We start from the raw sequence: 56,671 nt of genomic DNA, 5'->3' as shown, positions 1-56,671 counted from the left end.
GGTGAAGGCGCTGTCCATGCTGAAGAACAAGCAGCTCCAGAACCCCTGGCGCAAGCACGACAACATCCCGCTGTGAGGGCCGGCAGCATGTTTTCCAAGATCCTGATCGCCAATCGCGGCGAGATCGCCTGCCGCGTCATCCGCACGGCTCGCCGCATGGGCATCAAGACGGTGGCGGTCTATTCCGACGCCGACAAGAACGCCCTGCATGTCGAGATGGCCGACGAGGCCGTCCATATCGGCGCCGCCCCGTCGGCGCAGAGCTACCTGCAGATCGACCGCATCGTCGAGGCCTGCAGGAAGACCGGCGCCCAGGCCGTCCATCCCGGCTACGGCTTCCTGTCGGAGAAGCGGGAGTTCCAGGAGGCGCTGGCCAAGGCCGGCATCGCCTTCATCGGCCCCGACGCCCACGCCATCCAGGCGATGGGCGACAAGATCGAGTCGAAGAAGCTGGCCAAGGCGGCCGGCGTCAGCACGGTGCCGGGCTATCTCGGCGTGATCGCCGACGACAGCGAGGCGGTCTCCATCGCCCGCGACATCGGCTATCCGGTGATGATCAAGGCCTCGGCCGGCGGCGGCGGCAAGGGCATGCGCGTGGCCTGGAACGACGAGGAGGCGCGCGAGGGCTTCCGCTCGGCCCAGAACGAGGCGCGCTCCAGCTTCGCCGACGACCGCGTCTTCGTCGAGAAGTACATCCAGCAGCCGCGCCACATCGAGATCCAGGTGCTGGCCGACGGGCAGGGCACGACCCTCTACCTCGGCGAGCGCGAATGCTCGATCCAGCGCCGCCACCAGAAGGTCATCGAGGAGGCGCCGTCGCCCTTCCTCGACGAGGCGACCCGCAAGGCCATGGGCGAGCAGGCGGTGGCCCTGGCCAACGCCGTGCAGTACAAGTCGGCCGGCACCGTCGAGTTCATCGTCGACGCCGAGCGCAACTTCTACTTCCTGGAGATGAACACCCGCCTGCAGGTGGAGCATCCGGTCACCGAGCTGATCACCGGCCTCGACCTCGTGGAGCTGATGATCCGCGTCGCGGCGGGCGAGAAGCTGACCATCCGGCAGGAGGACATCCGCCTGCATGGCTGGGCCATCGAGTCCCGCGTCTATGCCGAGGATCCCTTCCGCAACTTCCTGCCCTCGACCGGCCGCCTGACCCACTACCGGCCGCCGGCCGACGACCCCCATGTGCGCGTCGACACCGGCGTGTACGAGGGCGGCGAGATCTCGATGTTCTACGATCCGATGATCGCCAAGCTGTGCAGCTGGGGGGCGACGCGCGACGCCGCCATCGCCCGGATGCGCGAGGCGCTGGACCAGTATTACATCCGCGGCGTCAGCCACAACATCCCGTTCCTCGCCTCGCTGATGGCGAACCAGCGCTTCGTCGACGGGCGGCTGACCACCAACTTCATCGCCGAGGAGTATCCCAACGGCTTCCACGCCTCCGACCTGCCGCCGGAGGATCCGGCGGTCCTGGTCGCCGTGGCCGCCGTCATCCACCGCTGCCTGAACGACCGCGACATCCAGATCTCCGGCAAGATGCCGGGCACCAGGGCGAAGGTGCGCGACGACTGGGTGGTGGTGGTCGACGGCACGCAGCACCCGGTGCACCTGTCGCCGGCGCCGGACAGCCCGCAGCGCGTCGGCTACACGGTCGACATCGCCGGCCGCCACCACACGGTGTGGAGCGACTGGCAGCTCGGCGAGCCGCTGTTCCGCGGCACGGTCAACGGCCAGCATGTCTGCGTCCAGGTCGACCGGGTCGGCATCGGCTACCGCCTGCACCACTCCGGCTCGCAGGCGCTGGTCAAGGTGCTGACGCCGAAGGCCGCCAGATACGACGCGCTGATGCCGGTGAAGGCGCCGCCGGACATGTCCAAGTTCCTGCTGTCGCCGATGCCGGGCCTGCTGGTCTCGCTCGCCGTGACCGAGGGGCAGGAGGTCAAGGCCGGCGAGGTGCTGGCCGTGGTCGAGGCGATGAAGATGGAGAACATCCTCCGCGCCGCGCAGGATGGCACCGTCTCCAAGATCCACGCCGCCCCGGGCACCAGCCTGGCGGTGGACCAGAAGATCGTGGAGTTCGCATAAGGGCGGACGGAAACCGCCCGGGGAGGAAACGCCCGTGTTCCGGTTCATGACCCTCCGCCCGGCCGAAGCAGCGGCGGCACCGCTGCTGTGGCGCGTCGCCCCCCGCGGCGGGATCGCCGCGGCGGCGGCGGCGGCCCTGCTGGGCACCCTGCTGCTGGCCGCCTCGGCCAAGGTGCAGGTGGCCTTCTGGCCGGTGCCGATGACCATGCAGAGCATGGTGGTCATGCTGCTGGGCATGGCGTACGGCTGCCGGCTCGCCATGGCGACCGTCGCCCTCTATCTGCTGGCGGCCGGGCTCGGCCTGCCGGTGCTGGCCGGCGGCAGCGCCGGCCTCGCCGCGCTGACCGGTCCGACCGCCGGCTTCCTGGCCGGCTTCGTCCTGACCGCCGGCCTGACCGGCTGGCTGGCCGAACGCGGCTGGGATCGCAGCATGCCCGCCGCGCTGGCGGCGCTGGGCATCGGCCATGCCGTGCTGTTCGTGCCGGGGGTCGCATGGCTCGGCCTGCTGTTCGGCCTGGAGAAGGCGCTGGCCGTCGGCTTCTACCCGTTCGTGGCGGCGGCCCTGCTGAAGACCGCGCTGGGCGCCGTCCTGCTGCGGGCGGCCACCGTGGCGGTGTGCCGCCGTGCATCCCGTTGATTTTCAGTCTATTATCGATTGCTGCTTGCCTGACTCTCCTAGGAGGCGTTGATGACCGAGTTCCCGAAGAAGACCCTTGCCGATTGGGACAAGCTGGCCGCCAAGGATCTCGGCGCCGAGGGTGACCTGTCCAAGCTGACCTGGAAGACCCCGGAAGGCCTCGACGTCAAGGCGCTCTACACCGCCGCGGACCTGGAGGGGATCGAGCTCGACACCCTGCCGGGCTTCCCGCCCTTCACCCGCGGCCCGCGCGCCACGATGTATGCGGTGAAGCCCTGGACGGTGCGCCAGTATGCCGGCTTCTCCACCGCCGAGGCGTCCAACGCCTTCTACAAGGCGAACCTGAAGGCCGGCCAGATGGGCCTGTCGGTCGCCTTCGACCTCGCCACCCACCGCGGCTACGACTCGGATCATCCGCGCGTCGTCGGCGACGTCGGCAAGGCCGGCGTGGCGATCGACTCGGTCGAGGACATGAAGATCCTGTTCGACGGCATCCCGCTCGACAAGATGTCGGTGTCGATGACGATGAACGGGGCGGTGCTGCCGATCCTCGCCGGCTACATCGTCGCGGCCGAGGAGCAGGGCGTCAGCCAGGACAAGCTGAGCGGGACCATCCAGAACGACATCCTCAAGGAGTTCATGGTCCGCAACACCTACATCTATCCGCCCGAGCCTTCGATGCGGATCATCGCGGACATCATCGAGTACACGGCGAACCATATGCCGAAGTTCAACTCGATCTCGATCTCCGGCTACCACATGCAGGAGGCCGGCGCCACGGCGGTGCAGGAGCTGGCCTTCACCATCGCCGACGGCCTGGAATATGTCCGCGCCGCCCTGTCGAAGGGGCTGCCGGTCGACAAGTTCGCGCCGCGCCTGTCCTTCTTCTTCGCCATCGGCATGAACTTCTTCATGGAGGTCGCCAAGCTGCGCGCCGCAAGGCTGCTGTGGTCGACCCTGATGCAGGAGAAGTTCCAGCCGAAGGACGCCCGTTCGCTCGCCCTGCGCACGCACTGCCAGACCTCGGGCGTCAGCCTGACCGAGCAGGACCCCTACAACAACGTGGTGCGCACCGCGGTCGAGGCGATGGCCGCCGTGCTGGGCGGCACCCAGTCGCTGCACACCAACGCCTTCGACGAGGCGCTGGGCCTGCCGACCCCCTTCTCCGCCCGCATCGCGCGCAACACGCAGCTCATCATCGCGGAGGAGACCGGCATCACCAAGGTGGTCGATCCGCTGGCCGGCTCCTACTATGTCGAGAACCTGACCCACAGCCTCGCCAGCGCCGCGCTGGACCTCATCAAGAAGGTCGAGGAGCTGGGCGGCATGACCAAGGCGGTCGAGAGCGGCATGCCCAAGCTGCTGATCGAGGAGGCCGCCGCCCGCCGCCAGGCCCGCATCGACCGCGGCGAGGAGGTGATCGTCGGCGTCAACAAGTACCGTCCGGAGAACCCGGAGCGGGTGGACGTGCTGGACATCGACAACACCGCCGTCCGCGAGGCGCAGATCGCCCGCCTGCAGCAGGTCCGCGCCACCCGCGACGAGGCCAGGTGCCGCGCCGCGCTGGAGGCCCTGACCAAGGCGGCATCGGAGAAGACCGGCAACCTGCTGGCCCTGTCGGTCGAGGCGACCCGCGCCCGCGCCACCGTCGGCGAGATTTCCGACGCGCTGGAGAAGGCCTTCACCCGCCACGTCGCCGTCATCCGCTCCGTCTCGGGCGTCTATGGCGCCGCCTACGAGGGGGACGAGGGCTTCAAGCGCATCCAGGAGGAGGTGGCCTCCTTCGCCGCCGAGGAAGGCCGCCGGCCGCGCATCCTGGTCGTGAAGATGGGCCAGGACGGCCATGACCGCGGCGCCAAGGTGATCGCCACCAGCTTCGCCGACATCGGCTTCGACGTGGACATCGGGCCGCTGTTCCAGACCCCGGAGGAGGCCGCCCGCCAGGCGGTGGAGAACGACGTCCACGTCATCGGCGTGTCGTCGCAGGCCGCCGGCCACAAGACCCTGGTGCCGCAGCTGATCGAGGAACTGCGCAAGCAGGGCGCCGGCGACATCCTGGTGGTGTGCGGCGGCGTCATCCCGCCGCAGGACTACGACTTCCTGTACAAGGCCGGTGCCGCCGCCATCTACGGGCCGGGCACCAACATCCCGAAGGCCGCGTCGGAGATCCTGGCGATCCTGCGCAAGCAGAAGGTCGCGGCGTAGGACGGACGGAACCGGGGGGCACGCGTCCCCCCGGATGTCCGGGACGCAAGGCCGCGGATCCGGACGCCACCAAAATCCCCTGGACCAAAATCCCCTGGACCAAAATCCCCTGGAATGGTTCCCCTGGAATGGCGGGCCGCCATGCGCATATGATGTGCGCATGAATCGCGGGTCCGGAGGGTGGTGCATGGCGCGGGGTGCCGTTCAGCGAAAACCGACCAACGTGTCCGCCCGGCCGGAGCTGATCGCCGAAGCCAAGGAGCTCGGCATCAACCTGTCGCAGGTCTTCGAAGCCGCGGTCGAGCGGTCGGTCAGGGAGGCGCGCAAGCAGCGCTGGGTGGAGGAGAATCGCGAGGCCTTCAGGGCCTATGACGAGTTCGTGGAGCGGCACGGGGTCTTCAGCAGCGGGAAGCGTCTGTTCTGATGCGCCACCTCGATGTCTGCATCAATCCGGATGCGGCCGGCAGTCCGGACCACCCCGTGCCCTATCTGTTGGTCGTCCAGGGCGACCATGTGGAGGTCGCGACCTCGCGCGTCGTGATTCCCCTGGCCCGTCTGCATCCCGGCAGTCCCGTCGCGCGGGAGCTGACCCCGGTGGTCGAGGTCGCCGGTGAACGGCTCGTCGTCATGTCCCCGTTGATCGCCGGCATTCCCGTCCGGGACATCGGACCGGCCGTCGCCAGCCTGACGGAGCGGCATTCCGAGATCCGCCGCGCCATCGACGTTCTGACGGGCGACTTTTGACCATCGCCGCCGAAACGGACCTCTATGCCCCGGTGAAGGCCTTCCTGGAGGGGCAGGGCTATGAGGTGAAGGCCGAGATCCACGGCTGCGACCTCGTGGCCGTGCGCGCGGGCGAGCCGCTGGTGGTGGTGGAGCTGAAGAAGCGCTTCACGCTGGAGTTGCTGCTGCAGGGGGTGGACCGGCTGGCGGTGACCGACGCGGTCTATCTCGCCGTGCCGCAGCCGGGGCGCAAGGCGAGCGGCCCCTCGCCCTATGACAGCGACGTGCGCAAGCTGTGCCGGCGGCTCGGCCTCGGGCTGCTGGTGGTCGATCCGGCGCGGGCCGAGGCGCGGCGGGTCGAGGTCCTGCTCGACCCGGTCCCCTACACGCCGCGCAAGGACAGGAAGCGCACCACCCGGCTGCTCGGCGAGCATGCCCGCCGGGCGGGCGACCCGAACCGCGGAGGCTCCACCCGCGTGCCCATCGTCACCGCCTACCGCCAGGACGCCCTGCGCATCGCCCGGCTGCTGCGCGGCGGGCCGCTGGCCATCGCGGCATTGCGGAAGGCCGGGGCGCCGGCCGACGTGGCGGCCATCCTGCAACGCAACGTCTATGGCTGGTTCGAGCGGGTGGGGCGCGGCACCTACGGGCTGAGCGAGGCGGGGCTGCGGGGGATCGACAGTTTCGCCCATGCCCTCGCCGAGGAGGAGCCGGCGGAAGCGTGACGGCGGGCGGGACGCGCATTATGATCCGGCACCCCACACCAACGACCGCCGGACCGCCTGCCCGTGAGCGACTTCATCAGCTACCTGATCGTCTTCTTCGTCGTGGTCGATCCGCCGGGCCTCGTGCCGGTCTATATCGCCCTGACGCAGGGGTTCGATGCGCGGCGCAAGCGGATCATCGCGCTGCGCGGCACCGCGATCGCCTTCGCGGTGCTGGTCTTCTTCGCCTATTTCGGGGACGTGGTGCTGCGCTCGCTGTCGGTCGGCATGCCGGCCTTCCGCATCGCCGGCGGCGCGCTGCTGTTCTGGATCGCCTTCGAGATGCTGTTCGCCAAGCGGGCCGAGCGCAAGGAGCGCGACGCCGGGGCCGCCCTGACCGACGAGGATGCGCACGACCTCGCCGTCTTCCCGGTGGCGGTGCCGCTGATCGCCGGCCCCGGCGCCATCACCTCCATCCTGCTGCTGATGGACCGGGCGGGCGACACGGTCATCGGGCAGGCGAGCGTCCTGGGCGCCGCGGCGGTGGTGATCGGCAGCGTGACGCTGATGCTGCTGGGCGCCGACGTGGTGCGGCGGATGCTGGGGCGGACGGTCATCCACACGGTCAGCCGCGTGCTGGGCATCGTGCTGGCGGCGCTGGCGGCGGAGACGATGATCTCCGGCATCACGGCGATCTACCCGCCCGCCCATCCCTGACGGCGAACATCTTCGTACACGAACGATTTATTAGCGTGCGCTAAAGCACAGGTCGCGGAACCGCCCCCGGAGTCGCGGCGTTTGGCAGGCACTCTCCCGCGCAGCGACTGCGTCCGGGAGCGCCTGTCTTCGCGTCGAAACCTCGCGCCAAAAAGGGGACCGTGGCGATGGACCTCGATCCGCTGATGCTGTCGCGCATCCAGTTCGCCTTCACCATTTCCTTCCACATCCTCTTTCCATCCTTCACGGTCGGGCTCGCCTGCTGGATCGCGCTTCTGGAAGGAATGTGGCTGGCGACCGGCAAATGGCTCTACCGCAGCCTGTCGGAGTTCTGGACGAAGATCTTCGCCCTGTCCTTCGGGCTGGGGGTGGTGTCGGGCATCGTGATGTCCTACCAGTTCGGCACCAACTGGAGCCGCTGGTCCGACACGGTCGGCAACGTGCTGGGGCCGCTGATCCAGTACGAGGTGGTGACCGCCTTCTTCCTGGAGGCCGCCTTCCTCGGCATCATGCTGTTCGGCCGCGACCGCGTGCCGCGCGGCATCCACGTCATGGCGGCCTGCCTGGTGGCGCTGGGCACCGTGCTGTCCTCCTTCTGGATCCTGTCGGCCAACAGCTGGATGCAGACGCCGGCGGGGTTCGAGATGCGGGAGGGGCGCGCCTTCGTCACCGACTGGTGGCAGGTCGTCTTCAACCCGTCCTTTCCCTACCGCCTCGCCCACATGCTGACGGCGATGTTCCTCACCACCTCCTTCGTGGTGGCGGGGATCAGCGCCTGGTACCTGCTGCGGCGGCGCCATTACGACCATGCGCGGGTCGGGCTGAGCATGGCGCTGGGCATGATCACCGTGCTGGCGCCGCTGCAGATCTTCCTCGGCGACCTGCACGGACTGAACACGCTGGAGCATCAGCCGGCGAAGATCGCCGCCATGGAAGGGAGCTGGGAGGGCGGCCCGCGGGCGCCGCTGGTCCTCTTCGCCATCCCGGACGAGGAGGCGGAGACGAACCATTGGGAAATCGGGCTGCCCGGCCTGTCCAGCCTGATCCTGACCCACGACATCGACGGCGCCGTGCCGGGGCTGAAGCAGTTCCCGAAGGACGACCGGCCGTCGCCCGTCATCATCTTCTGGACCTTCCGCCTGATGGTCGGCATCGGGCTGCTGATGCTGGCGGTGGCGGTGGTGCATCTGGTGCTGCGCTTCAGCGGCCGGCTCTACCGGCCGGGCTGGTTCCACTGGGGTCTGGTCGGCTGCATGCCGATCGGCTTCGTCGCCATCCTGGCCGGCTGGTTCACCACGGAGATCGGCCGGCAGCCGTGGGTCGTCTACGGCCTCATGCGCACGGCCGACGGGGTGACGCCGAGCCTGACCGGAGTGGCGGCGCTGGTCTCGCTGCTGACCTTCGTCATCGTCTACGCGATCATCTACAGCGCCGGGACCTTCTATCTGGTGCGGCTGCTGCGGATCGGGCCGCAGGACGAGCCGCGGGAGCAGACCCATCAGGCCCGGCAGGAGGCGCTGCGGCCCAAGCGGCCGCTGTCGCTGCCCAATGAATCGCTCGAATCCCCCTCCAGCCCGGCGGAGTGACGGACATGATCGAAAGCTGGCTGACCTTCGCCTGGGTCGGGATCGTCGGATTCGCCGTCTTCATGTATGTGCTGATGGACGGCTTCGACCTCGGCATCGGGATCCTCTATCCGCTCGCCCCGACGGAGGAGGACCGCGACACCATGATGAACTCGGTGGCGCCGATCTGGGACTTCAACGAGACGTGGCTGATCCTCGGCGGGGCGGGGCTGTTCGCCGCCTTCCCCATCGCCTATGCGGTGGTGCTGCCGGCCATGTACCTGCCGCTGCTGGTGATGCTGATCGCCCTGATCTTCCGCGGGGTGGCGTTCGAGTTCCGCTTCAAGGCGCGGACCCGGCAATATTGGTGGAACCGCTCCTTCTTCCTCGGCTCGCTGCTCGCCACCTTCGCGCAGGGGGTGATGCTCGGCAGCTTCATCCAGGGCATCCCGGTGGAGGGGCGGAACTATGCCGGCGGCATGCTGCACTGGCTGACGCCCTTCAGCCTGTTCTGCGGCCTGTCGCTGGTCGGCGGCTATGCGCTGCTCGGCGCCACCTGGCTGATCTGGCGGACCAGCGGCCGGCTGCAGGACTGGTGCTACCGCATGGCGGAGCGGCTGCTGGTCATCGTGCTGATCTCCGTGGCGGCGGTCAGCCTGTGGACCCCGCTGATCGAGCCGGCGATCGCCCAGCGCTGGTTCTCCATGCCGAACCTCCTCTTCCTGTCGCCGGTGCCGATCGTCACGGCCCTGCTGGCCTTCGCCCTGTGGCGGTCGCTGGAGAACGGGCGCGAGGCGATGCCCTTCGTGCTGTCGATGGCGCTGTTCGGCCTGTCCTACCTGGGGCTGGCGATCAGCCTGTGGCCGAACCTGATCCCGCCGTCGGTGACGGTCTGGCAGGCTGCCGCCCCGCCGGAGACGCAGGTCTTCCTGCTGGTCGGCATGGCCTTCCTGATCCCGGCGATCCTCGGCTACACCGCCTATTCCTACTGGGTGTTCCGGGGCAAGGTGACCGGCGCCTTCGGTTATCATTGAGCCGGCCGGGCGCGGCGTCCTAAACATGCACTCCGACAGGCCGGAAGCGGGAGGGCGCATCATGGACACCGAAATCAGCTTTGCCGAAGCCATGCTGCGCCGGGGGGCCGCTTTGCTGGAGGCCGACGCCGCGGCGGAGGCCGCGCAGCGGGCGGACGAGGCGGCGATGGCCGGGACGGGGGAGCCGCTGGAGCGGCTGGCCCGGCTGCTGGCCCATGCGGCGGCGGCGGAGGCGCCCCTGCTGGTCTTCAGCGAGGGCGGCAGCCGGCCGGACCTGTTCGACGAGGCGGCCCGGCAGTCCGCAGCGCCGCTGACCGGGCGGGTCGGGCTGCTGGCCCGCGCCCGGCAGGCCGAGCGGGCGGTGATGTTCGAGTTCGACGGCACCGGCCCGCTGACCGGCAACCGCATCGTCGCCGCCATCCTGCGGCCGGAGGAGCGGCCGGACCTGCTCGACGCCTACATCGCGGTGGGGCGCCTGCGCGGCACGGCGGCGGAACTGACGGTGGTGCCGGCCGCCCTGCGGTTCGACGCCGCGGCCCTGGCGCGGACGCTCGCCATGATCGGTGCGGCGGCGGAGCGCAGCGTCAACGCCGCCGGAGCGGCGCTCGGCCATGCCGCCAGCATGGTCGCCATGCCCGGCCACGAGCAGGGGACGGCGCCGGCCGCGCTGCTCGACCTGTTCTGGCACGGGCTGACGCTCTCCTCGGTCCGCGCCCGCCGGGACGGCCTGGAGGGGATGCCGGTCCAGGGAAGCGCCTGAGCGGAGCCCGGACGGACCGGAGGCGGCCCGTCAGGCGGAACTCGGCTGGGGGGCGAGCGGCGGCTTCGGCATCGCCCCGGGCGTCGGGTCGAACAGGGTCCGGCGCGTCGCGATGATCTGCAGGATGTAGCCGTAGAAGACCAGGGTCACCGCCTGCTTCAGCCACATCTGGGTCGGCCGGTAGACCCAGTCGCCGTAGAAATGCGCGCCCAGCCCGAGGAGGCCGCCGGCCAGCAGCAGCGGCAGCAGGGAGTGCGGGTTGCGCCGGTGCTCGACGAACAGGGCGAGCGCCAGCAGGACCGCGACGTTCAGGTACGAGCCTTCCTCCGTGCGCGGGTTGAAGAGGACGAGGTACCAGACCGCCAGCATCAGCGTGACGAAGGCCGCGGTCGGCCGGTTCAGCCGTCGCGCCGACAGGAGGGCCAGCGCCAGGGTGGCGAGCGCGGCGGCCATCCGCACCGCCGTCATGGCGGCGTAGTCGGGCGACAGACCCATGGCGCAGAGCAGCCGCGCCAGATCGAACCAGCGGCCGCGGTCCGGGGCGGCGGCGGTCGTCAGCTTGCCCAGCATCGCCGCATACTGGCCGGCGACGTAGGCGGGGTCGGGATGCAGGAAGGGCAGGGCGGCGGCAAGCAGTCCGCCGACGATCAGCGGCAGCCGGACCCCCGGCCGGATGACGAAGAACAGCAGGGCGGGCACCAGGGCCAGCGGCTTCAGCGCGACGGTCAGCGCCAGGAGGGCGCCGCCCCGCCGGTCACGGCCGGCCGCGAGGTCGATGGCCGCGTGCATCAGCAGCGCCAGCATCATCATCTCGCACTGGCCGCGCAGCAGGTTGATCGAGGCGGTCGGGATGACCAGGGCCAGCACCCAGGCGGCGACGGGCAGTCGCGAGTCCGGCCGCATCAGCGTCACCGCGCGCACCACCGCGCTGGTGAAGGCGGCGAGGATCAGCAGGCGCCAGACCTGATCGCACAGCGCCAGCGGGAGATGGGCCAGCGGGCCGAACAGCACGGCGCTCGACGGGAAATAGAGGAAGCCGTGGATGCCCTCGGTATAGACGGGGACCGAGGACCACCAGTCGATCGACGCGTTGCGATAGACGTAGGTGATCGGTCGGCCCGGCCGCTGGACGGCCATCACGGCCATGACGATGGCGAAAACGCCCCAGGCGCCGAGCGCGCCCTTCCAGGCCGCCCAGCGCCCACCGGGGCGCCCATCGGGGCGTCCATCGGGGCGGCCATGCTGCGCGCAGGCTGGTCCGACAGGCATGAAACCAGATCATCCGGCAAGTGGTAATACCTATGCCGATTGGTATAACTCTTTTTTGCCGGGAGGAAGGCGACGCAGGATTAAACTTTTTTCATACCGAGGTCGCCCCGGTGGATCGGTTCCGGCCCCGCTGCCGGCCCGACGTCGAGATGACCGGCATGGCACCTGCTGCCATTCAGCGCGCCAGGCTCCGGCATTCCGCCAGGATGTTGCCGACCGTCACCCGTTCGCGCTCGTCCATCGTCAGGCCCCAGCGCGCCTTCACGCCGATCCAGGAGGCGACGTAGGGGCAGATTTCGTCCCGCTTGGGCGGCAGCCACTCCTCCGGTCCCTTGGAGCCCTTGGCCCGGTTCGCCTCGCGGCTGACGGCGACCAGGGTCTGCGGGTCGGTCAGGTCGTTGGCGAAGGCGGCCCGGCGCTCGCGGCTCCACTCGAAGCCGCCGCTGTTGTGCGCCTCCTGCAGGGGGACACGATGATCGACGTCGACCTCCTTGGGGTCGGTGAAGGTCTCGCCGGTATAGGGGTCGAGCCAGCGGCCGGCGAGGACGCCGCACCCGTTGGCCGAGAGCCTGGCCGGAACGGTGGAGTCGCGGATCAGCACCTGCTCGCGGGTGTTCAGGCAGCTCTTGTCGGAGGCGAGCCAGTGCGGCCAGTCCTCGCGCTGGTAGCCGCGGCTGCGCTCGGGCTCCACCCGGATGCCGTCCAGCACGGACTGCAGCCGGGCATAGTCGATGGCCTGGCCGGTGTGGGGCAGCGGGCGCGGCGGCGGCGCGTGGCGGGCGGTCCGTGACGTCTCCTTGATGCCCGGCAGCCCGTCGAGCGTGCCGGCGGGGAGGAGATCGAGGCGCTCCGCCAGCGCCAGGGCGCCGAGCACGGCCAGGACGGCGAGCAGCCAGCCGAGCGGCATCCTCCCGCCACGCCGCGCCCCGGGCGGCCGCCCCCAACGCTGGTTCATCTTCCCTCTCCCTCCGGTCCCGCTCAAGACGGCACAGTTATGGCGGCAGGCGGGCGTCCCGGCAATCGGTGGACGGCAAAGGTCACGGCATCCCGCCGGTCAGCGTGGCGCTCAGGCCCTGCAGCAGCCCCACCCGGCAGGCGGTGCCGAAGACGGTGCGCAGGAGCGACGGATCGCCGATCGACACGCGGATGTCGCCGGCCCGCGCCGCGACATGGCGGCGGGGGACGCGGCTGCCGCACAGTTCCTGCAGCACCTCCAGCAGCATCAGCAGCGAGGTCGGCCGTCCGGTGCAGAGGTTGAAGACCTGGGCGCCCAGCATCCGCCGCTCCATCGCCAGCGCCAGGATCCGCACCACGTCGTCGACGAAGACGAAGTCGCGCACCTGCGCCCCGTCGCCGTGAATCTCCACCCCCTCGCCGCGGGCGACGCGGCGGGCGAAGATGGAGATGACGCCGGAATAGGGCGACATCGGGTCCTGCCGCGGCCCGTAGACGTTGAAGAGGCGGAAGCCGACGGTGGGCACGCCCTGGATGGTCCAGGCGATCCGGCCGTGCAGCTCGCAGCCCAGCTTGTCGACGCCATAGGCCGAGAGCGGGCGCGGCGCCGCGTCCTCGCGCAGGGGAGTGGCGCGGCTGTCGCCATAGACCGCGGCGGAGGAGGCGTAGATCACCGGCACCGGCCCGCCGTCCCGCCCGGCCTCGCGCGCCGCCTCGAACACCGTGACGGTGCCCAGCAGGTTGCTGCGGTGGGTTTCCGCCCAAAGCTCCCGCGACCGCTGGACCGAGGCGACGGCCGCCAGGTGGAAGATGCCGTCCACCCCCTCGGCCGCCTGCCGCACGGCGTCGGGATCGGCGACGTCGCCCACCACCAGCTCCGCCGCCGCGGGCTTGTTCTGCAGCCGGCCGCCCGACAGGTTGTCGAGGAGGGTGACGCGGTGCCCCTCGGCGATCAGCCGGTCCGCGAGATGGGAGCCGATGAAGCCGCAGCCGCCGGTGACGAGGTAACGGGCCATGACGCCGGTCTTTCGGGCAGAGGATGTGTGTCCCGATCCTCCGCATCCGGACGCGGCCGGGCCAGACCATCTTATGGGGTGAGAGAGGCCCCGGCGGAGGGGGCGCGGTCCCGCCGAAGGGATGACCCCCGACCGAATCGGTCGAGCGAAACGGCGATCCGGTTCCGGATAGGAAACGTCCCTTGTTCAACAGGCTTATCCACGGCCTTATCCCCCACGATGTGGATAACTTCGGTCAAGGCGGTTGACGCAGGTGCGCCCCCCTTGCCCGAAAGCCGGATTTTATGGTAAATCCCTGTCCATGGTCGAGACACGCCCCACTGGTGACCGCTCCAACGAACCGATCCGCTCCGACCTCGGCGGCGGGCGGATCGGCGCATCGGCGAAGATGGGCTCCGGCAGCCGGGCCGGGGCGGTCGGGCAGCGGCGCCAGCGCATTCCCAGCCTGCGTGAACTGGCCGCCCTGGTGGTCAACGGGGTGCTGACCCTGCCGCGCAACTACCGCCGCGGCATGTTCCTCGACGTCGAGGTCTAGACGCCGGTATAAGGCCTGACCTCCGGACCGAACAGCCGCTCCAGAAGGATGGCGGGCAGCTCGTACTGCGGCAGGCACAGGCTGGTGCTGCGGGCGTGCAGCGTGTGCAGGCACAGCCCTTCGCCGTCCGGAATGGCGGCGACGCGGAAGCGGCGGGCGGCCTCCCGCAGGAAGGGGGCATCCTCGCAGGCGTTCACCGGCGGGAATCCCGAGGCCTCCCACACGCTGCGCCGGTAGGCGTAGGAAAAGCCGTAGCCGATCAGGTTGTCCTCGGACGGCGGCGTATCCGGCGCCTCGACATAGCTGGCGGCCGTCCGGCCCCAGCGATGGTGCGAGCCGCCGCGCCCCGTGTCCCAGTAGCCGAAGCGGCGGTGGACGGCGCTGTAGAGGAACCAGCCGGAGAGCTTTGCGGCGTCGTTTCCCTGGGCCAGCACCTCGACCATCCGGTCCACATAGGCCGGGGCGTAGAAGTCGTCGTCGTCGAAATGGATGATGATCTCGCCGGAGGATTGCTCCGCCAGGATGTTGCGCTTCTCGCCGACGGCGAAACGGCTGGGGGAGTAGATGTATTTCAGGCGCGGGCCGGCGCGCTCCTGCAGATAGGCGCAGGGGCGCGGGCTGTCGTCGAAGACCAGCCACTCGATCTCCGGGTAGGTCTGCGCCAGGACGCGGGCATGGGCGAGGGGAAGGACGGACTCGCGTCCCCAGCTCGGCGTGACGATGCTGACGAGGGGGCGGGCGGTCATGGGGGCCTCCGGTCGGCGCCTCGTGGACAGGATGCCCGGCGCGCTCGTGCTCAGGACGGTAAGGTGATGGTTCGCCAGGACCCCGCCGCAGCGCGCGCCGCCCCCGCCGGGACGGCCGGCCGGACGAGGCGCCGGCGCCCCATGATAGCATCCTGACGGCCGGTCCGGTCGATAATGCGGGGTGCCCGTCGCATGCGACGACGCATAGTCCAGGGGGGCGCGACCGCCGGTCCTTGCCGGGACCGGATGCATGCCGGCGGCCGATCCGGCCGCATCGGCGGCGGAGGTGGGGGGAGCCGGAGGCGGGTCAGCTCCAGAGCCGGTCGCGCCGGCAGGCGACGGCAGGGCAGAAGCGGCAGGTCTGGCAGCAGAGGTCGTCCAGATCGATCCGCAGGCCGTTGGCGTTCAGAACGGCCTGGGCATAGGCGCTGTAGAGCCGGCCGAGGGCCGGCAGGCCGTTCTGTTCCAGCCCCGGAGCGGCCGTGGCCGCCTGCTCGACATCCTCGATCGCCTTGCGAAGCGTAGCAATGTCCAGCATCAGCGGCCTCCGCGTGGGTCACGGACGATCCGTGACACGACGTAATATGATCGTCATCCAGAAGAAACACAATCGACGGCATATTGCGCGGCGCAGCAAAGCCACTGATCAGATAATTTGTCGCACCGCAGTCGCGCGTTCAGCGCTGCGCGCGCCGCACCTCCTCGCGCAGCGCCGCCGCCAGGTAGCCTGCCAGCCTCGCGCCGTCGCACAGCGGACCGGCCGCCATGCGCGGGCGGATCTCCCGCCGGAAGGCGGCGAGGCGCTCGCGGTCCGTCGCCCAGCCGGCGGCGAGCTCGACATAGTGGGCGGGGTCGCGGGCGACGCAGCCTTCGGCCCCGGCGACGGTCAGGAAGGCCAGGGAATGGCGGCTGGAGAAGGTCTCGCCCGGCAGGGTGACGACCGGAACCCCCATCCACAGGGTCTCAAGCGTGGTGGTGCTGCCGGCGAAGGGAAAGGGTCGAGCGCCACGTCCACCCTGGCGCACCAGCCCATATGCTCCAGGCTGCCGGTGGCCCCGGCCAGGATCAGCCGCTCCGCGGCGATGCCGGCCGCCGCGAAGCGGCCGCGCCACAGGGCTGCGGTGTCGGGGCAGGACAGCGCCTTGGTCTTGACCAGCAGGCGGGAGCCGGGAACCCGGTCGAGGATGGCCGCCCAGGTCTCCAGGACCGTCTCGTTCAGCTTGGTCAGGATGTTGAGGCAGCCGAAGGTGACCGGCTGGCCGGACAGGCAGGGCGGCGGCACGATCCCCGGCGCGCCGTCCGGCGGGTCGTAGGCGATGAAGGCGTCGGGCAGGCGCAGGATCCGCTCGGTGTAGAATGGCTCCGCCCCCTCCGGCACATGATGGCGGTCGGCGATCAGCAGGTCCATGGCGGCCAGGCCGGTGGTCGCCATATAGCCCGACCAGGCCGCCTGCAAGGGGGCGGGCCGCCGCGCGAAGACGCCGAGCCGGCCGCGGGCATTGTGGCCGGCCAGATCGATCAGCACGTCCACCCCGTCCTGCCGGATGCGCTCGGCAACCATGGCGTCGGACAGGCCGGCGATCGGCACCCAGCGCCTGGCGGCGGCGCGGAAGCGGGCGGTGACGTCGTCCTCCTCCGTCTGGTTGGCGTAGAGGACGAGCCGGACGCCCTGGGCGGGCAGCGCCTCGGCCACGCGGACCGCGAAGAGTCCGGCGGGGTGGCGGCGGAAATCGCCGGAGACGATGCCCACGGTCAGCGGCCGGCCGCCGGCACCGGCTGCGCGCTTCACCGGCTTCCAGCCCGCCCGCAGCGGCGCGCCGTGGACCGCATCCCAGCCGCGATGCGCCTGGAGCACGCCCTCCAGCGTCACGCCCGGCCGGAAGAGCTGGAGATAGGCGAGGTTGGAGCGCACCTCCGCCAGATCGGGGCGGAGCGCCAGGGCGCGCCGGTATCCCGCCTCCGCCGCGTCAGGGCCGCCCTGCGTCTGGCGGACCAGCGCGAGGTTGGCCCAGGCCTCGGCAAGGTCGGGCCGCAGGGCGACGGCGCGGGCATAGCTGTCGCCCGCCTCCGCCAGCCGGTTCAGCCGCTGCTGCGCGTCGCCCCGCCGCAGCCGCGCCTCGGCGAAGTCGGGCAGCAGGGCGGCGGCGCGGCGGGCGGTCCGCTCGGCCGGGGCGGCGTCGCCGCGCGCCAGCAGCAGGGCGGAGCGGTTGGCGAGGGCCGTCGCATGGTCGGGCCGCAGGGCGAGCGCGCGGTCGAGCGCCCGCTGCGCCGCGTCGGTCAGACCGCGGGCGAGCAGGCGGGCGCCGCGGTTGGCATGGGCCTCGACGAAGCCGGGGTCGTCGGCGATGGCGGCGCGGTAGGCGGCATCGGCCTCCTCCAGCCGGCCGAGGGAGGAGAGGGTGTTGGCGAGGTTGAAGCGGGCCTTGGCATAGCCGGGCCGGCGCGCCGCCGCTTGGCGGAAGGCGGTCGCCGCCTCCTCCAGCCGGCCGAGAGCCTCCAGCGCGTTGCCGAGGTTGAAGAGGGCCTGGGCGAAGTCGGGCCGCAGGCGGATCGCCTGCCGGTGGGCGGCCACCGCCTCCTCCGGCCGTCCGAGCGCCTTCAGGGCGCTGCCGAGGGTGTCGTGATAGTCGGCGACGCGGCGGTCGGCGGCGATGGCGGCGCGGACATGCTCCGCCGCCTGCTCCGCATGGCCGGCCTGCAGGTGGACGACACCCAGCAGGTGACGGGCGTCGGCGTGGCCGGGCACGGCCTCCAGCACGGCGGCATAGCCCGCCGCCGCCTCGGCCAGCCGGCCGGCCTGATGGTGGGCGAGCGCTGCGGTCAGCAGGTCGTGAAGGGTGGCCATGGCCTTCTCTGTAGCGGGGCGGCGGTCCCGGTGCCAGTGCTTTCGCGGCCTGCGCGGCAGCCCGGCCAGCAGAACACTTGACCCGGCGGGCGGAGCCCGTCAGCTTGCCGCCCGACGAGGGATCCCCGCCCATGCTGATGACCCGACTGCAACGGTACCTGTTCCGCAACCTGCTGATCACCACGCTCTATTCCACGGCGGGTCTGACCCTGACGATCTGGCTCAGCCAGTCGCTGCGGCTGATCGAGATCGTGGTGAGCGCCGGTGCGCCGCTGCGGATGTTCCTGTGGCTGCTGCTGCTGACGGTGCCGACCTTCCTCGGCATCGTGCTGCCGCTGGCGCTGGTCGGGGCGGTGCTGTTCACCTACAACAAGATGGCGACCGACAGCGAGCTGGTGGTGATGCGCGCCGCCGGCGTCGGCCCCTTCGCCCTGTCGCAGCCGGCGCTGGTGCTGGCCGGCATGGTCATGGCGGTGGTCTATTTGCTGAACGTCTGGATCACGCCCGCCGCCCACCGCGAGCTGGTGCGCATGGAATATGCGGTGCGCAGCGACTATTCGCAGCTGTTCATCCGCGAGGGCGTCTTCAACGACATCGGCGAGCAGTTCAGCGTCTTCGTGCGCGAACGCGATTCCGACGGCAACCTGCACAAGGTGCTGATCCACGACGCGCGCCAGCCGGAAAAGCCGGTGACCATCATGGGCGACCGCGCGGTGATGCTGACCGGCGTGGAGGGCGCACGCTTCGTCGTCTATGACGGCAACCGGCAGGAGCTGGACCGCAAGACCGGCCGGCTGTCCCAGCTCTATTTCGAGCGGTACGCCATCGACCTGAAGGTGCTGAGCCCGGCGGCCGCGGAGCGCTGGCCGGATGCGCGCGAACGCTCGACCGACGAGTTGATGAACCTGCCGCCGGACATCGTGCAGGACGACAAGATGCGCAGCAGCCTGATCGCCGAGCTGCACCACCGCTTCGCCTCGCCGCTGCTGGCGCTGGCCTTCACCGCGGTGTCGCTGGCGGCCCTGCTGTCGGGCGAGTTCAACCGCCGCGGCCAGTCGGTGCGCATCACCATGGCGGTGCTGCTGGTCATGGGGCTGCAGGCGGGCGCGCTGGGGCTGACGAGCCTGTCCGGCAAGATGACGGCCTTCGTGCCGCTGATGTACATGCTGCCGCTGGTCTCGGTGGTCCCGGCGCTGTGGGTGATGTCGCGCGGGCTGCGGCCGCGCCGACCCGCCGCTCCGCCGTCGGCCGGCGACGCGGCGGCGGCCGGCTGAGGGGGCGGGGCTTGCGGATCCTGTTCATCACCTCCAACCGGCTGGGCGACGCGGTGCTGTCCACCGGGCTGCTCGCCCATCTGGTGGAGCGTCATCCCGGCGCCGCCCTGACCATCGCCTGCGGGCCGCTGCCGGCGCCGCTGTTCCGCGCCGTGCCGGGGCTGGAGCGGCTGATCCCGCTGCCCAAGCGCAGCTTCGCCCGCCATTGGATCGCCCTGTGGGCGGCCTGCGTCGGGACGCGCTGGGACCTCGTGGTCGACCTGCGCAACTCCGCCGTCGGGCGGCTGGTGCCGGCGCGCCGCCGCGCCTTCCACGCCCGGGCGGGCCGGCCGATGCACAAGGTGGAGGAGATCGGCGCCGTGCTCGGCCTGTCGCCGCCGCCGTCGCCGCGCCTGTGGTTGGACGCCGCCGCCGGGGCCGAGGCCGACCGGCTGCTCGGCGGGCTGGGCAGCCCCTTCCTGGCGATCGGGCCGACCGCCAACTGGCTGGGCAAGGAATGGCCGGCCGACCGTTTCGCCCGGCTGGCCCGCCGGCTGACCGATCCGGACGGGCTGCTGCCGGGTGCGCCGGTCGCCGTCTTCGCCGCCCCGCCCGAGCGCGAGCGCGCCCGCCCGGTGATCGAGGCGCTGGGAAACCGGGCGCTGGACCTGACCGGCCGCACCGATCCGATGGCCGCCGCCGCCTGCCTGGCGCGGGCCGCGCTCTATGTCGGGAACGACAGCGGGCTGATGCACATCGCCGCTGCCGTCGGGACCCCGACGCTCGGCCTGTTCGGTCCCGGCTATCCGGAGACCTACGGTCCCTGGGGACCGCGCGCCCGCGCCGTCACCGGGACCGTGCCGCGGGACGAGCTGCTGCGCCGGCTGGAGGCCGACCGCGACGCCCGCGACCTGATGGACGGGATTTCGGTGGAGCGGGTGGAAGACGCGGCGCGCGCCCTGGTCCCGGAAGTCGCCGCCGGTTGAGTCTTTCCGAAGGATTAATCGCCGTTGTGATCAAATCGCGCCAAATGTTGCGGGGTTTCCCGGCAACAAGTGCGTCAAGTTGACAACGGAATCCGGATGGCGGACAATCCCGGCGACATCGGACGGGGTAATCCCCCTGGTCCATCCGGCATGCCCCGAGGGTTTGGAATGAAGCCGACGCCCACCTACGCCAACAAGCCGACCTCGGACAACCCGCGCGACGTGGAGGCCTGGGCCCTGGCCGAAGCCGCGCGGCGCCTGATCGACTCCAGCCGCGACAAGGATGCCGAGGCGTTCCAGGCGGCGCTGCAACTGAACCAGCGCCTCTGGACCATCTTCCAGGCCGCGATGACCGAAGAGGATTGCGGCCACCCGCACGAGGTGCGGACCAACATCGCGGCCCTGTCGCTGCTGGTCGATCGCGAGACGACGGCCCGGCTGATCGACATGGACTACGAGAAGATCGAGACGCTGGTCTCCATCAACCGCAACGTGGCGAGCGGACTGACCGCCCAGGGCCTGGCCCAGGCCGCCGCCCAGGCGCAGGTCGGCACCGGCCAGCCGGCGGCCTCCGCTGCAGCCGCCGCCGCTCCGGCTCCTGCCGCCGCCGCGCCGCCGCGTCCGGCCGCGATGCCGCCGCGCCCGCCGGTCGCCCCGGCGGCCGACGCGTCGCAGCCGCCGCGGGAAGCGCTGCGCATCTCGATCTGACCGGCGCGACGCGGGCTTCCGCAGGGCCGTGACAAAATCCGGCGTCCCGCGAGGGCCGCCGGTTTCGTTCGGGTACCGCCGAAAATTGCCGCAGGACTTGGCCTCCCGCAGCCTTGCTCCTGCCACATCCGGGCGATACCGTGCAGCCCAAGCCGCTGCCGACCTGTGGGATCATGCACGACATCGTCATCTATATCCTCGGGGTTTCGGGCCTTCTCGCCCTGGTCAGTTTCCTTCCGCCCCTGGCGGCCCGTTTCCAGGTGCCCTACACGGTGCTGCTCGCCGCGGTCGGCGTCGCGCTGGGCGGCGTCATCCAGACCTTCGCCGGGGAGCCGGGAAGCGGCCCTTTCCACGACTTCCTCAACTCGCTGGCCGAGCTCGACATCTCGTCCGAAGTGCTGCTGCACGTCTTCCTGCCGGTGCTGCTGTTCGAGACGGCGCTGGCGGTCGACGTGCGCCGCCTGTTCGACGACATCGGCCCGATCCTCCTGCTGGCGGTGGTGGCGGTCTTCGTCTGCACCTTCGCGGTCGGCTTCGCGCTCAACCTCTTCACCTCCATCGGGCTGGTCGCCTGCCTGCTGCTGGGGTCCATCGTGGCCACCACCGACCCGGCGGCGGTGGTCGGCGTCTTCCGCGACCTGGGCGCGCCGCGCCGCCTGACCATGCTGGTCGAGGGCGAGGCCCTGCTGAACGACGCCGCGGCCATCGCGCTGTTCTCGCTGCTGCTGGGCATGCTGACCCGCAAGGCGGACGGCGGCGCGGCCGAGGCGGCGCTGGAGTTCCTGCGCGACTTTTCCGGCGGCGTGCTGACCGGCTGGCTGTGCGGCCGCATCGCCTGCATGATGGTGGAGCCGGTGCGCGACCAGCCGATGGCGGAGATCACGCTGACGGTGGCGCTGGCCTATCTCTCCTTCGTCCTGGCGGAGCATTACGTCGGCGCCTCCGGCGTGGTGGCGGTGGTCACCTCGGCGCTGGTGATCGGCTCGCTGGGGCGCACGCGCATCTCCCCCACCACCTGGGGGGCGCTGGAGCATGTCTGGCGCCAGCTCGGCTTCTGGGCGAACTCGCTGATCTTCATGCTGACCGCCATCCTGGTGCCGCGCCTGCTGGGCTCGGTCGGCTGGGACGAGGTGGGGCTGGTCCTGGTCGTGGTGGTGGCCGCCGGCGTCGCGCGGGCGCTGGTGCTGTTCGGCCTGCTGCCGCTGCTGTCGGCCACCGGGCTCGCCCAGCGGGTCAGCCATTCCTACAAGGCGGTGATGCTGTGGGGCGGCCTGCGCGGCGCGGTGTCGCTGACGCTGGCGCTGGCGGTGACCGAGAATGTCCGCATTCCCGACCGGGTGCAGAGCTTCGTCGCCGTGCTGGTGATCGGCTTCGTCTTCGTCACGCTGTTCGTCAACGGCACCACGTTGCGCGGGCTGATCCGCCTGCTCGGCCTCGACAAGCTGACGGCGGTCGAGAGCGCCATGCGCAACCGGGCGCTCGCCCTGTCCATGGCCGGCATCCGCGAGCGGGTGGCCGAGGTGGCGCGCACCTACGAGGTCGACGCCGCCGCCACCGACGTGCTGGTCACCCGCTATGAGGAGCGGCTGCAGGCGATCGACCGCGAGAGCCAGAACGAGGCGCCGCTGCGCGACGAGGACCGGGTGACCATCGGCCTCGCCATCCTGGTCAACCGCGAGGAGGAGCTGTATTACGCCCACTTTTCGGAAGGGGTGGTGTCGCGCGGCGTCATGGACATGCTGGCCGGCCGCTGCGCCCGGCTGCTCGACGCGGTGAAGACGCAGGGGCGCGAGGGCTACCGGGCCTTCGAGGAGCCTTTCATCGCCTTCTCGCCCTGGATGCGCTTCACCAGCCTGCTGCAGCGCCGCTTCGGCATCAACCGGCCGCTGGCCCGCCGCCTGTCCATGCGGTTCGAGGTGCTGGTCGCCGTCCGCACCGTGCTGCGCGAGCTGCTGGTGTTCGACCGCACCAAGCTGTCGCAGGTGCTGGGCGAGGATGTGGCGTTCGAGCTGGAGGGCATGCTGGTCGGCCGCCTGACCATCGTCGAGCAGGCGCTGTCGGCCCTGAAGCTGCAGTATCCCGACTATGCCATCGTGCTGCAGAGCCGCTATGTCGGCCGGGCCGCTCTGCGGCTGGAGGAGGCGGACTACCGGGCGCTGCACGCCGAATCCATCATCAGCCAGGAGGTGCTGACCGACCTGGAGCGCGACCTGGAGAAGCGCCGCCGCGCCATCGAGCGGCTGCCCAAGCTGGACCTGCGCATCGACGTGAAGGAGTTGGTGCGCCGCGTGCCGCTGTTCGCCGGCCTGCCGGCCGAGCGGGTGGAGGGCATCGGGACCCTGCTGCGCGCCCGGCTGGCCCTGCCCGGCGAGATCATCGTGCGGCGCGGCGAGCGGGGCGACGCGATGTTCTTCATCGCCTCCGGCGCGGTCGAGGTGCTGGTCCCCAACCTGGCGGAGCCGGTGAAGCTGGGATCCGGCGACTTCTTCGGCGAGATGGCCCTGCTGTCGCGCCAGCGCCGCAACGCCGACGTGCGGGCGCTCGGTTATTGCCAGCTGCTGGTTCTGGATGAGAAGGATTTCCGGCGGCTGGTGAACAAGGACGCCGACCTGCGCGCCCACATCCAGGCGGTGGCCGAGGCGCGCCGCCAGCCGGTCAAGCCGGTTGCCGCCCAGGCGCAGCAGACGGCCGGCTGAGGGGAGACCGCAGGGAATGGGTGAGCGCGCGGCCTGCGCGGACGCGAAGGGGACGGCCGGGGGACCGGCGGGCGGGGGGACCGGCTGGGTCTCGCTGATGCCGGCGGTCTTCGTCCTGCTGTGGAGCACCGGCTTCATCGGGGCGAAGTTCGGCCTGCCCTATGCGGAGCCGCTGACCTTCCTGCTGGTCCGGCTGACGCTGGTCGCCGCCGTGCTCGCCCTGGCGGCGCTCGTCGCCCGTGCGCCCTGGCCGCGCCGCCCGGCGGAGATCGGGCGGATCGCGCTTGCCGGCCTTCTCGTTCACGGCGTCTATCTCAGCGGCGTCTTCATCGCGATCTCCAAGGGCGTGTCGGCCGGGGTCACGGCGCTGATCGTCGGGCTGCAGCCGCTGCTGACCGCCACCCTGTCCGGCCCGCTGCTGGGCGAGCGGGTGACCGGACGGCAGTGGGCCGGGCTGCTGCTGGGGCTGGCCGGCGTCGCGCTGGTGGTCCGGGAGAAACTGAGCGTCACCGCCGCCAGCCTCGGCGGCATGGGGTTCGCGGTCGCGGCCCTGCTCGGCATCACCTTCGGGACGCTCTACCAGAAGCGGCACGGCGGCTCGATGGATCTGCGCAGCGGCGCGGCGATCCAGTATGCCGCGACGGCGCTGGTTCTGGCGGTGGTGGCCCCGCTGGTCGAGACGATGCACATCCGCTGGACCGGCGAGTTCGTCTTCGCGCTGCTGTGGCTGAGCGGCGTTCTGTCGATCGGCGCCATCTTCCTGCTGTTCGCGCTGATCCGGCGCGGAGCGGCGGCCAAGGTCGCCAGCCTGTTCCACCTGACGCCGCCGGTGACCGCCGTCGTCGCCTGGGCGATGTTCGACGAGCGGCTGGGCGTCACGGCGCTGGTCGGCATGGCGGTGGTGGCGGCCGGCGTCGCGATGGTGAACCGGCGGTAGCCGCGCGGCCGCAGACCGGCCGGCCGTTGCGCATTGCCACGGGTTGCATCCCGTCATATGCTGGCCGAACGGCGCGAGAACGCCGCGCCGGCCCGGGGCCACGGCCCCTCCCGTCGCCGGAGACGATAGGAATGGACCGTATGGACACTCAGGCACTCTCGCTGGATGACAGCCAGACCATCCAGGCGATCGGCATCCTGGCCGACGTTCTGGACGGCGTGGACGGTCCGGGCGGACTGGACACCGTGCTCGTCTCCAAGGCCCTGCGCCAGGTGATCGCCACCAAATCGCAGCCGGCCTTCGAGTTCGCCTCCCGCGCCTTCAACACGCTGGATCCGGAGGTCCGCCGCCAGGTGGCCGACCATGCCGACCATGCCGCCCACGACGCGGTCGAACTGCGCGCCCGCGTCGGCGGCTTCCTCGCCACCGCGCCGAGGAAGGGGGAGACCGCCGCGGCGGGCCAGCAGCAGGGCACCAGCTTCCTGACGGCGCTGAACCTGCGCTCGCGCTCGCGCCAGCCGAAACCCGACGCGACCAAGTCCGACGAATAGGCCGGGCGGGACCGGCGGCCGGGGGATCAGGCCTGCACGATCTCCGGCAGGTCGCGGACCAGCGCGCAGTCCCAGTAGGGCTGCGGCCCGAAGCGCCGGGCGAGGAAATCGACGAAGACCCGCACCTTGGGCGACAGGTGGCGGTTCTGCGGATAGACGGCGTTGACCGCGATGTCGGAGTACATGAACTCCGCCAGCACCAGCTTCAGCGCGCCTGAGGACAGCGCCTCGCCGCAGATGAAGGTCGGCGTCATCAGGACGCCGATTCCGGCCATCGCCGCCTCGCGCAGCATGTCGCCGTTGTTGGAGCGCATGGGGCCGGCGACGCGCACCGACCGCAGTTCCCCGTTCACGCGGAACTGCCACTGCTCGGCGGCCGGCGTGTTGGTGTAGATCAGGCAGCGGTGGTCGGCCAGATCCTCCGGCACGGCGGGCGTGCCGTACTTCTCCAGGTAGGCCGGGCTGGCGCAGACCACCCGGCGCACCGGCGCCAGCCGCCGGGCGACCAGCGTGCTGTCGCGCAGGCGCCCGATGCGGATGGCGACGTCGTACCCCTCGTCGATCAGGTCGACGAAGCGGTCGTTGAGGTCCATGTCGACCTCGATGTCCGGATAGCGCTCCAGGAACTCCGCGATCGCGGGCGCCAGATGACGGACGCCGAAGGAGGTCGGGGCGTTCAGCCGCAGCCGGCCGCGCGGGGCGGCGTGCAGATCGGCCACCGCCTGCTCCGCCTCGTCCAGGTCGGCGAGGATGCGGGTGCACCGCTCGTAGAAGGCCTGCCCGACCTCGGTCAGGCTGAGCTTGCGCGTGGTGCGGTTCAGCAGCCGGGCGCCGAGGCGGTTCTCCAGCTCGCCGATGCGGCGGGAGACCACGGATTTGGACAGGTTCAGCCTCTCCGCCGCGGCGGTGAAGCTCTTGGTGTCCACCACCTTGATGAAGGCGAGCATGTCGTCGAGACGGTCCATGGCATTGTTCTATACCCGGCGACAATCAAGTGCCAGCACGCTGCATTACCGTGGAGGCGGATCGGACCTATTTCTTGCTGCGTTGAAAAGCCGGACGGCGGAACTGGGCAGGAGGAGGAAAGGTCATGGGGTTGCTGATCGACGGCCGCTGGCACGACCAGTGGTACGACACCAAGAGCACCGGCGGCGCCTTCGTCCGCACCGAGGCGCAGTTCCGCGACCGCATCCGGGCCGACGGCTCCACCGCCTACCGGCCGGAGGCCGGGCGCTACCACCTGTTCGTCTCGCTGGCCTGCCCCTGGGCGCATCGCACGCTGATCTTCCGGGCGCTGAAGGGGCTGGAAGGGGCGATCGGCGTCACCGTGGTCGATCCGCTGATGCTGGGGGAGGGCTGGGTGTTTCCGGAGCCCGATCCGGTCACGGGATCCCGCCGGCTCTACGAGGTCTATCTGAAGGCCCGGCCCGGCTACAGCGGCCGCGTCACCGTGCCGGTGCTGTGGGACAAGCGGACCGGTACCATCGTGAACAACGAATCGGCCGAGATCATCCGCATGCTGAACGGCGAGTTCGCCGGCATCGCGACCGACGACACCGACTATTGCCCGGCGGAGCTGGTGGAGGAGATCGACCGGGTCAACGCCTTCGTCTACGACCGGGTCAACAACGGCGTCTACAAGGCGGGATTCGCCACGACGCAGGAGAAGTACGAGCAGGCCTTCGACGCGCTGTTCGCCGCACTCGACGAGCTGGACGACCGGCTGTCGGCCCGGCGCTATCTGGTCGGCAACCGGCTGACCGAGGCCGACTGGCGCCTGTTCACCACGCTGGTGCGCTTCGATGCGGTCTATGTCGGCCACTTCAAGTGCAACCTGCGGCGGATCGCCGACTATCCGAACCTGTCGGGCTATCTGCGCGACCTCTACCAGGTGCCGGGCATCGCCGGGACGGTGAATTTCGAGCACATCAAGCGGCACTATTACGGCAGCCATGCCACCATCAACCCGACGGGCATCGTGCCGAAGGGGCCGGCGCTGGATCTCGGCGCGCCGCACGACCGCGCGCGGCTGGGGTAGGGCAGGGAGGCGGCCCGGGCAGGGCCGATTCCGGTGTGACGTCCGGCCGGCTTTCCGGTTGTTCCGGGTATGGATCAACCGGAAAGGGAGCGTCCCATGCGCCGATTCGCCCTGGCCGCGGTCGCGCTTAGCGCAGCCGCCACCCTGTCCTTGCCGGCCGCCGCCCAGCAGCAGCAGGAGCGCAGCGGCTGGGGGCAGGCGATCGACCAGCTCAACCGCGCGGTCAACCCCAACAGCTATCCTGACGAGTCCCGGGAGCAGGAGAACCGGCGCAGCGGCAGCGAGTCGCGCGACCGCCGCAACGATGGCTCCGGCTCCTCGGCGGAGCGCAACGCCTACAGCCGCTATTCCGACCGCGAGCTGCGCGACCGGTACGACAGGCTGGCGGACGACCAGCGGACCATCCAGCGCGAGCGCCGCGCCATCGAGGACGAGCTGGACCGCCGCGGGGCGCGGCCCTGAGAGGGGGCGCCGGGCGGCGTCAGGGCCGGAAGCAGCGGGCCATGTCCTCCGGATTGCCCATCGCCTCGCAGATCAGGCCGTTGGAGAACTTGAAGCGCAGGGGGCCCGTCTTGCGGACGCTGGTCACCGGCTTGCCGGTGCCGTCGCGGAATTCGACCCAGGCCGAGGCGTCGAAGTAGGTCTGCAGGCCGTTGGTCAGCGTCACCCGGCCCTGGTTGTCCTTGCGCACCTGGATCCCGGTGTTGAACAGCAGGTGCGGACCGTCGGCCCTGGCGCTCAACCCGTTGGTGCAGTTGACGCCTTCCGGCTTCACCGCCACGCATTCGAAGGGGCGTGGCTGCGACGCGGTCAGGACCATGGCGTAGATGGCGACTTCGAGGACGTTCATCGGCATGGGTTGCGCCCCGGCACGGATTGTCGGAACTCCATATAACCTCACCAGGGTTACGAATCCGATAATGTCGGGCCTACGGTCAGTTCCTTGCCGGGCCGGGCCGCCGTGGGCTGCGACCTTGCGGGGATGCGTCCCACGGGAATCGCATTTGAAAAAGAGGAGTAGCGTCGTGGGTGGAAATGGATTCTGACTATCGGCCCAAGGCAGAGGAACTGTGTCGATGGCCGGTGTGTTTCGCATTTCCTTTCAAGGGCTACCCGATCCGCGAACGGGCAATGCCCGGCGTCACGACCTGCTGGAGGTGCTGACCATCGCGCTGACGGCATCGATCTGCGGGGCGGAAAGCTGCGTGGACTTCGCCCTGTTCGCCCGCGACCGGCGGGCGCTGTTCGCGGAGTTTCTGGAACTGGCGGGCGGGTTGCCCAGCCACGACACCTTCTCACGCATCTTCCGCTTGCTGGACCCGGCGGCGCTCGCGCGCTGCTTTGAGCAATTTCTCGGCCAGTTGGGCGAGGATGGCGCCGGAGTGCTGGCGATCGACGGCAAGACGCTGCGCGGCTCCTTCGATCGGGCCGCCGGCCGCTCGGCCCTGCATGTCGTCACCGCGTTTGCCTCCGGCGCCCGGATGGTGGTGGGGCAGCGGGCGGTGGCGGCGGGCGAGAACGAGATCACCGCGGCGCGGGCGTTGCTGGAACTGTTCGACCTCAACGGCGTGCTGGTCACCGGCGACGCCCTTCATTGTCAGGCGCAGACCGCGCAGACCATTCTGGAGCGGGGTGGCGACTGGCTGTTCCCGCTCAAGGACAACCGCCCGGCGCTGCGGGCCGAGGTGGAGCGCTACTTCGCCGACCCGGCGGCGGCGTTGGGCGACGCCCACGTCACCACCGACGCCGATCACGGCCGCATCGAGGTTCGCCGGCACTGGACCAGCCCGGAGGTGGCGTGGCTGGCCTCCGACCGCCGCTTTCCCGACGAGGCCGCCCTGCCGGGCCTGAAGACCCTGGGCCTGATCGAGCGCACCGTCACCGCGGCCGACCAGCGCACGACGACCACCCGCACCCTCTATCTCTCCTCCGCTCGACTGGATGCCAAAGCCCTGGCCCGCGCCGTGCGCGCCCATTGGAGCATCGAGGCCGCCGTCCATTGGGTGCTCGACACCAGCTTTGACGAGGACCGCGCCCGCAACCGCAAGGACCATGGCCCCGAAAACCTCGCCATCCTGCGAAAGCTCGCCCTCAACGTCGTGCGCGCCGCGAAAAACGACGACTCCATCCGCGCCAGACGCAAGCGCGCCGGATGGTCCGACGACTACGCCCGTTCAATCCTCGCTCAAATGCGATAGCCGTGGGATGCGTCCCTGCGCGCCTGGACTTGCGCGGCTTGCCCCGTTAGAAGCGGTCCATCGTGATCGGTACGGAGGCGGGCGGTTCCCCATGACGTTTCAACGGCGTTTGATCCTCCTGATCATCGGGCTGGTGGTCCTCGCGGTCGCCGCGGTGACGACGGCCCTGGCCTGGACCGCCCACAGCGCGCTGCGCGCCCGGGTGGAAGCGGACGCGCGCATGGCCGCCGCCCTGCTGGCCCGCGCCGCCGTCCAGGCCCGCGAGATCCCGCGCGACGTGGAAACCCTTCTTGGCGACCGCCTGCTGTCGGAGGCGACGCTGACCGCCCATCTCGTGGCGCTGGCGGAGGCCGCCAAGCAGCCGCCCAAGGCGATCTCCGACCGGCTGAAGCAGATCGCCGAGGCCGGCGGGCCGGACGAGATGTGGATCACCGACAACCGCGGCCGCGCCTATCTGCACAACCTGCCCGGCCCCGATCCGGTCTTCGGCCAGGAGGCCAGGGGCCAGCCGCGCCACGCCGCCTACACCGGCCTGCTGACCCGGTCGCCGGCCACGCTGGTGTCCGACGCCGCGGTCGAGGGGGGCAAGCTGATGAAGTTCGCCGGCGTCGCCGGCGTGGACAAGCCGCGGATCGTCCAGGTGGGCGCCGACGTCCGCCGGCTGGCCGACATCGCGCGCAAGGCCGGGGTGGACGGGCTGATCGACGCGCTGCTGGGGTCGCGGGCGGTGGAGGCGGCCTGGCTGCTCGACCGCGACGGCCGCACCCTGGCGCGCGGCGCCGTCATGGGCGAGACCGGCGGCGGCCCGCTGTCGGAGGCCGGACTGCAGGCCGCCAAGGAGACGGCGGCGGGAACCGAGGTGCGGACCCTGGTCGAGGGCGAGACGCTGCTGGCCTTCGCGCCCGTGAAGGCCGGCGCCGGCCCGGCCGCCGCCCAGGGCGGTGGCGTGGCGGTCGTGCGGATGTCGGCGGCGGAGCCGGCGGCGATGTTCCGCCGCGACATGAAGATGGGCTTCCTGATCGGGTGGCCGTGCTGGCGCTGGGGCTGGTCGTGGCGGTCCGCTTCGCGCGCCGCCAGATGGCGCCGATCGAGCGGCTGGGCGAGGCCGTCGCCGCCGTCGAGGCCGGACGCTTCAACCCCTTCACCCTCAACGAGGCGATGGAGCGCGACGACGAGTTCGGGCGGCTGTCGCGCGTCTTCCGCTCCATGGCGATGCAGGCCAACGCCCGCGAGGAGACGCTGGACGCCCAGCTTCTGATGCGCTCGGCCGAGCTGGAGACCAAGACCGAGAAGCTGGCCGCCGCGGAGATGCTGATCGAGGAGGAGCAGCGCGCCGCCCGCGACGTGCAGGCGAACCTGCTGCCGCGCCAGATGCCGGCGGGCCGGGACAGCCAGTTCTTCGGTGCGCTGGTGCCGGCCCAGACGGTCAGCGGCGATTTCTACGACCTCGTCGAGTTCGACGACCGCTATGCCCTGCTGGTCACCGCCGGGGTGTCCGGTGGCGGCGTGCCGGCCGCCTTCCTGATGCTGCTGGTCCGCGGGGCGATCCGCGAGCTGGCGCGTCCCGGCATGACGCCGGCCGGCATCCTGGCCGGCGCCAACGACCGGCTGTGCGGGCAGAGCCCCTTCGACGGCGTCGTCTCGGCCTTCGTCGGGCTGTACGACCGCCAGACCGGCATGCTGTGGCACGCCTCCGCCGGCCAGCGCGTCGCCTGCCGCGTCCGGGCCGACGGAGGGGTGGACTGGCTGCACGAGGCCGGCGGGCCGGCGCTCGGCGTCCGCCGCGGCGTTCCCTATACCGAGGGGGCGACGGTGCTGAACCAGGACGATTCGCTGGTGCTGTGCACCGACGGGTTCCTGCAGGTCACCAACGCCGGGCAGGAGCCGTTCGGCGAGGAGCGGATGGCCGCCGTGCTGCACCAGGGCCGCGGCCTGTCGGCCCGCGACCGGGTGGAGATGCTGCTGCGCGCGGTCGAGGCCCATGCCGGCGGGCAGCAGGCGCTGACCGGCGACCTGCTGTGCCTGGCGATGCGGCGGCTGGTGCCGGCGGTGATGCCGGAGGAAGCGGCCCCGGCGCAGGGGGGCGGCGAAGCCGGCTGATGCCCCGGCGCGGCGGCTTCAGCCCGTGCTTGCGGGAGGGCGCCGCCGCGCGGCGGAACGTGCGCTTTCCCGCGCCCGCGCGGCGCTTTCCCGTTCCAGGCGGTCGCGCAGGAAGGCCAGCACGGCGGCCTCCTCCGAGCCCAGGCCGGACAGCTCCTCCCGCAGCTCGGCCTCGACCTCCGTCTTGAGGGAGTCCAGCAGGTTGCCCTCCAGATAGGCGTCGAGCACCTCGGGGTGGACGTAGCTCTTGCGGCAGACGCTGGCGGTGTTGCCGAGGCGGGACGCCACCTGTTCGATGGCGCGGGTGACGTTGCGCTTGGCCTTGGCGGCGCTGTCGAAGCTCTCGAACTCCGTCAGCGCCATGGCGGCCAGCACGGTGCCGGCCCAGGTCCGGAAGTCCTTGGCGGTGAAGTCGCGGCCGGTGATCTCGCGCAGATAGTCGTTGACGTCGCCCGAGCCGACGCCGTGCCGCCGGCCGTCGCCGTCGATGTACTGGAACAGCTCGCTGCCCGGCACGTCGCGGCAGGCCCGCACGACGCGGGCGAGGCGGCGGTCCTTCAGCGAGACCTGCCATTCCTTGCCGGACTTGCCCTTGAAGGCGAAGCGGATCTCCGACCCGTCAATGGCGGCGTGCTTGTCGCGCAGGGTGGTCAGGCCGTAGCTCTTGTTCTCGCGCGCATAGGTCTCGTTGCCGACGCGGATCAGGGTGGTCTCCAGCAGCCGGACCACGGCGGCCAGGACCTTCTCGCGCGGCAGGCCGCGGCGGGCCAGATCCTCGTCCACCCGGCGGCGCAGGTCGGGCAGGGCGCGGCAGAACTCCAGCATCCGGCCGAACTTCGTGCCCTCGCGCGCCTCGGTCCAGCGGGGGTGGTAGCGGTACTGCTTGCGCCCGCGGTCGTCGCGGCCGGTCGCCTGGAGATGCCCGTCCGGGTCGGTGCAGATCCAGACGTCGCGGTAGGCGGGCGGAATCGCCAGCTTGCGGATGCGGGCCAGCGTCTCCTCCTCCGTCACCGGCGCGCCGTCCGGCCAGCGATAGGAGAAGCCCCTGCCGGACCGCCGGCGGCGGATGCCCGGCTCCTCGTCCGAGACGTAGGCAAGGCCGGCGCAGGCTGCGGTCTCCCGCGGGTCGGGCTGGCCGGCGGTGCCGGGATCGGTGCCGGCATGGTCGCGGTCGGGCGTCAGCGTGTCCATGACAGGCATAACCGCCGGCACGGGCAATGGTTGCCGCCGCTTCCCGGCGGGTGGCCGGCGCGGCCCCATCCCCATCCCCATTCCCATCGTGGAGGTTCCTTCGCACCTGCAAAACAACTATCGTCGGCCCATGCCCGGACCGGGCGGAGCGACAAGGAAGCCGGACGATGGAAGAAACCAAGCTGACCGCGGCCCTGCCCAACCTCGACATCCAGATCCTCCACCGAGAGGAGGAGAATGCCGAGATCATCGCCGTCCAGTTCAAGGCCACCCCGTCCTTCGAGGCGGTGCGCGGCCTGCTCGGCCCGGCGGCGCCGGGACTGGCCGGCCTGTGGCTGGCCCCCATGCAGATGTGGGCGGGGATGGTGCAGCAGGCCTGGGGGCCGCTGATGGCCCCGATGATGGCGCCCTGGCTGAACGTCCTGTCCAACCGGCACCTGCCGCCGAGGCGCTGAGGCGGCGGCCGCTCCCCGTGACCTTTATGGTGCCGGTAACGCTTCGTTAGCCGGTCGGGGCGAGCCTGTCCGCGGATCATCTCCGCGGAGGGTTCGCCGGTGTCCAGTTCCCCGTCCTGGCTTGCGGGTTCCGCCCTTTACCAGATCTACCCGCTCAGCTTTCTCGACCGGAACGGCGATGGCTGGGGCGACCTGGACGGCGTGCTGGAGGGGCTGGACCATGTCGCCTCCCTCGGGGTGGACGGGGTGTGGCTCTGCCCCTTCTACCCCTCGCCGCTGAAGGATTTCGGCTACGACGTGGCCGACCATCGCGCGGTCGACCCGCGGATGGGCAGGCTGGAGACCTTCGACCGCATCGTCGCCAAGGCCCACGGGCTGGGGCTGAAGCTGCTGGTCGACCTGGTCTGCGGCCATACCGCCGACACCCATCCCTGGTTCGAGGACAGCCGGCGGTCGCGCAGCGGCGACCATGCCGACTGGTATGTCTGGGCCGATCCCCGGCCGGACGGCACGCCGCCCAACAACTGGCTGTCGGTCTTCGGCGGCGGCGCCTGGAGCTGGGAGCCGCGGCGCCGGCAGTATTACCTGCACCACTTCCTGCCGGGCCAGCCGGCGCTGAACCTGCACAATCCGGCGACCCTGCAGGCGCTGTGCGACACCGCGGCCTTCTGGCTGGAGCGCGGAGTCGACGGCTTCCGCATCGACGCGGTGGACTTCTTCGCCCACGATCCGCTGCTGCGCTCCAACCCGGCGGCGCTCCGCCGCGATCCGGAGCCGCCGGCCAAGCCGTTCGCCATGCAGCGGCACCTCTACGACATGATGCATCCGGCGGTGAAGGACGTGCTGGCCGCGTTGCGCGCGACGGTCGACCGCTATCCCGGCCGCGTGCTGCTGGGCGAGCTGTCGAGCCAGCCCGGCGCCGGCCGCCGCATCGCCGGCTACTGCACGCCGCAGGGCCTGCACGCCGCCTACACGCTGTCGCTCGCCAAGCAGCCCTTCTCCGCCGCGGCCTTCGCCCAGGCGCTGACCGGGACGCCGCAGCCGGACGCCATCTGCTGGAGCTTCACCAACCATGACGTGGAGCGGGCGGCGAGCCGCTGGCTGCCGCCGGGGGCCGACCCGGAGGCCTTCAACGCCCTGCTCGCCGGGCTCTTCGCGACGCTGCCCGGCACGCTCTGCCTCTACCAGGGCGAGGAACTCGCCCTGCCCAACGCGGTGCTGCGGCGCGATCAGCTCCGCGACCCCTTCGGCATCACCTATTGGCCGGAGTTCGCCGGCCGCGACGGAAGCCGCACCCGCTGCCCTGGACGGCCGACGCCCGCGGCGCCGGATTCAGCGCTGCGGCGGAAAGCTGGCTGCCGGTCCCGGAGGAGCATCGCCCGCTTGCCATCGACCGGCAGGAACGCCGGCCGGACAGCCCGCTGGAGGTCTGGCGCGCCGCCTTCCGCCTGCGCCGCAACCATGCCGCCCTGACCGCGGGACGCCTTGCGGCGGTGGAGGAAAAGGGCGACGTGCTGGCATTCGAGCGCATGACGGATGGTGAACGCCTGCTGGCCGTTTTCAACATGGCCGACCGCCCGGCGGAGTATGCGCTGAAGCGGAAGGGCCGTCCGGTTCCCCTCGACCTGCCGCGCGCCCCCGGTTGCGCGGTGCCGGACATCACCGCGGATGGCCGGATCCTGGTGCTGCCGCCGCTTTCCGGCTTCCTCGGCCTGCGGGGCGGGGCGTCCTGAGCCGGCGCGCCCGAACTGTTGGGGTAACCTTGTTGCCGTAAGACCGTCGGCGAAGATCAGTCATGCGGATTTGTACGATGCTTCCGCGCAACAAGGCTGCTTTTCTGCGGATCACGATGCCGTCCGAGGCCCAGGTCAGCAATCCGGATGCCGGATTGCATGGAGACTGACCCAGAAGGGGCAGGGCGGTCATAAACACAGGTTCAGGAGACAGGGTGTGAAACGCAGGACCTTTCTCGCCTCCGCCGGTGCCGGCGTCGCCGCGACCGGGCTCGCCGCCCCGGCCATCGCGCAGTCGCAGCCGGAGATTCAGTGGCGGCTCGCCTCCAGCTTTCCGAAGAGCACGGACATCCTGCTCGGCACCTCGGAGCTGATCGCCCGCCGCGTCAGCGAGGCGACCGACGGCAAGTTCCAGATCCGTATCCATGCGGCGGGCGAGATCGTTCCCGGCCTGCAGGTGCTCGACGCCGTGCAGAACGGCACCGTGCAGTGCGGCCACACCTGCGGCTACTACTATGTCGGCAAGGATCCGACCTTCGCCTTCGACACGGCGCTGCCCTTCGGCCCGAACGCCCGCCAGATGAACGCCTGGTACCAGTATGGCGGCGGCCAGGACCTGCTGCGCAACTTCATGAAGACCTACAACGTGATCTCCTTTGCCGCCGGAAACACGGGCGCCCAGATGGGCGGCTGGTTCCGCAAGGAGATCAAGTCGCTGTCCGACTTCAGCGGCCTGAAGATCCGCATCGCCGGCATCACCGGCCAGATCATGGCGAAGCTGGGCGCGGCGCCGACGCAGATCGCCGGCAGCGACGTCTATCCGGCGCTGGAGAAGGGCACGATCGACGCGGTCGAGTTCGTCGGCCCCTATGATGACGAGAAGCTCGGCTTCTATCAGGTCGCCAAGTACTACTACTATCCGGGCTGGTGGGAAGGCGGGCCGCAGGTCTCGCTCTACGTCAACCTGAAGGAGTGGGAGGCCCTGCCGAAGGCCTACCAGTCGATCCTCGCCACCGCCTGCGCCGAGGCCAACAGCGCCATGACCGCCCGCTATGACGCGGAGAACGCCAGGGCGCTGAAGCGGCTGGTCGCCAAGGGGACGCAGCTCCGCCCCTATCCGCGCGACCTGATGGAGGCGGCCCACAAGATCGCCTTCGAGCTGTATGACGAGCTCTCGAAGAACAACGCCAGCTTCAAGACCGTCTACGACAGCTGGAAGCCCTTCCTGGACGAGGCGCAACTCTGGTTCCGCGTCGCGGAGCTGCCCTACGACAACTTCGTCCAGTCGGCCGGCCGCCGCTGACGGGTCGGTTCCGGCACGGGAACACCGGGGGCGGTCGCTGCGGCGCCGCCCCCTTTCCATTGCGGGACGGTCAGCGGATCGGCCCCTCGAACCAGGGGCGGCCCTGGCGGTCCTCCACCTCGATCACCCAGACGTCGGGGTCGTAGCGGGTCTGGCGGGCGATGTAGGCGTCGGCCTCCGCCTCTGTCACCGGGTCGGCGCCGGTGCCGCGCGACCAGGCGAGCCTTTCCCCCTCGCGGATCTGGACGAGAACCGAGAAGCGGCCGTCGAGCCGGTTCAGCTTCAGGATGACGGTCCCGCGGCCGGGGTCGCCCTTGCGGACCACCATCATCGATACGCCCTGCGCGTCGGCGGCGCGGATATGCGCCATCACCCAGAGATGAGTCGGCAGCCGGTCGTCCATGGGGCCTCGGTCGTCGGAAAGGGTGGCGGGGACGGGAAATGGGGGCTCGCGTCCCGGGGCGGGGCCGGTGTACACAGGACGCATGGCGACACTCCTGGACGCTCTCGACGCCGCCGTCAACCATCACATGGCGGGACACACCGACGAAGCCGCCCGGCTTTACCGTCTGGTGCTGAGCGTCGAGCCGGCGCAGCCCGGCGCGCTGCATCTGCTGGGCGTCCTCCAGGCACAGGCGGGAAACTCCCCGGCAGCCGTCCGCGGCATCGCCCGCGCCCTGCGCGTCCGGCCGGAGTCCGCCCAGGCCCGCGCCCATCTCGGCGGCGCGCAGCACAGTGCCGGCCGGCCGGAGGAGGCGGAGGCGACGCTGCGGCGCGCCCTGGCGCTCGACCCCGGGCTCGGCGATGCGCTCGACGCTCTGGGGGCGACGCTGCATGGTCTGGCCCGCTATCCCGAAGCCCGGCGCTGGCTGCACCGTGCCGCCGCCGCCCGGCCCGGCCACCCGCAGACCCTGGTCAATCTCGGCACCGTGCTGCGCGACCAGCGCCGTTTCGCCGAGGCCGAGGCCTGCTTCGACGCCGTGCTCGCCCGCCATCCCGGCCATGCCGATGCCCATCTCGCCCGGGCGGTCGGCCGGCTGGTGCAGGGCGATCTGGCCGCGGGATGGGAGGGGTTCGAACATCGCTGGCGCCGCTTTGCCACCCCGCCCTGGGCCGGGGAGCCGCTGGAGGGCCGCCGCATCCTGCTGCATGTCGAGCAGGGCTATGGCGACGCCATCCAGTTCGTCCGTTACGCCCCGCTGGTGGCGCAGGCCGGCGGGCGGGTGATGGTGGAGACGGACCGCGCCCTGTTCCGCCTGTTCCAGAGCCTGGGGCCCCCGGTCCAGGTGCTGGAGCGCGGACCGGAGCCGCCGCCGCACGACCTGCACTGTCCGCTGATGAGCCTGCCGCGCGCCTTCGGAACCCGGCTGGAGACCATTCCCAACGGCGTGCCCTATCTTGTGGTGGACGAGGGGGACCGGCAGCGCTGGCAGGCGCGGCTGGCCGGCGTGACGGATGAGGACGGCGGCCTGCGCGTCGGGCTGGTCTGGGCCGGCAATCCACGCCACCGCAACGACCGCAACCGCTCCATCCCGCCGGCCCTGCTGCGTCCGCTGCTGGCGGTGGAGGGGGTGCGCTTCTTCAGCCTGCAGACCGGCGATGCCCGCGGCGCCCTGCCGGCGCTGCCGGGGCAGGATGTCGCCGACCTGACGGACGGGGTGCGGGACTTCGCCGATACCGCCGCCATCCTCGCCCATCTGGACCTGCTGGTGACGGTGGACACCGCCATGGTCCATCTGGCCGGAGCGCTCGGCGTTCCGGCCTGGCTGCTGCTGCCCCATGCGCCGGACTGGCGCTGGCTGCTCGACCGTGCCGACAGCCCCTGGTACCCGACGCTGCGGCTGTTCCGCCAGCCCCGCCCGGGTGACTGGGCGACCGCGACGGCCACCGTGGCGGCGGTGCTGCGCGCCGCCGTGCAGCGCCGGGCCGGCCGGTCCCGCGGCTGACGCGACCGGACGGTTGCCGGACGGGAGCTTTCTTCCCCTCTCCCGCCATCGGGTGCTAGGCGAAAATTTCCCAGCACCCGGCAAAAACCGGGGCGATGCCGCCCCGTACGAGCAAAACCGTTGGGAATCAGTGGCTTGCTGGCGGTGGGGCAGTTGGCATCCGGCTTGCTAGAAAGGGGGCAACGCGCCATCACCTTTCTCCCTGGAGCCCCCGGCCATGAGCATCTTCGGATCGTTGACCACCGCCGTCCTCGGCCTGAACGCCCAGTCGAAGGCCCTCGGCCACATCTCCGACAACATCGCCAACGCCTCGACGCTGGGCTACAAGCGGGTCGACTCGGCCTTCGAGACCCTGGTGCTGCAGTCGAACGAACGGCTCCACGCGCCGGGCGGCGTCGTCGCCAAGCCGGTGTTCATGAACAACATCCAGGGCGCCCTTTCGCAGGTGCAGAGCCCGACGAACGCCGCCATCCAGGGGCAGGGCTTCTTCAGCGTCTCCAAGCTGAGCCGCGGCCTGACCGGTCCGGGGCAGTCGGGCGAGACGGTGCAGACCCAGACCGGCACGCTGAACGCGGACAACGTCTACTACACCCGCGTCGGCGACTTCGAACTGGACAAGAACCGCTATCTGGTGAACAGCGCCGGCTTCGCGCTGAACGGCTGGCAGGTGGACGAGACGACCGGGCAGCTCAAGAAGGACGTGGTCCAGCCGATCCAGGTGAGCGCCGTGACGGACAAGCCGCAGTCGACCAGCAGCATCACGCTGGGCGCCAACCTGCCGGCCACGCCGAAGCCGGGGATCAAGGTGCCGGACTCCAGCATCCAGATCTACGACACCCAGGGCAACTCCCGCACGGTGCAGTTCAACTGGCGGCAGGACGGCGCCAACAACTGGCGCCTCGGCATCGTGGCGCCGGGCAGCAGCACGCAGCCGGTGGCCGGCACCTTCACCGGCGGCACCGCCAAAATGGCGCTCGGCACCAACATTTCCGGCGTGACGCCGGTCGCCCAGGTCAGCCAGGTTCTGGTGAACGGCACGAGCTTCGTGAAGCCCTCCACCGTCGCGATCGGCGGCCGCTCCAACTTCTATCCGGACGGGAGCTCGCAGCCCAACATCCGGATCGGCGACACCTACAGCGTCACCATCAACGGCGGCGCCCCCCTGAGCCTGACGGTGACGGCGGCGAACATCGGCAGCTATCCGGATTTCGCGGCCGTCGCGAACAACCTGATGGGGCAGATCAACGCGATCGCCGGCCAGCCTTACAAGGCCTCGATCGACCCGAACGACGCCACCAAGATCGTCGTCACCACGGCCAACGACAAGCCGGTGCAGATCAGCGGCAGCTTCTCCACCAGCGGTGCGCCGCAGCAGAGCACGGTCAGCAGCCCGCTGACCAACGCCAACGGCGGCGGCCCCGGCATCCAGCAAAGCACCTACACCTTCTCGACCACCGCGGTCGACGTGGGCGACGAGTTCCGCGTGACGGTGGCGGGCACCGAGTTCAAGACGCGCATCACCTCCGCCAACGCCGCCGCCCTGCCGAACATCGCCGCGGTCGTCGCGAATCTGGCGACGCAGATTTCGGCCGCCGGCCTCGGCATCACCGCGGCCCCGGGTGCTGCGCCCAACACGAACCAGCTGGTCATCACCGGCTCGGCCGCGACCTCGACCTTCACCACCTCGGCCGGCATCACCAACGCCGACACCGCTACCAACAACGTGACCGGGTCGAGCCCGGCGACCTTCACCGCCCTGACGGCGGCCACGACCCCGGCGACGGCCGGCACCCCGGAGGTGACGCTGTACAACCTTCCGGCGGGCGCGCTGAAGGTTCCGGACGAATATTCGGTGACCGTGCTGGGGCAGACCTTCACGACCAAGATCGGCTATTCGAACATCAACACGCTCAAGGACATGGCCGGCGTGGTGAAAGATCTGGTCACCCAGATCAACCAGGCCGGTCTGGCGGTCAACGCCGACGTCAATTCCACCGGCGCCCTGCGGCTCACCGGCACGACGAACGGCGTCAACCTGAACAGCAGCGCGTCGAAGCTGGCCATCACCGCGACCGACAACGTGCGCGTCGGCGACAAGTACACGGTGACCATCGACAGTGTCCCCTATTCGGTGGAGGTGACGGCCGACAACATCGGCACCATCGGCACCTATGACGGGCTGGCGAACGCGGTCGCGACCAAGATCAACTCGGCCCGCCCGTCGGCGCCGGTGATCGCCACGGTCACCAACTCCCAGGTGACGCTGACGGCGCGCAACCCCGGCACGCCGTTCAAGATGGACCAGCAGTACACCTCCGGCACCGCCACCTCGAACAAGATCAACGGCCCGACCATCAGCCCCCCGACGGAGAACCGCGGGCAGCAGCAGGTCTTCTCCTTCCCGCAGACCCAGATCGACATCGGCGACCGCTACACGATCACGATCGACGGCAAGCCGGTTTCCGTCGCGGTCGACAGCACCAACTACGGCTCGTTCGAGGACATCACCGGCGTCGCGCAGGAACTGGCGAACAAGATCAACGCGGCCGGCCTGAACGTCACCGCTTCGGCGACCAACGGGCGGCTGACCATCGTCCACAACACGCCGAACACCGGCAAGTTCACGGCCATCCCGTCGGTCGACAACGCCACGGGCAGCTCCGGCACGCTGAGCGGCGGGACGATCACCACGAACGTCGCCGGCGTCAACCAGCAGCGGGCCATCACCCTGACCGGCTCGCCGGGCGACGTGGGGGCCGTCTACAGCGTGACCATCGACCAGACGACGATCAGCTACACGACCAAGGGCGACGAGACCTCGATGGAGGACATCACCGCCAAGCTGGCCGATCTGGTCAACGCCAACACCTCGCTGTCGGTGACCGCCGGCGCGGTGGGCAGCGTGCTGACCCTGACCTCGAAGACCCAGAGCGGTGTCGCCGCCGACCAGTTCTCCGTCGATCCCTTCACCTCCTCCGGCCAGACCCCGGCCTATGTGCAGCTCGGCTTCGGCACCAACAAGGACAATGTCGGCACGATCACCAGCATCAGCACCGCCAAGGTTGGCACGGGCTCCGCGGTGACCAACTCGAACCAGACCACGGGGGCCGACGCGACCGTGACCTTCACGGTGGACTACGGCTTCGGCCCGCAGCAGATCACGCTGAACCTCGGCAAGTTCGGCAAGTCGGGCGGCCTGACCCAGTATGCCGGCAGCGAGATCAACGTCACGCAGCTCGTCCAGGACGGTGCCTCGCGCGGCCAGTTCAAGGAGGTGGTCTACGGCGACAACGGCGACGTGATCGTCAACTACGACAACGGCCGCAGCCGCGTCATCGGCCGCATCCCGGTGGTGACCTTCAACAACCCGAACGCGCTGCAGCGCGAAGCCGGCGGCGTGTTCATCGAGACGGAGGACGGCGGCCGGCCGAACTTCAACGACCCGGACACCAACGGTGCCGGCGCGGTGGTCGCCAACAGCGTGGAATCGTCCAACGTCGACATCGCGGACGAGTTCACCAAGCTGATCGTCACCCAGCGCACCTACTCCGCCAACACGAAGATCGTCACGACTTCGGACGAGATGCTGCAGGAAGTCCTCGGCCTGAAGCGCTGATCCTGCAGCAGTGACCGACCCGGGGCGCGCCGCCTGAGCCGCGCGCCCCGATCGGGCGGACGGCAAAGCCGGCGCCCGACCTCCTCCGCCCGACAGAAGGTCCACGGCCATGTCCCTCTTCTCAGCCCTGAGCAGCGCGACCGCGGGATTGCGCACCGTCCAGGCCAATGTGAAGCTGGTCTCGGACAACATCGCCCGCGCGGACGATCCCACCCGGACCCGCCACACCACCACGCAGATCGTGGACGGCAGCGGCCAGGTCGTGACGACCGAGTACCGGCGCGAGGTGGACAAGGCCCTGCGTGCCCAGGTGGACGAACTGACCGCCCGCGACGGATTCTCGTCCACCCAGGCCGGCTACATGCAGCAGCTCGGCGACCTGATGCGGACGACCAACGGGAAGCCGCAGCTCAACAGCTATGCCGAGACCTTCCAGGCAGCCTGGAAGACGCTGGAGACCTCACCGGAGAACGAGACCGCCCAGTACCAGCTCGTCCAGGCCGCCGACAACTTCGCCCGCGAGATCCAGCGCGTGTCGAAGGGGGTGGAGGAGATGCAGCAGTCCATGACGAACGATCTCCGGACGTCCGTGGACCGGGTGAACCAGCTCCTGAAGGACATCAGCGCCATCAACGACAACATCGTCTCGCTGAAGGGCTACGGCTCCGCGGCGAACGAGGTGGCCGACAAGCGGGACGGGCTGATCCGCGAGCTCAACAGCTACATGAGCGTGCGCGCGGTCGAGCGCCCGGACGGCCGGATGGCCCTGTTCTCGCCGACCGGCCTGGCGCTGGTCGACGCCGAACCGGCAAAACTTTCCTTCGACGGCGGCAATATCAACCTGGAGACCGGCAATCATATCACCCCGGTCAGCGACAGCATGCAGCAGGGCAAGATCGGCGCCCTGTTCTCGATGCTGAAGGACGGGTCGACCGCCAGCCCGCCGACGAAGGCCAGCGCCGAGCCGACCGGCGAGATCATCCGCAAGCTGCGCTCGCAGCTCGACGCCTTCGCCAAGGAGTTCGTGGGCGAGACGAAGCCCGGCCAGCCCACCAGCTTCCGCGACGCCTACAACGGCGCCAAGCCGGTGAAGGAGGGCGAGGAGCCGACCCTGTTCTTCGAGGGGACCGACCGCTTCACCATCGGCGTCAGCGCCAACCTCTTGGAAAACCGGACGAAAATCAAGCAGTCGGCGATCAGCCCGGTGGTCGCGGCGATGAACACCGTCGGCCGCAACCTGACCGCCGACGGGCTGAAGCTGGAGGACACCTCCTACAGCGGGATGGCCAGCGCCATCACCGGCGGCTGGATGGCGGCCGCCAAGACGGTCAACGACATGAGCGCCCAGAACAAGGAATCCCGGCAGATCCTGGAAGAGCGCTACCACTCCAAGACCGGCGTGAACATCGACGAGGAAATCGCGAATCTCCAGCAGCTTCAAACATCCTACGCCGCTTCGGCACGAGTCATGCAAGTGGCTTCGGCGATGTTTGACGCGCTGGAGGCTGTCGTCCGATGAGCACGATCACGCAAGTCAGCACCTACTCACGCTATCTGAGCCTGGTGCGCAACCTGACCAACGGCCAGGGGACCGTGGACTCGCTGTCGCAGCAGCTCACCACGGGCAAGAAGTCGGTGGACCTGAACGCCTACGGGCCGGAGGTGCAGAAGCTCCTCGACCTGCGGGCGGAGATGGCCCGGCGCAACAATTACGTCCAGAACATCGACACCGCGAGCCCGCGCCTGCAGGCGACGGACAAGGTGCTGACGAGCCTGGAAAAGCTGGCGACGGACTGGCAGTCCAGCAACCTGATGCCGTTCGAGCCCGGCCCGCCCAGCGTCACCTCGACCTACAACGCCAACGCCGATGCGATGGACGTGTCGCTGAACCTCAGCAAGTCCAAGCTGATGGTCGGTGCGCGCTTCACCGTGACGGCCGTGCCGTCGAAGGACGGCGCCAACGGCACCTACGACGTGACGGTCAGCGACGGGCTGGGCGGGACCTCCACCCGCAGCATCAACCTGAAGACCGTGCCGCCCAACGACGGCGGCGGCTACAACTTCAAGATTGCCGGCGGCCCCGGCGAGGGCGCGGTGCTGAACCTGGATTTCAAGAACCTGCAGGCCGCCTCCAGCAGCAACTTCACCGTCACCTTCCCCAAGGCCGACCAGATGAAGGAGCGGGCGGAGGGCGCGCTGCGCGACATCCGACAGTATCTGAACGAGCGGTTCGGCGAACGCTTCCTGTTCTCCGGCTCGCGCTTCTCGACCGAGCCGGTGACCGACCTGTCGGCCGGCCCCCAGGTGACCAAGGTCACGCTGAACGGCCCGATCGTCAGCGACGAAGACTATTTCGAGGTGACGATCAACGGCCGCAAGTTCGGCTATCAGGTGGGGCCGACCGATCCGAAGACTCTGTCGTCGGTCGCCGACGCGCTGACGCAGCAGATCGCCAAGGCCGATCCGCCCCTGCCGGTGACCCTGCAGTCCAAGGACGGCATCATCACCGTGACGGGCAAGGACGCCAGCCAGAAGTTCGACGTGTCGGCGCGGGTCTTCAACAGCGCCAGCATCGACAATTCGGCGACCACGCCGACGACCGTGCAGGCGGCGACCGCCACGGCGCAGCAGGTCGATTCCTTCACGCTGACCGGCGACAAGGTGGACATCGGCGACACCTTCGAGTTCTCGGTCCATGTCGGCGATCCTGACGACCCGTTCAACCAGAAATACTATACCCAGTACCCCAACGAGCCGCGCGACCTGCCGCCCTACACGGAGTACAAGGTCAGCTATACGGTCACCGAGAAGGACTACAACGCCGGCGTGACGGACACCACGCAGGTGGCGACCCAGCTCCGCCAGCAGTTCAACACGCTGTACCCGAATGCTCCGCTCACCGCGCAGGGCAGCGGCGCGACGATCCTGCCGACCAGCAACGGCATGCTGGACCCGAACCATCCGAACCGCACGCAGCTTTTCTCGACCACGGCCAAGGCGGTCAACGGGTCGGTCCAGAACACCGTTTCGGTCGCCACGCTGCCGCCGGTGCCGGACAAGGTGATGGACATCCCCGACACCACGCCGCCCGACCTGCCCTTCTACGATTCGGAGTTCCTGACCAAGGGCAAGAACCCCGAGGCCTACCGCAAGGCGATGGTCACGGCAGACGACAGTCTCAACATCACCTATGGCGTGACCGCCGACGACCAGGCGTTCCAGACGCTGATCAAGGCCTTCCGCCTTGCCCGCGCCGCGGCCTCCAACCCCGGCAAGTACGAGGAGCTGGTCGGCCAGTCGCGCAGCCTGATGGCCGAGGCGCAGGGCCAGGTGCGCAACATCCACGCCAAGGTCGCGTCCGACCTCGCGACGCTGGAGGACCAGAAGACCACCCACAAGACGGCCATCGCCACCCTGACCGACCGCGTCGCCAAGATCGAGGGCATCGACGAGACGGAGGTGGCGGCCCGCCTCAGCTCCGCCATGAACACGCTGCAGGCCTCCTACACCGTCGCCGGCCAGACGCAGAAGCTGTCGCTGCTGAACTACATCGCCTGAGGTCAGGCGGCGGCGACGGCCGGATCGGCGATGCGGGGGAAGCGCAGGGTGAAGCGGGTTCCCCGGCCGAGGCCGCTGTCCACGGAGATGGTGCCGTGCAGCCGGCTGGTGACGAGGTTGTAGACGATGTGGAGGCCGAGCCCGCTGCCGCCGCTGCCGCGACGGGTGGTGAAGAAGGGATCGAAGATCTTCGGCAGGACCTCCGGCGCGATGCCGCGGCCGGTGTCGGCGACGATCAGCTCCACGGTCTTGCGGTCGGTCAGCCGGGCGGCGATGGTGATGGTGCCCGGCTCCTCCGGTTCCAGCGCGTGGATCAGCGCGTTCATGATGAGGTTGGTCAGGATCTGCGACAGGGCCCCGGGATAGCCGTCCAGCTCGATCTCCTCCGGGCAGTCGATGACGATCTGCAGGCCCTGGCGGTTCTTGTAGGTCGGGTGCAGGCTGCGCAGCAGTTCCTCGACATACTCGCGCAGCAGGAAGCTGCGTCGCTCGTCGCTCGACTGGTCGACGGCGACCAGCTTGAAGCTCTGCACGAGATTGGCGGCGCGGGTGCAGTTGGCGAGGATCAGGTTCGCCATTTCCTGCCCGTCGGTCAGGAAGCGCTGGAAGTCCGACCGCCGCAGCGCGCCGGCGGCATGCTGGCGCTCCAGCTCCTCCATCAGGGCCTGAAGCTGGGAGGCGCCGGTGATGGTGATGCCGATCGGCGTGTTGACCTCGTGCGCCACCCCGGCGACGAGCTGGCCGAGCGATGCCATCTTCTCCGCCTGGATCAGGCTCGCCTGGGTCGCCTTCAGCTCGCGCAGCGCCTGCTCGGCGGCATCGCGCGACTGGCGCAGGGCCTCTTCCGCCTCCACCTCGCGGGTGACGTCGACGACGACCGCCTGCACCGCCGGGCCGTCCATCCACTCCACCCGCCGCCCGGTCAGCTCCACCCAGAGCAGGCTGCCGTCGAGGCGCCGTGCGCGGATGCGCCGCCGGGCGGTCGGCTGCCCGGTGCTGATCAGGTACTCGGCGTTGGAGACGAGCTGCGGCAGTTCATCCTCGGTCACCAGGGCGCCGAGGGAGGGCAGGGCGAGCACTTCCGGCACCGTCATGTTCAGCATGGCGGCGAAGCTGTCGTTGGCGTAGAGCGGCCGGAAGTTCCGGTGGATGATGATGCCCTGGATCGAGCCTTCCACGAGGCTGCGGAAGCGCCGCTCGTTCTCGGCGAGGTCGCGCTGGCGGCGGTCGATCTCGTCGATGAAGTAGCGGATCGACGAGGCGATGTCGGTGATCTCGTCATGGCCGCCGACCGGGATGGCGGCCTGCGTGCCGGCGACCCGCTGCATCACCGCGTCGTTGAGGCCGACGAGGCGGGAGGACAGGAAGCGCCGGAAGACGAAATAGACGCCGACCGCGAGCAGGGCCGAGGCGCCGACCAGTGCCAGCACGACCCGCCCCCGCTCCGTGATCAGGCCGACGATGGCGTCCGTGCGGTCGGCCGACTGGTCGCGCAGCGCCTCGAACAGCGTGCGGGTCGAGCGGTCCACCGTCTCCGCCAGGACGCGGGCCTGCCCGGTCAGCGCCTGCGCCGGTTGCGCGCCTGCACCCGCTCCACCGCGCTGTGGAACAGGCCGCCGGGCGATACCAGCAGGTCGATCAGCTCCTGGTGCATGGCCGCCATAATGGGACCCGACGGCCGGTGGCCGCGACGGCGATCTGCCCAGCTCGCCCAGCGTCCGTTCGGCCGCCCGCTGTTCCGCCTTCAGCCGGCTGAGATGCTCGAGCTGGTGGAGCCGGCGGCCCGCGCCATCAGGGCGCCGATGCGCGCCGCACCAGGGACCGGCATCGGGATCGGACAGCCGTTCCAGCCCGTCCGACAGGCGGCTCAGGCCCCGCGCGGCCTCCGACTGGGCGGTTCGCCGCTCTCGATCTGGCGGGCGACCTCGGCATTGAGGTCCGAAACCGTGGGCGGCCAGATCAGCAGGGTGGAGCGCATCTGGTCGAGAAGCTGCCCCCCGTTCCAGCGCGGCATCCTCGTTGAGCTGCCCGCGCATGCGGGCGACCAGCAGATGCAGCGTCTCCAGGTCGGAGACGACCTCGTTGTAGATCGACCGGCGCTGCGGCGTCGAGGTGGCGCTGGCCAGAAGCGGAAGCTGCGCCACCAGCTTCTGCAGCGAGCTGTGCAGCTCGGCGCCGGTGATCAGCTCCGGCAGGGTGGTGCGCGACAGCGAGGTGACCTCGGCCCGGAAGGTCCGGAAGGAGGAGAGCGAGACGCCGGCGATCGTCACCACCAGCAGCATCATCACCGACAGGCCGGCGGTGATGCGCATGGCGATGCCGAAGCGGCGCCGGCGCTGCCGGGCGGCCAGGGCCGCGGCGGAGTCGGGTGGCGCCTTGCCTGCCGCAGCGCGGCCCTGCCCGTCTGCGGTCATGGGGCGGTGCCTCCGGTGCCGGCACTCACCGCTTCACCGTCATGCGGCCGTCGAGCCGCGGCGCGAAGACACCCGTGCGGGTGATGGTCGCGATCAGCAGGGTCGAGACGAAATCGCTGTCCCGCTCCTCCAGCAGGCGGGAGCGGAGACCAGCATGCTGTAGCCGTCGCCGCCCGCCGCCAGATAGCTGCTGGTCGCCAGCCGGTAGTGCGACGCGCGTCCACCGGCTTGCCGCCGATCGCCAGATCCACCACCCGCCGCCCCGGCGGACGGGTGGCGTCCACGACGACGCGCGCGTTCGACAGGTGGGGGAAGCGGCCCTGCAACTGTTCGATCCCGCTGACGCCGCTCTCAACCGCTTCCATAGCTGTTGTCCGGTTACATCGAGCACGACGCCGACATCATGGTAGGGCAGTTCGGAATAGATGTCGTGGCGGGTCAGGACGGTTCCGGCGGCATAGCTCCTGTCCCCCGGATCCCGCCGCCGTTGAACAGCGCCACGTCGGCGTCGAGCGCCAGGCGCAGCGTGTCGACCACGGTATTGGCGAAGGCGCTCTCCCCGCCGCGGACGGTCTCCCGCCGGGTGTCGATGTTCTCCTCGAGCCGGCCGACCTCCATGCTCAGCAGCCCGTCGAGCCGCGCGGAATAGGCGCGGGTCCTGGCATCGAGATCCGGATCGGGGGAAATGGTCGCGGTGTCGATCACCCGGACCGACGCGACCAGACGAGGCGCTGGCTGTCGCGCTCCCCGACGCGGTCGATGGTGATGTCGAGCGCCAGGACGTAGTTGGCCTGCGGCGCCACCGTGGCGCTGAGGAACTTTCCGTCATAGTCGACGCCGATGTCGCGCCCGCGGTCCTGGTAGAGGACGATGTCGGTCGGCCGGGCGGCGATTACCGCGGTGTGCGTGTTGCCGGAGCTGCTGGTCAGCGCCACCGTCAGGTCCACGCCCTCCGCCTTCATCGCCCGCGCCCGCTCGGCGATGGCGACGGCCGGGTCGCGGAACTCCGTCTGCGGGGTGCGGGTGGTCTCCTTCGTCTGCAGCGGCGTTCCCGCCAGCACGCCGACGCGGAAGGGGCCGGCGCGAAGCACCACCGCGCTTTCCAGGCCGTCCGGCGGCTTGCCGGTGGCGCGGTCGATGGCGTTGGTGGTGATCATGGGGAAGCCGGCCTCGAAGGCGCGGGTCATCAGCTTGTCGTCGCCGTGGTGGAATTCCCGGTTCAGGGCCGCCATGACGTCCGGCCCGATGCCGTTCAGCAGGTCGATGATGTGCGCGCCCTGGTCGTAGAAGGCCAGCACCGAGGGGGCGAGGGTCTGGCCGCCGTGCAGCACCAGCACCGTGCCGCGCTCCGCCCGTTCCTGGCGCACCAGGGCGGCGAGCCGGGGCAGCCCGCCGCGCGGCCGCGCCTCCTCCAGGTCGGTGGTGCTGTGGGCGTAGAGGATGGTGAAGCGGAACGGCTCCGCCCGGGCGGCGAGGGCCCCCGACGACAGACAGGCGACGGCCAGAATCAGACGCAGCAGACCCGCCAACTTCATTCAGAAAACCCCGGAGCACCGAATCCCAGCCTGGAGCCGGCAAGCGAGGCGTCATAGGCCGCGGCACCCCGAAGCTCGGCGGGAGGGATTATGCTCTCTTGCCAGCGCTTGTTGAAGCAAAGCCGCGTTACCGCTTTGTCATACAGGTTACCTCGCCGCCTCCGCCCTTGCCGGGTCCCTGCCATGGCGCGGGCGGATCGGTCTGCCGCAGCCCCTTCGATCGGCCGGAAAAGGGTTACCGCCATCCGGTGCCGGAGGGGCAAGAGCATAACGAGACTTATTTGCAATTGATCATATCCCGCCCATTCCCAAAGTCGGACGTGGTGCATCGCAACCAGACGGCGCCGGCTGGCCCGGATGAGGGCGATCCGCAACCTTTGATTATAGAATTCCTGGGAGGCACCTGATGTCCCGTACCCCCTGTTCCTGAGCGGACGCCGAGACGTCGGGCGCCGGTCCGAAGGGCCGACGCGGCGGCAACTTGTTCTCGGCGCCTCGTTGCTGGCGCTGGCTGCGCCGGTCGCGGGAACGGCGGGGGCGGCATCGGTGGCCGGCCCGGGATTCGGCCTGGGATTCGGCCTGGGATTCAGGGGCGCGCCGGTGCGGGGCGGGGCGGTGGAGACCGTCATCCACCCCTCGGGCTGGGTGCTGCGGTCCGACGACCTGATCCACCTGCCGACCGCGTGAGGGCCTCCCGATGATCGTCGACCTGACCGACGGGTTCACCCCGAAGCCCCAGTATGACGTGTGCGTGATCGGCGCCGGCCCCGCCGGCATCTCGATCGCCCGTTCCCTGGCCCAGCGCGGCCGCAGCGTCTTCGTGGCGGAAGGGGGAGAGCGCGGCTATTCCCCCGAATCGCAGGACTGCTATCGCGGCGAGGTGAAGGGCGACCCCTACTTCGAACTGGACCTCGCGCGGCTGCGCTTTCTGGGAGGAACCAGCAACCATTGGGGAGGCTGGTGCCGCCGGCTGGACGCCCGCGATTTCCACCCGAAGGCGGCGGCACCGCAGACCGGTTGGCCGATCCGGATGGAAGACCTGCTGCCCTACCAGGAGGAGACCCGCAGGATCCTCGAGATCAAGGAGCAGACGCCCGACAAGCTGCTGCCCGGCTCCTCGACCCTGGAACTGCTCTCCTTCACCGAGAGCGGTCCGCCCGTGAAGTTCGGGTTGAAGTACGAGGAGGAACTGGAGAAGTCGCGCACCATCGATGTCTGCATGATGGCGAACTTCGTCGGGTTCGAGGTGCAGGACCGGGTGGTGACCGGCGCCAGCTTCCGCAACTACGGCGATCTGCAGCGGACGATCAAGGCGAAGACCTACATCCTGGCCTGCGGCTGCATCGAGAATGCCCGCCTCCTGCTGAACGAGAACCGGCGCCACGACAACCGGCTGGGCAACCAGGGCGACGCGGTCGGCCGCTACTGGATGGAGCACCCGACCTTCACGCTGGGCGAGTTCGTCCTGTTCCCCGACTATCTCGGCGACGGGCTGTTCGACCTGGACGATCTGGACATGGAGAGCCAGGTGAACCGCCGCTGGTTCATCGGGCCGACCACCGCCTTCATGGAGGAAAAGCGCATCCTGAACTGCGGCATCCGGCTGGAGCCGGTGAACCGCAGCCGGTCCCGCCAATATCTCGCCGACCTCGTCTGCAACTCGCCCGACGTGCTGCAGCCGCTCCTCGCCAGCTTCGGCCGGGAAATCCGCTGCATCGGCAAGATCCGCGCCGCCTGGGAGCAGGAGCCGGTGGCCTCGAACCGCGTCGCGCTGGCCGAGGAGACCGACAGCTTCGGCATTCCGCGGGTCGTCCTGCACTGGAAGAAGACCGAGCTGGACCGCCGCACCCCGCGCGAGATGGCGCTTCCCGTCGCCCGCTATGTGGCGGAACAGAATTTCGGCCGGGTGAGGCTGGATCCCTGGGTGCTGGACGACACGCTGCCCTTCCCCGACCATGACGAGCTGGCCGGCTATCACCACATGGGGGGCACCCGCATGGCGGAGACGCCGAAGGACGGGGTGGTCGACCGCAACTGCCGCGTCTTCGGGACGGAGAACCTCTATGTCGCGGGTTCCAGCCTGTTCCCGTCCAGCGGCCACGCCAACCCGACCCAGACGCTGGTCGAGCTGGCGCTGCGCCTCGCCGACCATCTCAACCGCACGCTGGAGGCCTCGCCGATCCTGCCGGCCAAGCTGGAGGCGGTCAGCGGCGGCTGATCCCGCCATGGAGGACGCACGCCGGCATCGGGGCGGACCCGGTGCCGGCGTGGTGCCGGGCCTGCGGGCGCCGCTTACATGCCGAACGGCGTGGGGCGCGGCGTGGTGTCGGAGGACGGCGGCAGGATCGGTATCGGGAAGCTGGGCTGCTCGCCGGTCAGCGTCTTCAGGAAGGCGACGATCTTCGCATTCTCGTCGTCGGAGAAGGACTTGCCGAGCTGGATGCGGCCCATGGTGTTCACCGCCTGCTTCAGCGTGGCGGCTTCGCCGTCATGGAAGTAGGGGTAGGTCAGCTCGACGTTGCGCAGGGTCGGGACCTTGAAGTTGAAGCGGTCGGCCTCGTCCTTGGTGACGGCGACGCGCCCCTCGGCCGGGCTGGAGGCCGTGTAGGGCTCGACGACGCCCATCTTCTGGAAGGAGTTGCCGCCGACCGCCGGGCCGTTGTGGCAGGCGACGCAGCCGCTGTCCTTGAACAGGGCGTAGCCCTCGGCCTCGGCCGCGGTCAGGGCGGTCTTGTCGCCCTTCAGCCACTTGTCGAAGCGCGAGTTCGGGGTGACCAGCGTCTCCTCGAAGGCGGCGATGGCCTTGGTCACCTGGTCGATGTCCACCGTGTCGGAGCCGAAGACCGCCTTGAACTCCGCGACATAGCCCGGGATGGACTGCAGGACCGAGACCGCCAGCTCGTGGGTGAAGGCCATCTCGCCCGGATTGGCGATGGGGCCGCCGGCCTGCGCCTTGAGGTCCGCCGCACGGCCGTCCCAGAACTGGGCGAGGTTCATGCTGGAGTTCAGGACGGTCGGGGCATTGATCGGCCCCTTCTGCCAGTGATCGCCGATGGAGGTCTTCAGATTGTCCGTTCCGCCCATCGACAGGTTGTGGCAGGAATTACAGGAAATGAAACCGGACTTGGACAGGCGAGGGTCGAAATAGAGCTTCTTACCCAGCTCCACAAGTCCGGGATTGGTTACCTTGGCGGGCTCGATAGGCTGGATCGGTTCGTCCTTCAGCGATTGTGCGATTCCCGCTCCACTGACCGAAGCCAGCAGGACGGCCGCCAGCGACAGGGCGATAGTCTTGGACATATTCCTCTCCCACTATTTCTGATGGAATCGCCGCGATTCCGGATCGAAACATTGGAAAGGTTATAAAGAGCTGTTTTGGTCATACCACTGCACGTCCTGTCGCGCGGCGGAATGCCTCAGTCTACGTATGGTCTTTCCGCTTTGCGCCGGTCAGCCGGTGAAGAGACGGCCTTCCGGGTGCCGGATGCGCGCCGGCGTCGGAGCGGCGAGCAGGAAGGCGAGGCCGAGCGGCCCGATGCGGCCGATGAACATCACGAGCCCCACCACCAGATAACCGAAACCGTCCAGCCTCGCCGTGGTGCCGCGCGACAGGCCCGTCGTGCTGAAGGCCGACGCGATCTCGAAGGCGAGGTCGAGGAACGGCTCCTCATGGGTCAGCGTCAGCAGGAAGATGCCGGTCAGCACCACCAGCAGGCTGATGGCGGTGATCGCCAGCACCTTCACGACCTCCTGCATGGCGATGCTGCGCCCGAAGGCCTGCGGCACCGGCTGCCGCCGGAGGAAGGCCAGGGTGGCGAGCAGGAGCAGCAGGAAGGTGGTCACCTTGATGCCGCCCGCGGTGGAGGTGCTTCCCCCGCCGATCAGCATCAGGCTGATGACCATCAGCGAGGTGCTGTCGCGCAGCGCCCCGATGTCCACCGTGTTGAAGCCGGCGGTGCGGGTGGTCACCGCCTGGAACCACGCGGCCATGATCCGCTCGCCGACCCCATGGAGCCCGCCCAGCGTCCCGGGGTTGGTCCACTCCAGCAGCAGGAACCCGAGGAAGGCGCCGGGGATCAGGATCGCGGTGCCGGCCAGCATCAGCTTGGTGTGGAGCGCCAGCCGCCGCCAGCGCCGCTGCGACCACAGATCGAACAGCACCGTGAAGCCCAGCCCGCCGACGATGATCAGCAGCGGAATGACGAGGTTGACCAGGGGATCTCCGGCCCAGCGGACCATGCTGTCCGGCCACAGCGCGACCCCGGCGTTGTTGAAGGCGGAGACGGCATGGAAGAGGGCGAGGAACAGCCCCTCCGACCAGCCGTAGTCGGGCACCCAGCGCAGGGCGAGCAGGATGGCCCCCGCCCCTTCGATCCCCAGCACGACCACCAGGATCACCCGGACGAGCCGGCCGAGGTCGCCGAGCGAGGTCTGGTTCAGGTCCTCCCGCAGGATGATGCGGTGGCGCAGCGGGAAGGAGCGGCCGAGCAGCATGATGACCAGCGTGGCGAAGGTCATCAGCCCCAGCCCGCCGAGCTGGATCAGCAGCAGGATCACCAGCTGGCCGGCCCGCGTGAAGTGCGAGCCGACGTCCACCACCGCCAGCCCGGTGACGGTGACGGAGGAGACGGCGGTGAACAGGGCGTCCGCCCAGGAGAGCGGGGCCGTCGTCATTCCCGGCAGCTTCAGCAGCAGGACGCCGATCGCCGCCACCCCGCCGTAGAGCAGGGCGAGCACCGTCGGCGGGGAAAGGCGGACGGCCGGCTCCACCCGGCGGCGAAGGCCGCCCCGGTCGCGCGCCCTCACAGCGACTTCCCGAGCCGCCGCAACTCGTCCTGCCGGCCCATCAGCAGGATGCGGTCGCCGGCCTGGAGGTGCAGGCCGCCCCGGCCATCCTCGCCCCCGCCATCCTCCAGGCAGGTCCTGCCGCGCATCAGGCCGAGGAAGCGGACGTCGAACTCGCCGCCGATGCCCAGGCTGTCGAGGCTGCGGCCCTCCAGCTCCCCGGGGACCTGGACCTTGACGACGAAGAGGTCGCCGCCGACGCGGATGTAGTCCAGCACATAGGGCGTATTGAGCGACTGGGCGACATGCAGGCCCATCTCGCGCTCCGGCTCGATGATGCGGTCGGCGCCGAGCTTGCTCAGGATCCGCGCGTGGGTGGCGCTCAGCGCCTTGACCCAGACGCACTTCACGCCCATCGACTTGGCGGCCATGGTGCAGAGGATGCTCGATTCGAGATCCTCGCCGATGGCGACCACCACCACGTCGTAGTCGGCGAGCCCGGCGTCGGCCAGCGCCCGCTCGTCACGGGCGTCGGCGATGACGGTGTGGGCGAGCCGGTCGGCGACGGCGCGGACCCGCTCCTCGCTGCGGTCCAGTCCCAGCACGTCCTTGCCGAGCCGTTCCAGTTCCAGCGCCACGGTGCTGCCGAAGGTGCCGAGCCCGATGACGGCGAAGCTGCGATGTCGTGCCAGGGGCATGGTGTCGTCGGTCTCCGGACGTGGAGGGAAGGGGCGACAGACGCAATAACGGATGCGCCCGCCTGTTGCCAAGGACGCAAGCCCGCCTGCGGTCGGCCGGAAAAGGCGTCCTCCATCATCGGGCTAGACCGAAAGGCTGGGGCGGAACGGGTTGTTTTGCTACCGGACCGGAACCTATAGTCGGCGCATGAGACTCACCCGCAATCATGCCAGGACCTTCCCTGACCGCGGGTGCGGCGCCCTGGCGCCGTCCGGGCCGACGGGTGGCCGGAAACGACGCCTGGAAGGGCCGCGATGACGATGGCCGACGTCTCCTTCCTCGCCGGCGGCGGCGAGATGGGTGCCCTGATGCGGGGGCACGACTGGGGCCGCTCCCCTCTCGGCCCGCCCGAGGGCTGGCCGCCCGCCCTGCGCACGGTGGTCGGGCTGATGCTGACCTCCAGCTTTCCCATGTTCGTCGCCTGGGGGGCGGAGCTGGCCTTCCTCTACAACGACGGCTACCGCCCGATCTTCGGCGCGCGGCATCCCACGGCGCTCGGCCGTCCCTTCGCCGAGGTGTGGTCGGAGATCTGGACCGACATCAGCCCGCTGGTCGACCGCGCGCTGGCCGGAGAGGCGACCTACCACGAGGATCTGCCGCTCGTCATGGAGCGCAACGGCTATCCGGAGGAGACCTACTTCACCTTCTCCTACAGCCCGCTGCGCGACGAGGCCGGGCAGGTGCGCGGCATGTTCTGCGCCTGCACCGAGACGACCGAGAAGGTGATCGCCGAACGCCGCCTGCGGGCGACCGAGGCGGAGCTGCGCGCGGCCAACGCCCGGCTTGCCGCCGAGGGCGAGCATCTGCGCGAGCTGTTCCGCCAGGCGCCCGGTTTCATGGCGGTGGTGCGCGGGCCGGATCACGTCTTCGAGCTGGCCAACTCGGCGTATCAGACCCTGGTCGGCCACCGCGAGCTGATGGGCCGGCCGGTGCGGGAGGCCTTTCCCGACCTGGAGGGCCAGGGCTTCTTCGAGCTTCTCGAGCGGGTCCACCGGACGGGCGAGCCCTTCGTGGGCCACGAGCAGCCGTTGCGGATCAGGCGGGGGCCGGAGGGGCCGGAGGAGGAACGGTTCCTCAACTTCGTCTACCAGCCGATCCGCGACCGCGACGGCCGGGTGACCGGCATCTTCGTCGAAGGCAGCGACGTGACGGAGGCCAGGCGTTCGGCGGAGGCGCTCAAGGCGAGCGAGGAGCGGCTGCGCGTGGCGCAGGAGGCCGGCGCCATCGGCACCTTCGAGCTGCGCGGCGACGGCATGCTGGCCGTCTCGGAGACCTTCTGCCGCCTGTGGGGCGTGCCGCCGCGCCCGCTGGTGCCCCTGCGCGAGCTGGCGGCGATGATCCACCCGGAGGACCGCCCGCGGCTGACCACGCTGACGCCCGGCGCCGTGCCGGAGGACGGGCTGGACTATGTCGAGTACCGCATCCGCCGGCCGGACACCGGCGAGACCCGCTGGATGGCCCGGCGCGGGCAGGCGGTGCGCAGCGGTCGGGACGGAGGGCGGCGGGTGCTCGGCGTCTCCTACGACATCACCGACCGCAAGCGCATCGAGGAGGAACTGCGGGAGCTGAACGCCACGCTGGAGTGCCGGGTGGCGGAACGCACCGCCGACCGTGACCGCATGTGGCGCCTGTCCACCGACGTGATGCTGGTCGCGCGGTTCGATGGAACCGTCACCGCGGCGAACCCGGCCTGGATGGTGCTTCTCGGCTGGGCGGAGCGCGACCTGCTCGGCCGTTCCTTCCTCGACCTGATCCACCCCGACGACCTGCCGGCGACCCAGGCGGAGAGCGCGAGGCTCGCCGCCGGCCGGACCACGCGGAACTTCGAGAACCGCTACCGGCACAAGGACGGCAGCTATCGCTGGCTGTCCTGGATCGCCGTGCCGGATGCCGACCTGATCCATGCCGTGGGACGCGACGTCACCGCCCAGAAGGAGGCGGACGCCGCCCTGCGCCAGGCCCAGAAGATGGAGGCGGTCGGTCAGCTCACCGGCGGGGTGGCGCACGACTTCAACAACCTGCTGCAGGTGATCGGCGGCAACCTCCAGCTTCTGCTGCGCGACATCGCCGGGCAGGAGCGGGCGGAACACCGCGTGCGCAACGCGCTGACCGCGGTGTCGCGGGGGTCGAAG

General features: G+C 70.1%; 50 protein-coding genes and 1 pseudogene (2 of these 51 running past the window's edge). 33 read left to right on the top strand and 18 right to left on the bottom strand.

What is annotated here, in order from left to right; all coding sequences use genetic code 11:
• The 11 genes from DEW08_RS21800 to DEW08_RS21750 all read left to right on the top strand — a co-directional run.
• Positions 1–76: the 3' portion of an acyl-CoA carboxylase subunit beta gene (locus tag DEW08_RS21800; protein WP_109331318.1), read on the top strand. 1,457 nt of this gene lie to the left of the window's left edge; only the last 76 of its 1,533 coding nucleotides appear in the window; its start codon lies off the left edge, out of view; it ends in the stop codon at positions 74–76.
• A gap of 11 nt (positions 77–87) precedes the next feature.
• Positions 88–2,088, top strand: coding sequence for an acetyl-CoA carboxylase biotin carboxylase subunit (locus DEW08_RS21795; RefSeq protein WP_109331317.1), 2,001 nt, complete (start codon positions 88–90; stop codon positions 2,086–2,088).
• A gap of 34 nt (positions 2,089–2,122) precedes the next feature.
• Positions 2,123–2,725 (top strand): biotin transporter BioY, encoded by a 603-nt coding sequence (locus DEW08_RS21790; RefSeq protein ID WP_245986863.1) that lies wholly within the window; start codon positions 2,123–2,125, stop codon positions 2,723–2,725.
• A 51-nt stretch (positions 2,726–2,776) separates the two neighbouring features.
• A complete protein-coding gene (gene scpA, locus DEW08_RS21785) occupies positions 2,777–4,930 on the top strand; it encodes a methylmalonyl-CoA mutase (RefSeq protein WP_109331316.1) in 2,154 nt (717 codons plus the stop codon).
• Positions 4,931–5,117: 187 nt separating this feature from the next.
• On the top strand, positions 5,118–5,354 hold the full coding sequence (locus DEW08_RS21780) for a type II toxin-antitoxin system CcdA family antitoxin (protein ID WP_245986861.1): 237 nt from the start codon (positions 5,118–5,120) through the stop codon (positions 5,352–5,354).
• Positions 5,354–5,674, top strand: a complete 321-nt coding sequence (locus DEW08_RS21775) for a CcdB family protein (protein WP_109331311.1) — start codon at positions 5,354–5,356, stop codon at positions 5,672–5,674. Before DEW08_RS21780 ends, DEW08_RS21775 begins: the two co-directional genes overlap by 1 nt.
• Complete coding sequence (locus DEW08_RS21770; RefSeq protein WP_109331305.1) at positions 5,671–6,378, top strand: DUF2161 domain-containing phosphodiesterase; 708 nt, start codon at positions 5,671–5,673, stop codon at positions 6,376–6,378. Before DEW08_RS21775 ends, DEW08_RS21770 begins: the two co-directional genes overlap by 4 nt.
• A gap of 63 nt (positions 6,379–6,441) precedes the next feature.
• Positions 6,442–7,074, top strand: coding sequence for a MarC family protein (locus tag DEW08_RS21765; RefSeq protein WP_245986859.1), 633 nt, complete (start codon positions 6,442–6,444; stop codon positions 7,072–7,074).
• 167 nt (positions 7,075–7,241) lie between these two features.
• Positions 7,242–8,660: a cytochrome ubiquinol oxidase subunit I gene (locus tag DEW08_RS21760; RefSeq protein ID WP_109331303.1), complete on the top strand. Its 1,419-nt coding sequence runs from the start codon at positions 7,242–7,244 to the stop codon at positions 8,658–8,660.
• Between the two features lie 5 nt (positions 8,661–8,665).
• Positions 8,666–9,673: a cytochrome d ubiquinol oxidase subunit II gene (gene cydB, locus DEW08_RS21755; protein WP_109331302.1), complete on the top strand. Its 1,008-nt coding sequence runs from the start codon at positions 8,666–8,668 to the stop codon at positions 9,671–9,673.
• A gap of 61 nt (positions 9,674–9,734) precedes the next feature.
• The gene (locus tag DEW08_RS21750) at positions 9,735–10,433 is read left to right on the top strand and encodes a hypothetical protein (RefSeq protein WP_109331301.1); all 699 of its coding nucleotides are present in this window, start codon (positions 9,735–9,737) and stop codon (positions 10,431–10,433) included.
• 30 nt (positions 10,434–10,463) lie between these two features.
• Here DEW08_RS21750 and DEW08_RS21745 read toward each other — a convergent pair whose 3' ends face one another.
• From DEW08_RS21745 to DEW08_RS21735, 3 genes are all read right to left on the bottom strand, one after another.
• Positions 10,464–11,702, bottom strand: coding sequence for a glycosyltransferase family 87 protein (locus DEW08_RS21745; protein WP_109331300.1), 1,239 nt, complete (start codon positions 11,700–11,702; stop codon positions 10,464–10,466).
• A gap of 175 nt (positions 11,703–11,877) precedes the next feature.
• Positions 11,878–12,657 carry an HNH endonuclease family protein gene (locus DEW08_RS21740; protein ID WP_245986857.1) on the bottom strand — a complete coding sequence of 260 codons (780 nt, stop codon included), beginning with the start codon at positions 12,655–12,657 and terminating at the stop codon, positions 11,878–11,880.
• An 82-nt stretch (positions 12,658–12,739) separates the two neighbouring features.
• Complete coding sequence (locus DEW08_RS21735; RefSeq protein WP_109331298.1) at positions 12,740–13,672, bottom strand: NAD-dependent epimerase/dehydratase family protein; 933 nt, start codon at positions 13,670–13,672, stop codon at positions 12,740–12,742.
• A gap of 301 nt (positions 13,673–13,973) precedes the next feature.
• Between DEW08_RS21735 and DEW08_RS21730 the strand changes: the two genes are divergently transcribed.
• Positions 13,974–14,207: a hypothetical protein gene (locus DEW08_RS21730; RefSeq protein WP_109331297.1), complete on the top strand. Its 234-nt coding sequence runs from the start codon at positions 13,974–13,976 to the stop codon at positions 14,205–14,207.
• Here DEW08_RS21730 and DEW08_RS21725 read toward each other — a convergent pair.
• From DEW08_RS21725 to DEW08_RS21715, 4 genes are all read right to left on the bottom strand, one after another.
• Positions 14,204–14,953, bottom strand: a complete 750-nt coding sequence (locus tag DEW08_RS21725) for a glycosyltransferase family 2 protein (protein ID WP_109331296.1) — start codon at positions 14,951–14,953, stop codon at positions 14,204–14,206. The two genes, DEW08_RS21730 and DEW08_RS21725, sit on opposite strands and share 4 nt — an antisense overlap.
• A 307-nt stretch (positions 14,954–15,260) precedes the next feature.
• On the bottom strand, positions 15,261–15,491 hold the full coding sequence (locus tag DEW08_RS21720) for a hypothetical protein (protein ID WP_109331295.1): 231 nt from the start codon (positions 15,489–15,491) through the stop codon (positions 15,261–15,263).
• Between the two features lie 139 nt (positions 15,492–15,630).
• Positions 15,631–15,906 (bottom strand): O-linked N-acetylglucosamine transferase family protein, encoded by a 276-nt coding sequence (locus DEW08_RS32760; protein ID WP_245986854.1) that lies wholly within the window; start codon positions 15,904–15,906, stop codon positions 15,631–15,633.
• Complete coding sequence (locus DEW08_RS21715) at positions 15,840–17,798, bottom strand: tetratricopeptide repeat protein (protein ID WP_245986853.1); 1,959 nt, start codon at positions 17,796–17,798, stop codon at positions 15,840–15,842. The genes DEW08_RS32760 and DEW08_RS21715 overlap by 67 nt, the downstream gene beginning before the upstream one ends.
• 131 nt (positions 17,799–17,929) lie before the next feature.
• Between DEW08_RS21715 and lptF the strand changes: the two genes are divergently transcribed.
• From lptF to DEW08_RS21685, 6 genes are all read left to right on the top strand, one after another.
• Positions 17,930–19,072 (top strand): LPS export ABC transporter permease LptF, encoded by a 1,143-nt coding sequence (gene lptF, locus DEW08_RS21710; RefSeq protein WP_245986851.1) that lies wholly within the window; start codon positions 17,930–17,932, stop codon positions 19,070–19,072.
• An 11-nt stretch (positions 19,073–19,083) separates the two neighbouring features.
• Positions 19,084–20,037 (top strand): glycosyltransferase family 9 protein, encoded by a 954-nt coding sequence (locus tag DEW08_RS21705; protein WP_109332313.1) that lies wholly within the window; start codon positions 19,084–19,086, stop codon positions 20,035–20,037.
• A gap of 168 nt (positions 20,038–20,205) precedes the next feature.
• Entirely contained in the window at positions 20,206–20,745 is a 540-nt protein-coding gene (locus DEW08_RS21700; RefSeq protein WP_109331294.1) for a flagellar biosynthesis regulator FlaF, read from the top strand.
• Positions 20,746–20,918: 173 nt separating this feature from the next.
• Complete coding sequence (locus DEW08_RS21695; protein WP_109332309.1) at positions 20,919–23,441, top strand: cation:proton antiporter; 2,523 nt, start codon at positions 20,919–20,921, stop codon at positions 23,439–23,441.
• A 97-nt stretch (positions 23,442–23,538) separates the two neighbouring features.
• Positions 23,539–24,378 (top strand): DMT family transporter, encoded by an 840-nt coding sequence (locus tag DEW08_RS21690; RefSeq protein WP_245986978.1) that lies wholly within the window; start codon positions 23,539–23,541, stop codon positions 24,376–24,378.
• Between the two features lie 140 nt (positions 24,379–24,518).
• Positions 24,519–24,929 carry a hypothetical protein gene (locus DEW08_RS21685; protein ID WP_109331286.1) on the top strand — a complete coding sequence of 137 codons (411 nt, stop codon included), beginning with the start codon at positions 24,519–24,521 and terminating at the stop codon, positions 24,927–24,929.
• 26 nt (positions 24,930–24,955) lie between these two features.
• Here DEW08_RS21685 and DEW08_RS21680 read toward each other — a convergent pair whose 3' ends face one another.
• Entirely contained in the window at positions 24,956–25,894 is a 939-nt protein-coding gene (locus DEW08_RS21680) for a LysR family transcriptional regulator (RefSeq protein ID WP_109331284.1), read from the bottom strand.
• 125 nt (positions 25,895–26,019) lie between these two features.
• Here DEW08_RS21680 and DEW08_RS21675 point away from each other — a divergent pair, with 125 nt between their 5' ends.
• Together DEW08_RS21675 and DEW08_RS21670 are read left to right on the top strand one after the other, a co-directional pair.
• A complete protein-coding gene (locus tag DEW08_RS21675; protein ID WP_109331282.1) occupies positions 26,020–26,967 on the top strand; it encodes a glutathione S-transferase family protein in 948 nt (315 codons plus the stop codon).
• A gap of 96 nt (positions 26,968–27,063) precedes the next feature.
• On the top strand, positions 27,064–27,429 hold the full coding sequence (locus tag DEW08_RS21670) for a hypothetical protein (protein WP_109331281.1): 366 nt from the start codon (positions 27,064–27,066) through the stop codon (positions 27,427–27,429).
• Between the two features lie 19 nt (positions 27,430–27,448).
• On the opposite strand, the gene DEW08_RS21665 is transcribed toward DEW08_RS21670, so the two are convergent.
• Positions 27,449–27,823, bottom strand: a complete 375-nt coding sequence (locus tag DEW08_RS21665; RefSeq protein ID WP_109331280.1) for a hypothetical protein — start codon at positions 27,821–27,823, stop codon at positions 27,449–27,451.
• 220 nt (positions 27,824–28,043) lie between these two features.
• Here DEW08_RS21665 and DEW08_RS21660 point away from each other — a divergent pair, with 220 nt between their 5' ends.
• Complete coding sequence (locus DEW08_RS21660) at positions 28,044–29,165, top strand: ISAs1 family transposase (RefSeq protein WP_109326842.1); 1,122 nt, start codon at positions 28,044–28,046, stop codon at positions 29,163–29,165.
• A gap of 1,077 nt (positions 29,166–30,242) precedes the next feature.
• The gene (locus DEW08_RS32755) at positions 30,243–31,265 is read left to right on the top strand and encodes a PP2C family protein-serine/threonine phosphatase (RefSeq protein ID WP_245986850.1); all 1,023 of its coding nucleotides are present in this window, start codon (positions 30,243–30,245) and stop codon (positions 31,263–31,265) included.
• An 18-nt stretch (positions 31,266–31,283) separates the two neighbouring features.
• On the opposite strand, the gene DEW08_RS21650 is transcribed toward DEW08_RS32755, so the two are convergent.
• Positions 31,284–32,456 (bottom strand): DNA topoisomerase IB, encoded by a 1,173-nt coding sequence (locus tag DEW08_RS21650; RefSeq protein WP_109332308.1) that lies wholly within the window; start codon positions 32,454–32,456, stop codon positions 31,284–31,286.
• 167 nt (positions 32,457–32,623) lie between these two features.
• On the opposite strand from DEW08_RS21650, the gene DEW08_RS21645 reads away from it, so the two are divergent.
• The 4 genes and pseudogenes from DEW08_RS21645 to DEW08_RS21635 all read left to right on the top strand — a co-directional run bounded on the left by DEW08_RS21645 (position 32,624) and on the right by DEW08_RS21635 (position 35,947).
• Positions 32,624–32,911, top strand: coding sequence for a hypothetical protein (locus DEW08_RS21645; protein WP_181449472.1), 288 nt, complete (start codon positions 32,624–32,626; stop codon positions 32,909–32,911).
• A 99-nt stretch (positions 32,912–33,010) separates the two neighbouring features.
• Positions 33,011–34,332, top strand: a pseudogene (locus tag DEW08_RS21640) (alpha-amylase family glycosyl hydrolase); the annotation flags it as partial.
• A 90-nt stretch (positions 34,333–34,422) separates the two neighbouring features.
• Positions 34,423–34,644 carry a hypothetical protein gene (locus DEW08_RS32750; protein WP_483860833.1) on the top strand — a complete coding sequence of 74 codons (222 nt, stop codon included), beginning with the start codon at positions 34,423–34,425 and terminating at the stop codon, positions 34,642–34,644.
• A gap of 217 nt (positions 34,645–34,861) precedes the next feature.
• Positions 34,862–35,947: a TRAP transporter substrate-binding protein gene (locus DEW08_RS21635; RefSeq protein WP_109331279.1), complete on the top strand. Its 1,086-nt coding sequence runs from the start codon at positions 34,862–34,864 to the stop codon at positions 35,945–35,947.
• A gap of 70 nt (positions 35,948–36,017) precedes the next feature.
• On the opposite strand, the gene DEW08_RS21630 is transcribed toward DEW08_RS21635, so the two are convergent.
• A complete protein-coding gene (locus DEW08_RS21630) occupies positions 36,018–36,350 on the bottom strand; it encodes a DUF1491 family protein (RefSeq protein ID WP_109331278.1) in 333 nt (110 codons plus the stop codon).
• A gap of 82 nt (positions 36,351–36,432) precedes the next feature.
• Here DEW08_RS21630 and DEW08_RS21625 point away from each other — a divergent pair, with 82 nt between their 5' ends.
• The 4 genes from DEW08_RS21625 (at position 36,433) to DEW08_RS21610 (ending at position 45,067) form a co-directional block, all read left to right on the top strand.
• Positions 36,433–37,893: a tetratricopeptide repeat protein gene (locus DEW08_RS21625; RefSeq protein WP_109331277.1), complete on the top strand. Its 1,461-nt coding sequence runs from the start codon at positions 36,433–36,435 to the stop codon at positions 37,891–37,893.
• A 217-nt stretch (positions 37,894–38,110) separates the two neighbouring features.
• Positions 38,111–41,509, top strand: coding sequence for a flagellar hook-basal body complex protein (locus DEW08_RS21620; protein ID WP_109331275.1), 3,399 nt, complete (start codon positions 38,111–38,113; stop codon positions 41,507–41,509).
• A gap of 109 nt (positions 41,510–41,618) precedes the next feature.
• A complete protein-coding gene (flgK, locus tag DEW08_RS21615) occupies positions 41,619–43,028 on the top strand; it encodes a flagellar hook-associated protein FlgK (protein WP_109331274.1) in 1,410 nt (469 codons plus the stop codon).
• Positions 43,025–45,067 carry a flagellin gene (locus DEW08_RS21610; RefSeq protein ID WP_109331268.1) on the top strand — a complete coding sequence of 681 codons (2,043 nt, stop codon included), beginning with the start codon at positions 43,025–43,027 and terminating at the stop codon, positions 45,065–45,067. The genes flgK and DEW08_RS21610 overlap by 4 nt, the downstream gene beginning before the upstream one ends.
• A 2-nt stretch (positions 45,068–45,069) precedes the next feature.
• Here the strand turns inward: DEW08_RS21610 and DEW08_RS21605 are convergent, their stop codons facing one another.
• The 4 genes from DEW08_RS21605 to DEW08_RS32740 form a co-directional block, all read right to left on the bottom strand.
• Positions 45,070–47,481, bottom strand: a complete 2,412-nt coding sequence (locus DEW08_RS21605; RefSeq protein ID WP_245986845.1) for a sensor histidine kinase — start codon at positions 47,479–47,481, stop codon at positions 45,070–45,072.
• Positions 47,478–47,846, bottom strand: a complete 369-nt coding sequence (locus DEW08_RS33315; protein ID WP_281262069.1) for a 5'-nucleotidase C-terminal domain-containing protein — start codon at positions 47,844–47,846, stop codon at positions 47,478–47,480. The genes DEW08_RS21605 and DEW08_RS33315 overlap by 4 nt, the downstream gene beginning before the upstream one ends.
• A gap of 73 nt (positions 47,847–47,919) precedes the next feature.
• Entirely contained in the window at positions 47,920–48,186 is a 267-nt protein-coding gene (locus tag DEW08_RS33310) for a 5'-nucleotidase C-terminal domain-containing protein (protein WP_281262068.1), read from the bottom strand.
• Positions 48,183–49,016: a bifunctional UDP-sugar hydrolase/5'-nucleotidase gene (locus DEW08_RS32740; protein WP_245986843.1), complete on the bottom strand. Its 834-nt coding sequence runs from the start codon at positions 49,014–49,016 to the stop codon at positions 48,183–48,185. Before DEW08_RS32740 ends, DEW08_RS33310 begins: the two co-directional genes overlap by 4 nt.
• A 498-nt stretch (positions 49,017–49,514) precedes the next feature.
• Between DEW08_RS32740 and DEW08_RS30820 the strand changes: the two genes are divergently transcribed.
• Both DEW08_RS30820 and DEW08_RS21595 read left to right on the top strand, forming a co-directional pair.
• A complete protein-coding gene (locus DEW08_RS30820; protein WP_146214751.1) occupies positions 49,515–49,703 on the top strand; it encodes a hypothetical protein in 189 nt (62 codons plus the stop codon).
• Between the two features lie 10 nt (positions 49,704–49,713).
• Entirely contained in the window at positions 49,714–51,234 is a 1,521-nt protein-coding gene (locus DEW08_RS21595; RefSeq protein ID WP_109331251.1) for a GMC oxidoreductase, read from the top strand.
• Between the two features lie 74 nt (positions 51,235–51,308).
• On the opposite strand, the gene DEW08_RS21590 is transcribed toward DEW08_RS21595, so the two are convergent.
• The 3 genes from DEW08_RS21590 to DEW08_RS21580 all read right to left on the bottom strand — a co-directional run bounded on the left by DEW08_RS21590 (position 51,309) and on the right by DEW08_RS21580 (position 54,499).
• Positions 51,309–52,316, bottom strand: coding sequence for a cytochrome-c peroxidase (locus DEW08_RS21590; protein WP_109331249.1), 1,008 nt, complete (start codon positions 52,314–52,316; stop codon positions 51,309–51,311).
• 150 nt (positions 52,317–52,466) lie between these two features.
• Positions 52,467–53,822 (bottom strand): TrkH family potassium uptake protein, encoded by a 1,356-nt coding sequence (locus DEW08_RS21585; RefSeq protein ID WP_245986842.1) that lies wholly within the window; start codon positions 53,820–53,822, stop codon positions 52,467–52,469.
• On the bottom strand, positions 53,819–54,499 hold the full coding sequence (locus tag DEW08_RS21580; protein ID WP_109331248.1) for a potassium channel family protein: 681 nt from the start codon (positions 54,497–54,499) through the stop codon (positions 53,819–53,821). Before DEW08_RS21580 ends, DEW08_RS21585 begins: the two co-directional genes overlap by 4 nt.
• Before the next feature lie 294 nt (positions 54,500–54,793).
• On the opposite strand from DEW08_RS21580, the gene DEW08_RS21575 reads away from it, so the two are divergent.
• Positions 54,794–56,671, top strand: partial view of a hybrid sensor histidine kinase/response regulator gene (locus DEW08_RS21575; RefSeq protein ID WP_245986840.1) — the 5' portion only. The gene runs 1,386 nt beyond the window's last position; 1,878 of the gene's 3,264 nt are visible here — the first part of the coding sequence; its start codon is at positions 54,794–54,796; its stop codon lies off the right edge, out of view.

Source organism: Azospirillum thermophilum, from assembly GCF_003130795.1.
GTDB classification, from domain to species: domain Bacteria; phylum Pseudomonadota; class Alphaproteobacteria; order Azospirillales; family Azospirillaceae; genus Azospirillum; species Azospirillum thermophilum.
This window is presented reverse-complemented; position numbering and strand designations above follow the sequence as displayed.

Excerpts from the sequence above, each read along its gene's own strand:
- DEW08_RS21675 (WP_109331282.1), top strand. The coding sequence starts at position 26,020 with ATGGGGTTGCTGATCGACGGCCGCTGGCACGACCAGTGGTACGACACC.
- DEW08_RS21735 (WP_109331298.1), bottom strand. The coding sequence starts at position 13,672 with ATGGCCCGTTACCTCGTCACCGGCGGCTGCGGCTTCATCGGCTCCCAT.
- DEW08_RS33315 (WP_281262069.1), bottom strand. The coding sequence starts at position 47,846 with ATGGAAGCGGTTGAGAGCGGCGTCAGCGGGATCGAACAGTTGCAGGGC.
- DEW08_RS21670 (WP_109331281.1), top strand. The coding sequence starts at position 27,064 with ATGCGCCGATTCGCCCTGGCCGCGGTCGCGCTTAGCGCAGCCGCCACC.
- DEW08_RS21715 (WP_245986853.1), bottom strand. The coding sequence starts at position 17,798 with ATGGCCACCCTTCACGACCTGCTGACCGCAGCGCTCGCCCACCATCAG.
- DEW08_RS21795 (WP_109331317.1), top strand. The coding sequence starts at position 88 with ATGTTTTCCAAGATCCTGATCGCCAATCGCGGCGAGATCGCCTGCCGC.
- DEW08_RS21605 (WP_245986845.1), bottom strand. The coding sequence starts at position 47,481 with ATGACCGCAGACGGGCAGGGCCGCGCTGCGGCAGGCAAGGCGCCACCC.
- DEW08_RS21625 (WP_109331277.1), top strand. The coding sequence starts at position 36,433 with ATGGCGACACTCCTGGACGCTCTCGACGCCGCCGTCAACCATCACATG.
- DEW08_RS32740 (WP_245986843.1), bottom strand. The coding sequence starts at position 49,016 with ATGAAGTTGGCGGGTCTGCTGCGTCTGATTCTGGCCGTCGCCTGTCTG.
- DEW08_RS21745 (WP_109331300.1), bottom strand. The coding sequence starts at position 11,702 with ATGCCTGTCGGACCAGCCTGCGCGCAGCATGGCCGCCCCGATGGACGC.
- DEW08_RS21680 (WP_109331284.1), bottom strand. The coding sequence starts at position 25,894 with ATGGACCGTCTCGACGACATGCTCGCCTTCATCAAGGTGGTGGACACC.
- DEW08_RS21650 (WP_109332308.1), bottom strand. The coding sequence starts at position 32,456 with ATGGACACGCTGACGCCCGACCGCGACCATGCCGGCACCGATCCCGGC.
- scpA (WP_109331316.1), top strand. The coding sequence starts at position 2,777 with ATGACCGAGTTCCCGAAGAAGACCCTTGCCGATTGGGACAAGCTGGCC.
- DEW08_RS21720 (WP_109331295.1), bottom strand. The coding sequence starts at position 15,491 with ATGCTGGACATTGCTACGCTTCGCAAGGCGATCGAGGATGTCGAGCAG.
- DEW08_RS32760 (WP_245986854.1), bottom strand. The coding sequence starts at position 15,906 with ATGGGGGTTCCGGTCGTCACCCTGCCGGGCGAGACCTTCTCCAGCCGC.
- DEW08_RS21660 (WP_109326842.1), top strand. The coding sequence starts at position 28,044 with ATGGCCGGTGTGTTTCGCATTTCCTTTCAAGGGCTACCCGATCCGCGA.
- DEW08_RS21610 (WP_109331268.1), top strand. The coding sequence starts at position 43,025 with ATGAGCACGATCACGCAAGTCAGCACCTACTCACGCTATCTGAGCCTG.
- DEW08_RS21760 (WP_109331303.1), top strand. The coding sequence starts at position 7,242 with ATGGACCTCGATCCGCTGATGCTGTCGCGCATCCAGTTCGCCTTCACC.
- DEW08_RS21730 (WP_109331297.1), top strand. The coding sequence starts at position 13,974 with ATGGTCGAGACACGCCCCACTGGTGACCGCTCCAACGAACCGATCCGC.
- DEW08_RS21590 (WP_109331249.1), bottom strand. The coding sequence starts at position 52,316 with ATGTCCAAGACTATCGCCCTGTCGCTGGCGGCCGTCCTGCTGGCTTCG.
- DEW08_RS21595 (WP_109331251.1), top strand. The coding sequence starts at position 49,714 with ATGATCGTCGACCTGACCGACGGGTTCACCCCGAAGCCCCAGTATGAC.
- DEW08_RS32755 (WP_245986850.1), top strand. The coding sequence starts at position 30,243 with ATGGCGCCGATCGAGCGGCTGGGCGAGGCCGTCGCCGCCGTCGAGGCC.
- DEW08_RS21620 (WP_109331275.1), top strand. The coding sequence starts at position 38,111 with ATGAGCATCTTCGGATCGTTGACCACCGCCGTCCTCGGCCTGAACGCC.
- DEW08_RS21775 (WP_109331311.1), top strand. The coding sequence starts at position 5,354 with ATGCGCCACCTCGATGTCTGCATCAATCCGGATGCGGCCGGCAGTCCG.
- DEW08_RS21685 (WP_109331286.1), top strand. The coding sequence starts at position 24,519 with ATGGACACTCAGGCACTCTCGCTGGATGACAGCCAGACCATCCAGGCG.
- DEW08_RS21780 (WP_245986861.1), top strand. The coding sequence starts at position 5,118 with ATGGCGCGGGGTGCCGTTCAGCGAAAACCGACCAACGTGTCCGCCCGG.
- DEW08_RS21695 (WP_109332309.1), top strand. The coding sequence starts at position 20,919 with ATGCACGACATCGTCATCTATATCCTCGGGGTTTCGGGCCTTCTCGCC.
- DEW08_RS21700 (WP_109331294.1), top strand. The coding sequence starts at position 20,206 with ATGAAGCCGACGCCCACCTACGCCAACAAGCCGACCTCGGACAACCCG.
- DEW08_RS21580 (WP_109331248.1), bottom strand. The coding sequence starts at position 54,499 with ATGCCCCTGGCACGACATCGCAGCTTCGCCGTCATCGGGCTCGGCACC.
- DEW08_RS21725 (WP_109331296.1), bottom strand. The coding sequence starts at position 14,953 with ATGACCGCCCGCCCCCTCGTCAGCATCGTCACGCCGAGCTGGGGACGC.
- flgK (WP_109331274.1), top strand. The coding sequence starts at position 41,619 with ATGTCCCTCTTCTCAGCCCTGAGCAGCGCGACCGCGGGATTGCGCACC.
- DEW08_RS21630 (WP_109331278.1), bottom strand. The coding sequence starts at position 36,350 with ATGGACGACCGGCTGCCGACTCATCTCTGGGTGATGGCGCATATCCGC.
- DEW08_RS21690 (WP_245986978.1), top strand. The coding sequence starts at position 23,539 with ATGCCGGCGGTCTTCGTCCTGCTGTGGAGCACCGGCTTCATCGGGGCG.
- cydB (WP_109331302.1), top strand. The coding sequence starts at position 8,666 with ATGATCGAAAGCTGGCTGACCTTCGCCTGGGTCGGGATCGTCGGATTC.
- lptF (WP_245986851.1), top strand. The coding sequence starts at position 17,930 with ATGCTGATGACCCGACTGCAACGGTACCTGTTCCGCAACCTGCTGATC.
- DEW08_RS21740 (WP_245986857.1), bottom strand. The coding sequence starts at position 12,657 with ATGAACCAGCGTTGGGGGCGGCCGCCCGGGGCGCGGCGTGGCGGGAGG.
- DEW08_RS21750 (WP_109331301.1), top strand. The coding sequence starts at position 9,735 with ATGGACACCGAAATCAGCTTTGCCGAAGCCATGCTGCGCCGGGGGGCC.
- DEW08_RS21665 (WP_109331280.1), bottom strand. The coding sequence starts at position 27,823 with ATGCCGATGAACGTCCTCGAAGTCGCCATCTACGCCATGGTCCTGACC.
- DEW08_RS21645 (WP_181449472.1), top strand. The coding sequence starts at position 32,624 with ATGGAAGAAACCAAGCTGACCGCGGCCCTGCCCAACCTCGACATCCAG.